The organism is Streptomyces piniterrae (genome assembly GCF_005048155.1).
Classification (GTDB): domain Bacteria; phylum Actinomycetota; class Actinomycetes; order Streptomycetales; family Streptomycetaceae; genus Streptomyces; species Streptomyces piniterrae.
Map to the genome: position 1 here is coordinate 1 of NZ_SUMB01000001.1, position 56,167 is coordinate 56,167.

Annotated in this window: 53 protein-coding genes, 2 rRNA genes and 1 riboswitch (1 of these 56 cut by a window edge); of the genes, 35 read left to right on the plus strand and 20 right to left on the minus strand. The window is 71.3% G+C overall.

Annotated elements, in window-relative coordinates:
- The 12 genes from FCH28_RS00005 to FCH28_RS00060 all read left to right on the plus strand — a co-directional run.
- Positions 1–106: ribosomal RNA gene (locus FCH28_RS00005) — 23S ribosomal RNA — on the plus strand; the annotation flags it as partial.
- Between the two features lie 75 nt (positions 107–181).
- Positions 182–298, plus strand: a 5S ribosomal RNA gene (gene rrf, locus FCH28_RS00010).
- 159 nt (positions 299–457) lie between these two features.
- Positions 458–1,066 carry a cardiolipin synthase ClsA gene (gene clsA / locus FCH28_RS00015; RefSeq protein WP_136737577.1) on the plus strand — a complete coding sequence of 203 codons (609 nt, stop codon included), beginning with the start codon at positions 458–460 and terminating at the stop codon, positions 1,064–1,066.
- Positions 1,067–1,181: 115 nt separating this feature from the next.
- The gene (locus FCH28_RS00020; protein ID WP_136737578.1) at positions 1,182–3,677 is read left to right on the plus strand and encodes a mannose-1-phosphate guanyltransferase; all 2,496 of its coding nucleotides are present in this window, start codon (positions 1,182–1,184) and stop codon (positions 3,675–3,677) included.
- A gap of 84 nt (positions 3,678–3,761) precedes the next feature.
- Positions 3,762–4,685, plus strand: coding sequence for a DUF881 domain-containing protein (locus tag FCH28_RS00025; RefSeq protein WP_136737579.1), 924 nt, complete (start codon positions 3,762–3,764; stop codon positions 4,683–4,685).
- A complete protein-coding gene (locus FCH28_RS00030; RefSeq protein ID WP_003984969.1) occupies positions 4,682–5,014 on the plus strand; it encodes a small basic family protein in 333 nt (110 codons plus the stop codon). Before FCH28_RS00025 ends, FCH28_RS00030 begins: the two co-directional genes overlap by 4 nt.
- Before the next feature lie 5 nt (positions 5,015–5,019).
- The gene (locus FCH28_RS00035; RefSeq protein ID WP_187363732.1) at positions 5,020–5,961 is read left to right on the plus strand and encodes a DUF881 domain-containing protein; all 942 of its coding nucleotides are present in this window, start codon (positions 5,020–5,022) and stop codon (positions 5,959–5,961) included.
- Between the two features lie 118 nt (positions 5,962–6,079).
- On the plus strand, positions 6,080–6,928 hold the full coding sequence (locus FCH28_RS00040) for a double zinc ribbon and FHA domain-containing protein (RefSeq protein WP_246102350.1): 849 nt from the start codon (positions 6,080–6,082) through the stop codon (positions 6,926–6,928).
- A gap of 17 nt (positions 6,929–6,945) precedes the next feature.
- On the plus strand, positions 6,946–7,698 hold the full coding sequence (gene ftsR / locus FCH28_RS00045; protein WP_136737581.1) for a transcriptional regulator FtsR: 753 nt from the start codon (positions 6,946–6,948) through the stop codon (positions 7,696–7,698).
- A gap of 53 nt (positions 7,699–7,751) precedes the next feature.
- Positions 7,752–8,225 (plus strand): bifunctional nuclease family protein, encoded by a 474-nt coding sequence (locus FCH28_RS00050; RefSeq protein WP_006606439.1) that lies wholly within the window; start codon positions 7,752–7,754, stop codon positions 8,223–8,225.
- 183 nt (positions 8,226–8,408) lie between these two features.
- Entirely contained in the window at positions 8,409–9,014 is a 606-nt protein-coding gene (locus tag FCH28_RS00055) for a MerR family transcriptional regulator (protein WP_136737582.1), read from the plus strand.
- 465 nt (positions 9,015–9,479) lie between these two features.
- Complete coding sequence (locus FCH28_RS00060; protein ID WP_169314006.1) at positions 9,480–10,931, plus strand: DNA polymerase IV; 1,452 nt, start codon at positions 9,480–9,482, stop codon at positions 10,929–10,931.
- On the opposite strand, the gene FCH28_RS00065 is transcribed toward FCH28_RS00060, so the two are convergent.
- Complete coding sequence (locus FCH28_RS00065; protein ID WP_136737584.1) at positions 10,838–11,224, minus strand: PRC-barrel domain-containing protein; 387 nt, start codon at positions 11,222–11,224, stop codon at positions 10,838–10,840. The genes FCH28_RS00060 and FCH28_RS00065 overlap by 94 nt on opposite strands.
- 115 nt (positions 11,225–11,339) lie before the next feature.
- Positions 11,340–11,437: riboswitch (glycine riboswitch) on the plus strand.
- Between the two features lie 189 nt (positions 11,438–11,626).
- On the opposite strand from FCH28_RS00065, the gene gcvP reads away from it, so the two are divergent.
- A complete protein-coding gene (gene gcvP, locus FCH28_RS00070; protein ID WP_136737585.1) occupies positions 11,627–14,512 on the plus strand; it encodes an aminomethyl-transferring glycine dehydrogenase in 2,886 nt (961 codons plus the stop codon).
- 85 nt (positions 14,513–14,597) lie between these two features.
- On the opposite strand, the gene FCH28_RS00075 is transcribed toward gcvP, so the two are convergent.
- Positions 14,598–14,804 carry a DUF5999 family protein gene (locus tag FCH28_RS00075; protein ID WP_169314039.1) on the minus strand — a complete coding sequence of 69 codons (207 nt, stop codon included), beginning with the start codon at positions 14,802–14,804 and terminating at the stop codon, positions 14,598–14,600.
- A gap of 343 nt (positions 14,805–15,147) precedes the next feature.
- On the minus strand, positions 15,148–15,741 hold the full coding sequence (locus tag FCH28_RS00080) for a hypothetical protein (protein WP_136737587.1): 594 nt from the start codon (positions 15,739–15,741) through the stop codon (positions 15,148–15,150).
- A gap of 567 nt (positions 15,742–16,308) precedes the next feature.
- Between FCH28_RS00080 and FCH28_RS00085 the strand changes: the two genes are divergently transcribed.
- Positions 16,309–17,856: a glutamate-cysteine ligase family protein gene (locus FCH28_RS00085; RefSeq protein WP_136737588.1), complete on the plus strand. Its 1,548-nt coding sequence runs from the start codon at positions 16,309–16,311 to the stop codon at positions 17,854–17,856.
- Positions 17,857–18,231: 375 nt separating this feature from the next.
- Positions 18,232–19,074, plus strand: coding sequence for a CPBP family intramembrane glutamic endopeptidase (locus tag FCH28_RS00090; protein ID WP_136737589.1), 843 nt, complete (start codon positions 18,232–18,234; stop codon positions 19,072–19,074).
- Between the two features lie 46 nt (positions 19,075–19,120).
- Here the strand turns inward: FCH28_RS00090 and FCH28_RS00095 are convergent, their stop codons facing one another.
- Positions 19,121–19,942: a PhzF family phenazine biosynthesis protein gene (locus FCH28_RS00095; protein WP_136737590.1), complete on the minus strand. Its 822-nt coding sequence runs from the start codon at positions 19,940–19,942 to the stop codon at positions 19,121–19,123.
- A gap of 300 nt (positions 19,943–20,242) precedes the next feature.
- Here FCH28_RS00095 and FCH28_RS00100 point away from each other — a divergent pair, with 300 nt between their 5' ends.
- Positions 20,243–20,881, plus strand: a complete 639-nt coding sequence (locus FCH28_RS00100; protein WP_136738274.1) for a PadR family transcriptional regulator — start codon at positions 20,243–20,245, stop codon at positions 20,879–20,881.
- A gap of 82 nt (positions 20,882–20,963) precedes the next feature.
- Here the strand turns inward: FCH28_RS00100 and FCH28_RS00105 are convergent, their stop codons facing one another.
- A complete protein-coding gene (locus FCH28_RS00105; protein WP_136737591.1) occupies positions 20,964–21,392 on the minus strand; it encodes a type II toxin-antitoxin system Rv0910 family toxin in 429 nt (142 codons plus the stop codon).
- A gap of 312 nt (positions 21,393–21,704) precedes the next feature.
- On the opposite strand from FCH28_RS00105, the gene FCH28_RS00110 reads away from it, so the two are divergent.
- The 3 genes from FCH28_RS00110 to FCH28_RS00120 all read left to right on the plus strand — a co-directional run bounded on the left by FCH28_RS00110 (position 21,705) and on the right by FCH28_RS00120 (position 24,667).
- A complete protein-coding gene (locus tag FCH28_RS00110; protein WP_246102189.1) occupies positions 21,705–22,235 on the plus strand; it encodes a Clp protease N-terminal domain-containing protein in 531 nt (176 codons plus the stop codon).
- A gap of 283 nt (positions 22,236–22,518) precedes the next feature.
- Positions 22,519–23,508 carry an EamA family transporter gene (locus FCH28_RS00115; protein ID WP_246102352.1) on the plus strand — a complete coding sequence of 330 codons (990 nt, stop codon included), beginning with the start codon at positions 22,519–22,521 and terminating at the stop codon, positions 23,506–23,508.
- Between the two features lie 178 nt (positions 23,509–23,686).
- Positions 23,687–24,667, plus strand: a complete 981-nt coding sequence (locus FCH28_RS00120) for a DMT family transporter (protein ID WP_136737593.1) — start codon at positions 23,687–23,689, stop codon at positions 24,665–24,667.
- Positions 24,668–24,751: 84 nt separating this feature from the next.
- Here FCH28_RS00120 and FCH28_RS00125 read toward each other — a convergent pair whose 3' ends face one another.
- Together FCH28_RS00125 and FCH28_RS00130 are read right to left on the minus strand one after the other, a co-directional pair.
- A complete protein-coding gene (locus tag FCH28_RS00125) occupies positions 24,752–25,432 on the minus strand; it encodes an FMN-binding negative transcriptional regulator (RefSeq protein ID WP_136737594.1) in 681 nt (226 codons plus the stop codon).
- Between the two features lie 8 nt (positions 25,433–25,440).
- Positions 25,441–26,085 (minus strand): pyridoxamine 5'-phosphate oxidase family protein, encoded by a 645-nt coding sequence (locus FCH28_RS00130; RefSeq protein ID WP_136738276.1) that lies wholly within the window; start codon positions 26,083–26,085, stop codon positions 25,441–25,443.
- 192 nt (positions 26,086–26,277) lie between these two features.
- On the opposite strand from FCH28_RS00130, the gene FCH28_RS00135 reads away from it, so the two are divergent.
- Positions 26,278–27,609: an aminotransferase class I/II-fold pyridoxal phosphate-dependent enzyme gene (locus FCH28_RS00135; RefSeq protein WP_136737595.1), complete on the plus strand. Its 1,332-nt coding sequence runs from the start codon at positions 26,278–26,280 to the stop codon at positions 27,607–27,609.
- Between the two features lie 106 nt (positions 27,610–27,715).
- On the opposite strand, the gene FCH28_RS00140 is transcribed toward FCH28_RS00135, so the two are convergent.
- Complete coding sequence (locus FCH28_RS00140; RefSeq protein WP_136737596.1) at positions 27,716–28,210, minus strand: hypothetical protein; 495 nt, start codon at positions 28,208–28,210, stop codon at positions 27,716–27,718.
- A 119-nt stretch (positions 28,211–28,329) separates the two neighbouring features.
- Here FCH28_RS00140 and FCH28_RS00145 point away from each other — a divergent pair, with 119 nt between their 5' ends.
- Entirely contained in the window at positions 28,330–28,695 is a 366-nt protein-coding gene (locus FCH28_RS00145; RefSeq protein WP_136737597.1) for a MerR family transcriptional regulator, read from the plus strand.
- A gap of 110 nt (positions 28,696–28,805) precedes the next feature.
- Here FCH28_RS00145 and FCH28_RS00150 read toward each other — a convergent pair whose 3' ends face one another.
- Entirely contained in the window at positions 28,806–29,879 is a 1,074-nt protein-coding gene (locus tag FCH28_RS00150; protein WP_136737598.1) for a DMT family transporter, read from the minus strand.
- Positions 29,880–29,953: 74 nt separating this feature from the next.
- Between FCH28_RS00150 and FCH28_RS00155 the strand changes: the two genes are divergently transcribed.
- Positions 29,954–30,862, plus strand: a complete 909-nt coding sequence (locus FCH28_RS00155; protein ID WP_136737599.1) for a LysR family transcriptional regulator — start codon at positions 29,954–29,956, stop codon at positions 30,860–30,862.
- Between the two features lie 22 nt (positions 30,863–30,884).
- Here the strand turns inward: FCH28_RS00155 and FCH28_RS00160 are convergent, their stop codons facing one another.
- From FCH28_RS00160 to FCH28_RS00170, 3 genes are all read right to left on the minus strand, one after another.
- Positions 30,885–32,327: a carboxyl transferase domain-containing protein gene (locus tag FCH28_RS00160; protein WP_136738277.1), complete on the minus strand. Its 1,443-nt coding sequence runs from the start codon at positions 32,325–32,327 to the stop codon at positions 30,885–30,887.
- A 79-nt stretch (positions 32,328–32,406) separates the two neighbouring features.
- The gene (locus tag FCH28_RS00165) at positions 32,407–33,867 is read right to left on the minus strand and encodes an acyl-CoA synthetase (RefSeq protein WP_136737600.1); all 1,461 of its coding nucleotides are present in this window, start codon (positions 33,865–33,867) and stop codon (positions 32,407–32,409) included.
- Between the two features lie 248 nt (positions 33,868–34,115).
- On the minus strand, positions 34,116–34,619 hold the full coding sequence (locus FCH28_RS00170; RefSeq protein WP_136737601.1) for a pyridoxamine 5'-phosphate oxidase family protein: 504 nt from the start codon (positions 34,617–34,619) through the stop codon (positions 34,116–34,118).
- 239 nt (positions 34,620–34,858) lie between these two features.
- Here FCH28_RS00170 and FCH28_RS00175 point away from each other — a divergent pair, with 239 nt between their 5' ends.
- Positions 34,859–35,542, plus strand: coding sequence for a cysteine hydrolase family protein (locus FCH28_RS00175; RefSeq protein WP_136737602.1), 684 nt, complete (start codon positions 34,859–34,861; stop codon positions 35,540–35,542).
- On the opposite strand, the gene FCH28_RS00180 is transcribed toward FCH28_RS00175, so the two are convergent.
- Positions 35,529–35,969: a Rieske (2Fe-2S) protein gene (locus tag FCH28_RS00180; RefSeq protein WP_136737603.1), complete on the minus strand. Its 441-nt coding sequence runs from the start codon at positions 35,967–35,969 to the stop codon at positions 35,529–35,531. The two genes, FCH28_RS00175 and FCH28_RS00180, sit on opposite strands and share 14 nt — an antisense overlap.
- Before the next feature lie 209 nt (positions 35,970–36,178).
- Positions 36,179–38,353 (minus strand): S9 family peptidase, encoded by a 2,175-nt coding sequence (locus FCH28_RS00185; protein ID WP_136737604.1) that lies wholly within the window; start codon positions 38,351–38,353, stop codon positions 36,179–36,181.
- A gap of 154 nt (positions 38,354–38,507) precedes the next feature.
- Here FCH28_RS00185 and FCH28_RS00190 point away from each other — a divergent pair, with 154 nt between their 5' ends.
- From FCH28_RS00190 to FCH28_RS00225, 8 genes are all read left to right on the plus strand, one after another.
- Positions 38,508–39,332: a HipA family kinase gene (locus FCH28_RS00190; protein WP_136737605.1), complete on the plus strand. Its 825-nt coding sequence runs from the start codon at positions 38,508–38,510 to the stop codon at positions 39,330–39,332.
- Complete coding sequence (locus tag FCH28_RS00195) at positions 39,329–39,724, plus strand: DUF3037 domain-containing protein (protein ID WP_136737606.1); 396 nt, start codon at positions 39,329–39,331, stop codon at positions 39,722–39,724. Before FCH28_RS00190 ends, FCH28_RS00195 begins: the two co-directional genes overlap by 4 nt.
- 222 nt (positions 39,725–39,946) lie before the next feature.
- Positions 39,947–40,708: a 3-oxoacyl-ACP reductase FabG gene (gene fabG, locus FCH28_RS00200; RefSeq protein WP_136737607.1), complete on the plus strand. Its 762-nt coding sequence runs from the start codon at positions 39,947–39,949 to the stop codon at positions 40,706–40,708.
- Positions 40,709–40,737: 29 nt separating this feature from the next.
- The gene (locus FCH28_RS00205) at positions 40,738–41,508 is read left to right on the plus strand and encodes an SDR family oxidoreductase (protein WP_136737608.1); all 771 of its coding nucleotides are present in this window, start codon (positions 40,738–40,740) and stop codon (positions 41,506–41,508) included.
- A gap of 313 nt (positions 41,509–41,821) precedes the next feature.
- Positions 41,822–42,787 (plus strand): aldo/keto reductase, encoded by a 966-nt coding sequence (locus FCH28_RS00210; protein WP_136737609.1) that lies wholly within the window; start codon positions 41,822–41,824, stop codon positions 42,785–42,787.
- 123 nt (positions 42,788–42,910) lie between these two features.
- Positions 42,911–43,579, plus strand: coding sequence for a uracil-DNA glycosylase (locus FCH28_RS00215; protein WP_136738278.1), 669 nt, complete (start codon positions 42,911–42,913; stop codon positions 43,577–43,579).
- A 252-nt stretch (positions 43,580–43,831) separates the two neighbouring features.
- A complete protein-coding gene (locus tag FCH28_RS00220; RefSeq protein ID WP_425471865.1) occupies positions 43,832–44,305 on the plus strand; it encodes a hypothetical protein in 474 nt (157 codons plus the stop codon).
- A gap of 1,089 nt (positions 44,306–45,394) precedes the next feature.
- The gene (locus FCH28_RS00225) at positions 45,395–46,300 is read left to right on the plus strand and encodes a Gfo/Idh/MocA family protein (RefSeq protein WP_136737610.1); all 906 of its coding nucleotides are present in this window, start codon (positions 45,395–45,397) and stop codon (positions 46,298–46,300) included.
- Here the strand turns inward: FCH28_RS00225 and lnt are convergent.
- The 3 genes from lnt to FCH28_RS00240 form a co-directional block, all read right to left on the minus strand.
- Entirely contained in the window at positions 46,272–47,819 is a 1,548-nt protein-coding gene (lnt, locus tag FCH28_RS00230) for an apolipoprotein N-acyltransferase (RefSeq protein WP_136737611.1), read from the minus strand. The two genes, FCH28_RS00225 and lnt, sit on opposite strands and share 29 nt — an antisense overlap.
- A gap of 326 nt (positions 47,820–48,145) precedes the next feature.
- Complete coding sequence (locus FCH28_RS00235) at positions 48,146–48,628, minus strand: nuclear transport factor 2 family protein (RefSeq protein WP_136737612.1); 483 nt, start codon at positions 48,626–48,628, stop codon at positions 48,146–48,148.
- Positions 48,629–48,688: 60 nt separating this feature from the next.
- Positions 48,689–50,659 (minus strand): ABC transporter ATP-binding protein, encoded by a 1,971-nt coding sequence (locus FCH28_RS00240; protein WP_136738280.1) that lies wholly within the window; start codon positions 50,657–50,659, stop codon positions 48,689–48,691.
- 203 nt (positions 50,660–50,862) lie between these two features.
- On the opposite strand from FCH28_RS00240, the gene FCH28_RS00245 reads away from it, so the two are divergent.
- Positions 50,863–51,669: an ATP-grasp domain-containing protein gene (locus FCH28_RS00245; RefSeq protein ID WP_136738281.1), complete on the plus strand. Its 807-nt coding sequence runs from the start codon at positions 50,863–50,865 to the stop codon at positions 51,667–51,669.
- Here FCH28_RS00245 and FCH28_RS00250 read toward each other — a convergent pair.
- On the minus strand, positions 51,635–52,150 hold the full coding sequence (locus tag FCH28_RS00250) for a winged helix-turn-helix transcriptional regulator (RefSeq protein ID WP_136737613.1): 516 nt from the start codon (positions 52,148–52,150) through the stop codon (positions 51,635–51,637). The genes FCH28_RS00245 and FCH28_RS00250 overlap by 35 nt on opposite strands.
- Positions 52,151–52,269: 119 nt before the next feature.
- Between FCH28_RS00250 and FCH28_RS00255 the strand changes: the two genes are divergently transcribed.
- Positions 52,270–53,037 (plus strand): class I SAM-dependent methyltransferase, encoded by a 768-nt coding sequence (locus FCH28_RS00255; RefSeq protein WP_136737614.1) that lies wholly within the window; start codon positions 52,270–52,272, stop codon positions 53,035–53,037.
- 217 nt (positions 53,038–53,254) lie between these two features.
- Entirely contained in the window at positions 53,255–53,833 is a 579-nt protein-coding gene (locus tag FCH28_RS00260) for an STAS domain-containing protein (RefSeq protein ID WP_342781549.1), read from the plus strand.
- A 118-nt stretch (positions 53,834–53,951) separates the two neighbouring features.
- On the opposite strand, the gene FCH28_RS00265 is transcribed toward FCH28_RS00260, so the two are convergent.
- Entirely contained in the window at positions 53,952–54,440 is a 489-nt protein-coding gene (locus tag FCH28_RS00265; RefSeq protein WP_136738283.1) for a glutathione peroxidase, read from the minus strand.
- Positions 54,441–54,936: 496 nt separating this feature from the next.
- The gene (locus tag FCH28_RS00270) at positions 54,937–55,770 is read right to left on the minus strand and encodes a TetR/AcrR family transcriptional regulator (protein ID WP_136737615.1); all 834 of its coding nucleotides are present in this window, start codon (positions 55,768–55,770) and stop codon (positions 54,937–54,939) included.
- A gap of 139 nt (positions 55,771–55,909) precedes the next feature.
- Between FCH28_RS00270 and FCH28_RS00275 the strand changes: the two genes are divergently transcribed.
- Positions 55,910–56,167, plus strand: partial view of a siderophore-interacting protein gene (locus FCH28_RS00275; protein ID WP_136737616.1) — the 5' end (the start) only. 627 nt of this gene lie beyond the right edge of the window; the window shows 258 of its 885 coding nt (coding positions 1–258); it begins with the start codon at positions 55,910–55,912; the stop codon falls past the right edge of the window.

Sequence of the window (56,167 nt, forward strand, 5' to 3'; positions counted from 1 at the left end):
TTTGAGGGGTTAAGGCTCCCAGTAGACGACTGGGTTGATAGGCCAGATATGGAAGCGCCGTAAGGTGTGGAGTTGACTGGTACTAATAGGCCGAGGGCTTGTCCTCAGTTGCTCGCGTCCACTGTGTAGGTTCTGAAGTAACGACCGTTGAGTCTGCTCCGGTTGGTTAACTTCATAGTGTTTCGGTGGTCATTGCGTTAGGGAAACGCCCGGTTACATTTCGAACCCGGAAGCTAAGCCTTTCAGCGCCGATGGTACTGCAGGGGGGACCCTGTGGGAGAGTAGGACGCCGCCGAACAATTTTTGGGGAAAGCCCCGCCAGGAACCAGGTTCCAGGCGGGGCTTTTTCGCGTTCCGGGGGTGGAATCGGCTGATCACGGACCCGGAGCACGGCGCGGCCGACGGGGCAGGTAAGGTCAGGGGCATCATTGGCACATTTCCCACAGGAGGCCCCCGCGTGGAGGTCCAGGAGACGCGGGTCCAGACGGATCGAGTCCTCACCATCCCGAACATTCTGAGCATGGCTCGCCTGGTCGGCGTGCCGGTGTTCCTGTGGTTGGTCCTGTGGCCGGAATTCGGCGGGCCCAACGCTGACGGGTGGGCACTGCTCGTGCTCGCACTGAGTGGTGTCAGCGACTACCTGGACGGCAAGCTCGCCCGGCGCTGGAACCAGGTCAGCAGCCTGGGCCGGATCCTCGATCCCGCCGCCGATCGTCTGTACATTCTCTCCACCCTGGTGGGTCTGACATGGCGTGAGATTCTGCCGCTCTGGCTCACCGCGGCCCTGTTGGCTCGTGAACTGATGCTGCTGATCGCGGTCGGATTCCTCGCACGCCACGGTTACGGCCCTCCCCAGGTGAACTTCCTGGGGAAAGCGGCTACGTTCAACTTGATGTATGCCTTCCCGTTGCTCCTGCTGAGCGACGGAGGGGACTGGCTTCACAGGCTCGCAGCTGTTTTCGGATGGGCGTTCGCCGGATGGGGTACCGCGCTCTACTGGTGGGCAGGGATCCTCTACGTGGTCCAGGTCCGCCGACTCATCAGGGCGGACGCCACGGCCGACTGAGCTCGCCGAACCGGCAGATTGTGCCAAGTCCCGGCGCCCGTATGCGCGAACAGTGGGCGATCTGGACAGGTGAAGTCGGCAAGACCGTCGTCTCTTAGAGGAGGACGCTTCCGACATGAAGGCCGTTGTGATGGCCGGCGGCGAAGGAACACGCCTTCGCCCCATGACGTCCAGTATGCCCAAGCCTCTGCTGCCAGTGGCCAATAGGCCGATCATGGAGCATGTACTCAGGCTGCTGAAACGGCACGGTCTCAGTGAGACCGTCGTGACCGTGCAATTCCTTGCCTCGCTCGTCCGGAACTATTTCGGCGACGGGGAAGAGCTCGGAATGGAGCTCACCTACGCCAATGAGGAAAAGCCGCTGGGCACTGCCGGCAGTGTGAAGAACGCCGAGGAAGCACTCAAGGACGATGCCTTTCTCGTCATCTCCGGTGACGCACTCACCGACTTCGATCTCACCGACCTGATTCGGTTCCACAAGGAAAAGGGCGCCCTCGTCACCGTCTGCCTCACGAGGGTGCCCAATCCGCTCGAGTTCGGCATCACCATCGTCGACGAAGCCGGCCGGGTCGAACGGTTCCTGGAAAAGCCCACCTGGGGCCAGGTGTTCTCGGACACCGTCAATACCGGTATCTACGTCATGGAGCCGGAGGTCTTCGACTATTTCGAGCCCGACGTTCCGGTGGACTGGTCGGGTGATGTCTTCCCGCAGCTCATGAAGGAGGGCAAGCCGATCTACGGCTATGTCGCCGAGGGCTACTGGGAGGACGTCGGCACTCACGAGAGCTATGTGAAGGCCCAGGCCGATGTCCTCGAGGGCAAGGTCGACGTCGAAATCGACGGATTCGAGATCTCGCCCGGGGTCTGGGTCGCCGAGGGCGCCGACGTACACCCGGATGCCGTACTGCGCGGTCCGCTCTACATCGGCGACTACGCCAAGATCGAGGCGGATGCGGAAATCCGCGAGCACACCATCGTCGGCTCCAACGTCGTGGTCAAGAGCGGTGCGTTTCTCCACAGGGCGGTGGTGCACGACAACGTCTATATCGGGCAGCACAGCAATCTGCGTGGCTGTGTGATCGGCAAGAACACCGACATCATGCGGGCCGCGCGGATCGAGGACGGCGCCGTCATCGGCGACGAATGCCTCGTAGGTGAGGAATCGATCGTCCAGGGCAATGTGCGGGTCTATCCGTTCAAGACCATCGAGGCCGGTGCTTTCGTCAACACCTCGGTGATCTGGGAATCCCGTGGTCAGGCGCATCTGTTCGGCGCGCGCGGGGTGTCCGGGATCCTCAATGTCGAGATCACCCCGGAGCTCGCCGTCCGGCTCGCCGGTGCGTACGCCACCACGCTGAAAAAGGGCTCCACGGTCACCACCGCCCGCGATCACTCCCGAGGCGCGCGGGCGCTCAAGCGGGCGGTGATCTCCGCACTGCAGGCCAGCGCCATCGACGTACGCGACCTGGAGAACGTCCCGCTGCCGGTGGCCCGACAGCAGACCGCCCGCGGCAGCGCCGGCGGGATCATGGTGCGGACGACGCCCGGCGTGCCGGACTCCGTCGACATCATGTTCTTCGACGAGCGGGGAGCCGACCTGTCGCAGGCCGGGCAGCGCAAGCTCGACCGGGTGTACGCGCGCCAGGAATACCGTCGCGCCTTCCCCGGCGAGATCGGCGATCTGCGGTTCCCGGCCAGCGTGTTCGACTCCTACACGGGGTCGCTGCTGCGGGCGGTGGATACGAAGGGCATCAGCGATTCCGGGCTGAAGGTCGTCGTGGATGCCTCCAACGGCAGCGCCGGCCTGGTCCTGCCCAGCCTCCTCGGCCGGCTCGGGGTCGACGCGCTGACCATCAACCCCGGCCTCGACGAATCCCGGCCGACGGAGTCCGCCGATGCCCGGCGCTCCGGCCTGGTCCGGCTCGGCGAGATCGTCGCGTCCGCCCGGGCCGCCTTCGGTGTGCGCTTCGACCCCGTCGGCGAGCGGCTGTCCCTGGTGGACGAGCGCGGACGGATCATCGAGGACGACCGCGCTCTGCTGGTCATGCTGGACCTGGTGGCGGCCGAACGCCGCACCGGTCGGGTTGCGCTGCCGGTGACCACGACCCGCATCGCCGAGCAGGTCGCGGCGTACCACGGGACGCAGGTGGAGTGGACGACGACGTCGCCCGACGATCTGACCCGGGTGGGGCGTGACGATGCCACGGTCTTCGGTGGGGACGGTCTGGGCGGGTTCATCATCCCGGAGTTCAGCAGCGTTTTCGACGGTGCCGCCGCGTTTGTCCGGTTGATCGGTCTGGTGGCCCGTACGCAGCTCACGCTCAGCCAGATCGACGCGCGGATCCCGCGGGCGCATGTGCTGCGCCGTGATCTGGCGACGCCCTGGGCGGTGAAGGGGCTGGTCATGCGGCATGTGGTCGAGGCGGCCGGGGACCGTGACGTGGACACCACCGACGGTGTGCGGGTCGTGGAGGCCGACGGCCGCTGGGTGCTGGTGCTGCCGGACCCGGGCGAAGCGGTCACCCATCTGTGGGCGGAAGGGCCGGACGACGCCTCCGCTCAGCAGCTGCTGGACGAGTGGTCGGCGGTGGTGGACAGCGCCGGACGGTGAGCCCGACCCCACCGGCGTGCCGTGATTCGGCACGCCGGTGGGGCCATTGGGAGAGTGCGCGGGCGACGTGGGACGATGTGCGGCATGTCGCAGCAGCGCCCCGATCGGAGCACTCCCCAGAAGCCGGCCGCGCGCCCCGATGCGTCCATGTCGCTGCTGACCAACGTGATGGATCACAGCCTCGACGACGGATACGCCGAGGCCGCGGCGCGTAAGTCCGCTGTGGGCGTGAGTGGTCTGCCGCGTACCCTCCGGGCGAAGTTGGGTCTCGCGGCCGGTCTGGTGCTGGCGGCGGTTGTGGTGACGGTCGGCGCCGCCCAGGCGCGGATAGCCGCGCCGACGCTGGCCAAGGAGCGCGAGGAGCTCATCAACCGTATCCAGAAGGGCACCGACGCGGCGGACGAGCTCCAGGAGCGGGTCGACGAGACGCGGGCCGCCGTCAGCAGGATGCAGCGTGAGGCGCTGAAGAAGCACGGCGGCGACAAGGCCGAACTGCTGGCGCTGCTGGCCGGTTCGACGCAGGTCACCGGGCCCGGTGTGCGGCTCGTCGTGGACGATGCCAAGGGCACGGAGTCCAGTGGCGGAGGGCCGCGCGAAAGCAGTGGTTTTTCGGACACCGGCCGGGTACGTGACAGGGATATGCAACGCGTCGTCAACGGTCTGTGGGAGTCCGGTGCGGAGGCCATCTCCGTCAATGGGCAGCGGCTTACGTCACTCTCGGCGATCAGAGCCGCGGGAGACGCCATACTGGTCGACAACAAGCCACTGGTACCGCCTTATACGGTGCTGGCGGTGGGGGACGGGCAGCGGCTCAGCACCGCGTTCCAGGACAGCGCCGACGGTCAGTATCTGCATGTGCTGCAGGAGAACTACGGCGTACGCACCAGGATTTCCGCTGAGAACGAGGTCACGCTGCCGCCCGCGCCCAGCTTGATCGTTCGTACCGCACAGCCGAAGGCCGGTGCCGCGAAGGCGGACGGCGCCGACATAGGGAAGGGCACATCGTGATCGCCGTACTGGGCCTCATCGTGGGAGTCGTGGTCGGACTTGTCGTCCGACCCGTGGTGCCGACGGTGGTCGAGCCCTACTTGCCGATCGCTGTCGTCGCGGCGCTGGACGCCGTGTTCGGCGGTCTGCGCGCGATGCTGGACGGCATCTTCGACGACAAGGTCTTCGTCGTGTCCTTCCTGTCCAACGTCGTCGTCGCCGCGCTGATCGTCTTCCTCGGTGACAAGCTGGGCGTCGGTGCCCAACTCTCCACCGGCGTCGTCGTGGTGCTGGGCATCCGGATCTTCTCCAACGCTGCCGCGATCCGCCGGCACGTCTTCAGGGCGTGAGGCGGATGGCTACCGACGAGACGCCGGAGCCGGAGAAGAAGCCGGAGCCGGAACCAGGACGTCCGGCCGAACGGCGGCCGATGCCACCCGAGAACTCGGGTGCGCCGGAGCCGGCGGCAGATGGTGCACAAGGTCAGGAATCGGACGACGGTGCACAGAACGACGAGGACACGGCGGCCGGCGCAGCCTCGGACGAGACACCGGAAGAGGGGACTCCGGGACGGCCGAAGACCGGTCGGCAACGCCTCGTCGCGAGCCTGTGGCCGCCTCGGCTGACCCGCGCTCAACTGATCGTCGCTGTCCTCCTGTTCATTCTCGGCCTCGGCCTGGCGATTCAGGTACGTTCCACGAGTGAGAGCAGTGCGCTGCGGGGTGCGCGTCAGGAGGACCTGGTGCGCATTCTGGACGAGCTGGACAATCGCTCCCAGCGGTTGACGGACGAACAGCGGCGCCTGGAAGGGCAGAAGACCGAGCTGGAGAACAGCTCGAACCAGGCCGAGGAGGCCCGCAAGCAGACCGTGGAGAAGGAGCAGCAGCTGGGTGTGCTGGCCGGGACCGTCGCGGCGCAAGGGCCCGGCATAAGCCTGGCCATCGACGATCCCACGCACTCCGTCGAGGCGGACAAGCTGCTGGACACCATCCAGGAGCTGCGGGCGGCCGGCGCCGAGGCCATTCAGGTCAATGACGTACGGGTCGTCGCGGACACCTATCTCTCGGATGTCCGGGGCGGCGTGGAGATCGACGGCAAGCGGGTCACGCAGCCGTACCGTTTCAAGGTCATCGGCAAGCCGGAGGACCTGGAACCGGCGCTGAACATCCCTGGCGGGGTCGTCCAGACGCTGGAAAAGGAGCAGGCCAAGGTGGCTGTGACGCGTCAGGAGAAGATCATTGTGAACGCCTTGCGAGTGGCGAAGCGGCCTGACTACGCTCGGTCGTCCTCGCAGTGAGGCGTCCACGTATGGCGATGGCCCGGGGAGGGCATGAGGTAGCGGGGGGTCGGCGCACCGTGCGTGTGGTGTGTGGTGGAAACTGTCTGAAGGCCACGGACGTTCACAGGATGTCCGGATCGGCCGGTGTGTGCATCGAGGGTTCGTCCTGCCCCACGGGCGGGTCTGTTTCGTTCAAGGGGAATCGCCCGTGAAGTTGTTTGGAAAGCTGTTCGGCAAGAGCGCACGCCAGGAGGGCGGCAGCGGCTCCGCGCGGCATCGCGCGCCGCGCCAGCCCGATGAGAGCGGCGCAGGTGAGGACCGTCCGCTCTTCCGTGATGAGGTCGGCGGTCCGTCCGGGGGGCACGGGGCGGGTTCTGTTGACCCCTCCGGGCCCGCCCGCATAGGTTCCCAGGAACCATCGGCCGCACGCACGGGTGGAGGGCTCGCCTTGCCGGTTTGTACGAGGTGTGGGCACCGGAACGCCGAGGCGAGCCGGTTCTGCTCCAACTGTGGTGCGCCGCTGCGCGCGGGCGCACAGGCCGAGCGCGCGTCGGAGACGACGTCGACCATCTCCATTTCGGGGCTCGAGGCCTATGACGCGGAGGCGACGGGGCAGACCCTGACGCCGTCGCTGTCCCCCGAGGCCCAGGCGGCGGTCGACGCCCTTCCCCTGGGCTCGGCGCTGCTGATCGTCCGCCGGGGCCCGAATTCGGGCAGCCGCTTCCTGCTGGACGGCGAGCTGACGACGGCCGGCCGTCACCCGCAGAGCGACATCTTCCTCGACGATGTGACGGTCTCCCGCCGCCATGTGGACTTCCGTCGCGGCGAGGACGGTGCCTTCACGGTCTCCGACGTCGGCAGCCTGAACGGCACGTACGTCAACCGTGAGCGGATCGATTCTGTCGCGCTCTCCAATGGCGACGAGGTCCAGATCGGCAAGTACCGCCTGGTCTTCTACGCGAGCCAGCGAGGCGCCGGTATCTGACCGGCCGGGGAAGGTATATGCGCGATACACCGACAGGCGGTGCCGGTTCTGCCGGCACCGCCTCCTCGGACGGCAGGCCGGTGAGCATCGGCACGGTGCTCAATTCGCTGCGCGAGGAGTTTCCCGAGGTCACCATCTCCAAGATTCGCTTCCTGGAGGCCGAGGGGCTGGTCGAGCCGAAGCGCACGCCTTCCGGGTACCGCAAATTCACCGCGGAGGACGTCGAGCGACTGGCGAGCGTCCTGCGGATGCAGCGGGACCACTACCTTCCGTTGAAGGTCATCCGGGAGCATCTGGACGCCCTGGAGCGCGGTGAGCGGGTCCAGCTGCCGGCTCAGGCGGCGGCGCCCTCACGGGACCTGCTGGAGGGCATGCACGACCCCGATGAGGAGCGGCCGGCGGCGGCCCGGATCGGCCGGGCCGAGCTGTTGGCGGCCGCCGGGGTGGATGAGGCGGCGCTCGCCGACTGGGAGTCGTACGGGCTGATCGTTCCGGATGCGGGCGGGGGGTATGACGCCGAGGCCGTCACCGTCGCCAAACTTGTCGCGGATCTCGGCCGTTTCGGTCTGGAACCGCGACATCTGCGGGCGGTGAAGGCGGCCGCCGAACGCGAGGCGGGCCTGGTCGAGCAGGTCGTTGCACCCCTTCGGCGGCACCGCAATCCGCAGACCAGGGCGCATGCCGAGGCCACCGCCCAGGAGCTGGCGACGCTGTCCGTACGGCTGCACGCGGCACTGGTCCAGACCGCTCTGCGGGGCCGGCTGCAGTGAGCAAAAGAGTGCCCGACTACCCAAACCGGCCGGGCACGTCCTAGGGTTACTGTGTGAACGAGCTCGACGTCGTGGGTGTCCGGGTGGAAATGCCTTCCAGCCAACCGATCGTGCTCCTGCGGGAGGTGGGAGGCGATCGCTACTTGCCCATTTGGATCGGGCCAGGGGAGGCCACCGCCATTGCCTTCGCCCAGCAGGGCATGGTCCCTGCCAGGCCGCTGACGCACGACCTTTTCAAGGATGTGCTGGAAGCGGTGGGCCAGGAGCTGACGCAGGTCCGCATCACGGATCTGCGCGAGGGAGTGTTCTACGCCGAATTGGTCTTCGCCAGCGGCGTCGAGGTCAGCGCGCGTCCGTCCGACGCCATAGCGCTGGCACTGCGCACCGGAACGCCGATCTTCGGCACCGACGGTGTGCTGGACGACGCGGGCATCGCGATCCCGGACGAGCAGGAGGACGAGGTGGAGAAATTCCGCGAGTTCCTCGACCAGATCTCGCCCGAGGACTTCGGCACCAACAGTCAGTGACCAGCCGCCGGACATCTGATTCCGGCCAATCTGCTACGCCTTCCCCGCGCGAGGTCACGAGAAACCACTCGTAGGGTGATTATCACTCGGCGTGGCGAGCGCGGCGATCGTTGACGCACCCCGGGTGACTGCATACCGTCGATGTGGCAGGTCCCGTCCGGGACGTGGAGGACGGAGGGCGGCGTGGCAATCACCGGCGACGGTACGGCGGCGGAAGGGGCGTTGCCGCTCCACTCGGGCGCGGCGGCGAACCGTGCCCCGGTACAGGCCGCCGCGGTGTCGGCGGACCGTGAGACGCAGAACATCGGCTACCGCGGCCCGACCGCGTGTGCGGCGGCGGGCATCACCTACCGGCAGCTCGACTACTGGGCACGTACGGGCCTGGTGGAGCCGAGCGTGCGGCCGGCGTACGGATCCGGCACCCAGCGGCTCTACAGCTTCCGGGACGTCGTCGTCCTGAAGATCGTCAAGCGGCTGCTGGACACCGGGGTGTCGCTGCAGAACATCCGCACCGCCGTCCAGCACCTGCGCTCGCGAGGGCTGGCGGATCTGACGCGGATGACGCTGATGAGCGATGGTGCGACGGTCTACGAGTGCACCTCGCCCGACGAGGTCGTCGATCTGCTGCAGGGCGGCCAGGGCGTCTTCGGGATCGCGGTCGGTGTGGTGTGGCGGGATGTGGAAAGCGCGCTGTCACAGCTGCACGGAGAGCGCGTGGACACCGGCGAGACGCTCATCGGCAAGAACCCGCACGACGAACTGGCCAGGCGACGCAACCGGGCGGGCTGAGGCCGGGGCGGGAATGGGGGATCGCTCGGGGGGCGCCGGGGGAATTCCCTAGGGGGTGTTCGAACGGTTCCCCTAGGGGACGCGAGGACCCCCTGCGAGGCCACAACGCCCGGGTGCTGAGCGGTATTCCGGCGTGCTGAGCGGTATTCGCGTGGTTCACGGCGTGGCCGACGACGTGGTGGTTCCGGCCGGGGGCGGCGAGGGAGTGCCGGGGCCCGGACTGGGCCGGCGGGGTGTGGTGCGGGCCCGGGGCGGCGAGGGGATGTCTTGGACCGGTGTGAGCCGGCGAGGTGTGGGTGCGCGCCCGGGGCGGCGAGGGGACGTCTTGGTCCGGTGTGAGCCGGCGAGATGAGGTGCGGGTCCGTGTGGTCGGCGAGGGGCTGTTGGCGCCCGGCGTGGTCGGTGTGGGGGTGTCGGGGCCCGGCGTCGGGGCGATTGTCAGTGGTGTGCGGCAGCATCGGAGATGTGAGAAGTGCGCCGACGATCCTGCATCTGGACATGGATGCGTTCTACGCGGCCTGTGAGCAGGCGGCGAAGCCGAGTCTGCGGGGGAAGCCCGTGGTGGTCGGCGGGATCGGGCCGCGCGGCGTCGTAGCGACCGCCTCGTACGAGGCCCGGGTCTTCGGGATCCGCTCGGCGATGCCCACGGCCCAGGCGCGCCGGCTGTGCCCCAATGCCGCGTATCTCCACCCTCGTTTCCTGCTCTATCGCCAGGTGAGCGACGCCGTGATGGAGCTGTTGCGGGCGCTGTCGCCGCTGGTGGAGCCATTGAGCCTGGACGAGGCGTTCGTGGATCTGGAGGCGGGCGGGGTCGCGGCGGAGACGTCCGCCGTACGGGCCGTGGGGGAGAAGCTGCGGCGGGACATCCGGGAGGCCACGGGTCTGACGGGTTCGGTGGGGCTCGCGGGGGCCAAGATGCTGGCGAAGATCGCGTCCGAGGCGGCGAAGCCCGATGGCCTGGTGGTGATCGAGCCGGGCACCGAGCGGGAGCTGCTGGGGCCGATGACGGTGCGGACGCTGCCCGGGGTGGGTCCGGCGACGGCAGAGGCGTTGCGGCGGGCCGGCATCACGACTGTCGCGGAGACCGCCGAGGCCGGTGAGGCGGAGCTGGTGCGGCTGCTCGGCAAGGCTCACGGCGCGGGGCTGTACGCGATGGCGCTGGGCCAGGACGACCGGCCTGTGGTCGCCGACCGGGACGCGAAGTCCGTCTCGGTCGAGGACACCTTCGAGGTCGATCTGACCGACCGGACGCGGGTGCGGACGGAGCTGGTGCGGCTGGCCGACCGCTGTGTGCACCGGCTGCGGGAGGCCGGGCGCTCGGGGCGCACAGTGGTGATCAAGGTGCGGAACTACGACTTCTCGACTTTGACCCGTTCGGAGACGCTGCGCGGGCCCACCGACGATCCGGGGGTTGTCCGCGAGGCGGCCGTGCGGCTCCTGGAGACCGTGGACACGACCGGTGGGGTACGGCTGCTGGGCGTGGGGGTGAGCGGGCTGGCCGACTTCACGCAGGAGGACCTGTTCGCGCAGCTGGCGACGGAGCGGGAGGCCGCGGAGACGGCGCAGGCCGCCCCGGAGCCGGCGGCGGACGACGCGAGCGAGCCGGAGCCCGAGGAGGCGCGGCCGCGGCGCTGGCATCCGGGGCTGGATGTGGTGCACGACGAATATGGCGCCGGCTGGGTGCAGGGGAGCGGGGTGGGGCGGGTGACCGTACGTTTCGAGACGCCGTGGTCCGCACCGGGGAGGGTGCGGACCTTCGCAGTGGAGGATCCGGCGCTGCGGCCGGGGGAGCCGTTGCCGCTGGTGGGAGGGCCGGAGGCGGTTCAGTCCTCCGATCCGGCGATCTTGCCGAAGTCCTTGTCGGCGGGCGGTGGCGATGACACCGAGTCCGTGGGGGAGGAGATATCCAGCCGGTAGTGGTGGTAGAGCTGGAGCTCCTGCTCGGGGGAGAGATGCCGGCCGACGCCGAAGTCCGGGGCGTCCTTGATCAGCTTGCGGTCGTAGGGGATGCGCAGACCTTCCTCGCGCATTTCGCTCGGCTCCAGGGGGACGAAGGCGTCCCGGCTGAAGAGTCCGGTGCGGACGGCCGCCCATTCGGGTTCCCCCGTGGCGTCGTCGAGATAGACCTCGTCGACGGTGCCGATTTTGTTGCCGTGCCGGTCGAATGCCTTGCGGCCGATCAGGCTCCGGGGATCGATATCGGTTTGCACGGCCCCTCCAACTGCTCGCATTTGCCCTGTAGACAACTACCAAACGGCACATTTCATGCCCCGGCCACTCGAACGATCCTTCAGAGGGTGCGCTGGTAGGCTGGCGATTGGCCGCTGACCCCATGCGGGAGAGTCCTTTGTCGTTCGCGACGGGGGCGCCGAAGGAGCAAATCCTCCCCGGAATCTCTCAGGCACACGTACCGCATGGACGAGGTCACTCTGGAAAGCAGGGCGGGCCACGGTGAGGCACAACGCCGGAGCCCACCCTCACCGACGGTGAAAGCCGGGCCGCAGCGCGCGGGCCGGTGAAGCTCTCAGGTTGAGATGACAGAGGGGGAGGCCGTCCGGGCACCAGCGCCTTGGTGCCCCTCGTAGGTCGTATTGACCAGGAGGCCCCCGCAGATGACCACCAATCGCATCTCCTTGACCGAGCTGGAGCGCGGTACCCCCTTCGAGCGTCGGCACATCGGTCCCGACCACGAGGCGCAGGCGAAGATGCTCGCGCAGATCGGGTTCGGGTCGCTCGACGAGCTCACCGCGACGGCCGTACCCGACGTGATCAAGAGCGCGGAGGCGCTGGGCCTGCCGCAGGCCCGTACCGAGGCCGAGGTCCTCGACGAGCTGCGCGGCCTCGCCGACCGGAACCAGGTCCTGTCCTCCATGATCGGCCTCGGCTACTACGGCACGTTCACCCCGCCGGTGATCCTGCGCAACGTCATGGAGAACCCCGCCTGGTACACGGCGTACACGCCCTACCAGCCGGAGATCTCGCAGGGCCGCCTGGAGGCGCTGCTGAACTTCCAGACGATGGTCGCCGACCTGACCGGACTGCCCACCTCCGGCGCGTCCCTCCTGGACGAGGGTACCGCCGCCGCCGAGGCGATGGCCCTCTCCCGCCGCGTGGGCAAGGTCAAGCAGGGCGTCTTCCTGGTCGACGCCGACTGTCTGCCGCAGACCATCGCCGTGATCCAGACCCGCGCCGAACCGACCGACGTCGAGGTCGTCGTCGCGGACCTCACCGACGGCATCCCCGCGGAGATCGCCGAGCGCGGCGTCTTCGGCGTGCTGCTGCAGTACCCGGGCGCGTCCGGCGCGGTGCGTGACCCGCGCGCCGTCATAGCGCAGGCCCAGGAGCTCGGCGCGGTCGTCACCGTCGCCGCCGACCTCCTCGCGCTGACGCTGCTGACCTCGCCCGGCGAGCTCGGCGCGGACATCGCCGTCGGCACCACCCAGCGCTTCGGCGTCCCGATGGGCTTCGGCGGCCCGCACGCCGGCTTCATGGCCGTACGGGAGAAGTTCGCCCGCAGCCTGCCCGGCCGCCTGGTCGGCGTCTCCGTCGACGCCGACGGCAACAAGGCCTACCGCCTCGCGCTGCAGACCCGCGAGCAGCACATCCGCCGCGAGAAGGCCACCAGCAACATCTGTACCGCGCAGGTGCTGCTCGCCGTCATGGCCGGCATGTACGCCGTCTACCACGGCCCCGACGGCCTCCGGGCCATCGCGCGGCGCACCCACCGCTACGCCGGCGTCCTCGCCGAGGGCCTGCGGAACGGCGGCGTGGAGATCGTCCACGACGCGTACTTCGACACGCTGACCGCGCGGGTGCCGGGCCGGGCCGCCGAGGTCGTCGCCGCCGCCCGTGAGGCCGGCGTCAACCTTCGTCAGGTCGACGCCGACCTGGTCGGTATCGCCTGCGACGAGACGACCGGGCGTGCGCAGCTGGCCGGTGTCTGGGGCGCCTTCGGCATCCAGGCCGACATCGAGCAGCTGGACGCGGCCGCCGACGACGCGCTGCCGCAGGGGCTGCTGCGCACCGACGAGTACCTCGCCCACCCGGTCTTCCACCAGTACCGCTCCGAGACGGCGATGCTGCGCTACCTGCGCACCCTCGCCGACAAGGACTACGCGCTGGACCGCGGCATGATCCCGCTCGGCTCCTGCACGATGAAGCTGAACGCCACCACGGAGATGGAGCCGGTCACCTGGCCCGAGTTCGGCCAGCTGCACCCGTTCGCGCCGGCCGCCCAGGCCCAGGGCTATCTCACGCTCATCCAGGAGCTGGAGGAGCGGCTGGCCACGGTCACCGGCTACGACAAGGTCTCCATCCAGCCCAACGCCGGTTCCCAGGGCGAGCTGGCCGGTCTGCTGGCCGTCCGCGCCTACCACCGTGCCAACGGCGACGAGCAGCGCACCATCTGCCTGATCCCGTCCTCCGCGCACGGCACCAACGCCGCCAGCGCCGTGATGGCCGGAATGAAGGTCGTCGTCGTCAAGACCGGCGAGGACGGCGAGGTCGACACCGACGATCTGCACGCCAAGATCGAGCAGCACCGCGACGAGCTGGCCGTCCTGATGGTCACCTACCCGTCCACGCACGGCGTGTTCGAGGAGCACATCACCCAGATCTGCGCCGCGGTGCACGACGCCGGCGGCCAGGTCTACGTCGACGGCGCCAACCTCAACGCGCTGGTCGGCCTCGCCGAGCCCGGCAAGTTCGGTGGCGATGTCTCGCACCTCAACCTGCACAAGACCTTCTGCATCCCGCACGGCGGCGGCGGTCCCGGCGTCGGCCCGGTCGGCGTGCGCGCCCACCTGGCGCCGTACCTCCCCAACCACCCGCTGCAGCCCACCGCGGGCCCCGAGACGGGCGTCGGCCCGATCTCCGCGGCTCCCTGGGGCTCGGCCGGCATCCTGCCCATCTCCTGGGCGTATGTCCGGCTCATGGGCGGCGAGGGCCTCAAGCGCGCCACCCAGGTCGCGGTGCTCAGCGCCAACTACATCGCCAAGCGCCTGGAGCCGCACTACCCGGTGCTCTACACCGGGCCCGGCGGTCTGGTCGCCCACGAGTGCATCATCGACGTCCGGCCGCTGACCAAGGCGACCGGTGTGAGCATCGACGATGTCGCCAAGCGTCTGATCGACTACGGCTTCCACGCGCCGACGATGTCCTTCCCGGTGGCCGGCACGCTGATGATCGAGCCGACCGAGAGCGAGGACCTCGTCGAGCTGGATCGTTTCTGTGACGCCATGATCGCGATCCGTCAGGAGATCGAGAAGGTCGGCTCGGGGGAGTGGGACAAGGACGACAACCCGCTGCGCAACGCCCCGCACACCGCGGACGCGCTGGCCGGCGACTGGAAGCACTCCTACAGCCGCGAGGAGGCGGTCTTCCCGGGCGGCGTCGTGGCCTCGGAGAAGTACTGGCCGCCGGTGCGCCGGATCGACGGCGCCTTCGGCGACCGTAACCTCGTCTGCTCCTGCCCCCCGCTGGACGAGTACGACGGCTGATCCGTCCGCCCGGCATCGTCCGGACAGCATCAAGGGCCCTCGGCAGTTCGCCGGGGGCCCTGTTGTACGTCCGGGCGTGCGCGGGTCAGGCTGCGGTGACGACCCGTGCGCCGCCGAGCGGCCGGTGCGGGGCGATGACCTGCCCGTCCGGCAGCAGCTCACCGGTGTCCTCGAAGAGCAGGACGCCGTTGCACAGCAGGCTCCAGCCCTGCTCCGGGTGGTGTGCCACGGGGTGCGCGGCTTCCCGGTCGGTGGAGTCGGCTGACGGGCAGGGCGGTTGGTGCTGACACATGGAAGTTGTCTTTCGCTGCGGAGTGGTGAACGTCGTCTCGCGGCTCGATGTGGTCGTCATGCCGCTCCCCCGTTTCCTCGATCGGTCCCAGTGTTGCCCTACGGAGAGGATTCCGCAGGGATTTCGCAGCAGCGGTACTCACTCGATACGGACGCGTCACCCGTGCGGGCGGTTGCTCCCAAATCCACACCTCCTACAGGCGGTTGGTAGTGGTAGCGGCGGGCTAGCCCGCGCGGGTGAGAACGGCGGAGCGCCCCGCGGCCGGAAAGGGCCGCGGGGCGCGCTCTGCGGGACGGCGTACGCCGGGTGCACCGTCCCGCGGTGTCCGGGGCGGCGCCCGGGGTCAGGCGGCCGGGGAGCCCAGCAGCGGGGCGGAAGCGAGGCGCAGCGACAGCCGGGGGAGCAGGTCCGCGACGCGCTGCGGGCGGTGCGGGGCGATACCCGGCGGGGCGGGCGCCAGCGGTACGAGGAGGTCACCCGGGTCCGGCAGGCCGTCGGAGCCGTCCGAGCCGATGTCGTGGTGCAGCCACAGCGTGAGCATGTACAGGTCCGGTACGGACAGCAGCCGCGGCTGGTACGGCGCGGCCAGCGCCTCGGCCTGCTGCAGGGCCCGTTCGGTCGCGGCGACATAGGGGCCGCCGCAGAAGTGCGAGAACGTCCAGCCGTCGGCGGTCAGCCGCGCCTCGGCGGTGGCCACGGCACGGTCCCCGCCGCGGACCTGGAAGCGCCAGCCGGCCAGGCGGGTGCGCGGCGGGCCGCCCGCGTGGCGGCGGACGTCGTCCCAGACGTGCACGGGCAGCGGACGGTCGGGGCTCAGCGGGCCCTGATGGGCGCGCAGGGCGGAGGCGGGGGCCTCACTGACCGCGGTGGGCGAGCCGAGGGCGGCGAGGACGCTGCGCAGGGCGGGCGCCGGAGCTGGGGGAACATGCAGCGGCATGATGGGTCGCCTCTCACTTCGGAGACACGGTGGAGCTGGGCAGGTGCGGACAGCGCTGTCAGCGGTGCGGGGTCAGAGCAGGGCCGGCCGGAGCTGCGGCCCGGCGGGGTCAGCCGCTGTGCCCCGGCACCGGTGAGAACACCGCAAACTGGGCGCCAAGTCTCTGCCTCGTGAGAGGAAGTTTATACGACGTATGTTCTCAATGTGTTTCGGCTAGCTTCCGTGCGAATTTCCGGCAAGGCGGAATCCAGACTCTGCGCCGGGGTGTTTTCCGCCTCTTTGTGCGGGGCTTTTGAGGCGCCACCTCGTATTCGTCCGCCGATGCGGTAGGCCGGATCTCGTCGTTGAATTCCACCAGGAAAATGCGGGCGGCTATTGCCGCTGAGATATGCCCGCGGGCTCGCTGGGAAACTCCGCTGATTCGAGCCTATCGGTACCCGCCTGCCGGTGAGGCGTTATCGATCAGATCACCGGGGCATCATCGACCGTAGCGTGTGCCCCGGAAGTGCCGGGGTAACCCCAAGCGGCCCGTGTCCGCGGGCCGTTCACTCGAGGAGGGACCCTTCGATGGGGGAGAAGGTCGCCGCGGACGGGATCGATCCGGCGGACCGGGAGCGTTGTCGAAGAAAGCTTCACGAGTGTCTTGAGGCATTGCGGAGGATGCTGGCGGAGAAGCGGTTCGACCGGCCCAGAAACCTCATGGGCCTGGAGATCGAGCTCAATCTGGCGGGCGCCGACGGGCTGCCCCGCATGCTGAACTCCCAGGTGCTCGACCGTATCGCGAGCCGTGATTTCCAGACCGAACTCGCCCAGTGCAATCTGGAGGTCAACATCATGCCGCACCGTTTGTGCGGCCGGGTCCTGGACCAGCTCGCCGAGGAACTCCGTACGGGGCTCGCCTATGCCGACCGGCAGGCCCGCGAGGTCGCCGCGCAGATCGTGATGATCGGCATCCTGCCGACCCTGACCGCCGCCGACCTCACCGTCGCCAGCCTCTCCGAGAGCGACCGCTATGTGCTGCTCAACGACCAGATGCGGGCCGCCCGGGGCGAGGACTTCGCGATCGACATACAGGGCGTCGAGCATCTGCTGGCCAGCTCGCCCTCGATAGCGCCGGAGGCCGCCTGTACCTCGGTCCAGCTGCACCTCCAGGTGACACCGGGCCGCTTTGCCGCCGTCTGGAACGCCGCGCAGGCCATCGCCGCGGTGCAGGTCGCGGTCGGTGCCAACGCGCCCTTCGTCTTCGGGCGCGAGCTGTGGCGCGAGTCCCGGCCGCCGGTGTTCCTCCAGGCCACCGACACCCGGCCGCCCGAGCTCACGGCCCAGGGAGTACGCCCCCGCACCTGGTTCGGCGAGCGCTGGATCGATTCCGCGTACGACCTCTTCGAGGAGAATCTGCGCTTCTTCCCGCCGCTGCTGCCGTTCTGCGGACCGCAGGAGCCGCTGCGGATCCTCGACGAGGGCGGGGCGCCGGACCTGGGCGAACTGGTCCTGCACAACGGCACGATCTACCGCTGGAACCGCCCCGTTTACGCGGTCGCCGACGGTGTCGCGCACCTGCGGGTGGAGAACCGCGTACTGCCCGCCGGCCCCACCATCGCCGACGTCATCGCCAACACGGCCTTCTACTACGGGCTGGTGCGGGCGCTGGCCGAGGAACCGCGCCCCGTCTGGACCCGGCTGCCGTTCGCCGCCGCCGCCGAGAACTTCGACACCGCCTGCAAGAACGGCATCGACGCGGCCCTCCTCTGGCCGCGCTCCGGGCGCGGCGGCGGCCTCGCCGAGATCCCGGCCGTACGGCTGGTACGCCAGGAGCTGCTGCCGCTGGCCGCCAAGGGCCTGGACGCCTGGGGGGTCGAACCGGCCGACCGGGACCACTACCTGGGCATCATCGAAGCGCGCTGCGCCCGCCGGGTGAACGGGGCGTCCTGGCAGGCCGCCGCCTACCACCACGCGCTGCACCAGGGCCTCGGACGGGACGGCGCGCTCGCCGCGATGACCCGGCGCTACAGCGAGCTGATGCGCACCGGGGAGCCGGTGCACACCTGGCCGGTGGCCTGGGCGGTCGGGCGGCCCGCGGTACCGGAGGAGCGGCGGGTGGCCGAGGGGGCGTAAGGGCCTGATCGCCGGCGTCCGGGTCGGTGGCGATGGCGATCACCGGCACCGGCACCGGCCGCGCCGCGCCGCGTCGGACAGGTTCTTGAGGCTGCGGACCAGAGCATCCAGGTACGGGGGCGGGACCCCGTGTGCTGTGGTCCGGGGGCGTCGGGCAAGCTGTGTCGTCCCCTCGCGGTAGCGCCTCTCCTGATTCTCGGAGCCCGATGTCCGGTGTCCGATGTCCCGGGGGCCGATCGGGATTCGCGGGGGAGAGGGAACGCGCCACGCGGATGGCGCGTTCTTCGGCCTGTCGCGCGCGATCTTCGTACCTGCTTTCGAGACCCTGGCGGGGCGGTGGTGGCGAAGAGCGGTATTGCGGAAGTGGAGGAAGCCGTGCAGTCGGATACAAGTCCCGTGGCCGATGCGGACGTTCCAGGTCAGGGGCGTGGATCGGGGGGCGGCGCGGGGGTGGCCGAGGAGCCGTGCAGGCGTGTTCTGCGCAGTGAGACGCTGATCGTCCTGGCGCTCTCGCTGGGGGCCAGCGCGGTGTCGGCGGTCATCAGCTTCGTCGGTTCGGTGACGAAGCCCGGTGGTCTCAAGGACCAGGCGGCGACGCTCAACGGGTCCCATGCGCCCGGTCGGCCATGGCTGGATCTCGCCTGGCAGCTGTTCGGTATCGCGACCGCGCTGGTGCCCGTCGTCCTGGTGGCGCATCTGTTGCTGCGGGAACGGGCCGGCGGGCTGTCCGCGATCGGCTTCGACCGGCGGCGCCCGTTCTTCGATCTGAGCCGGGGCACCGCGCTGGCGGCCGTCATCGGCGGCAGCGGTCTGCTGCTCTATCTGGGCGCGCGGGCGGCCGGATTCAATCTGACGGTGGTGCCCGAAGCGCTGCCCGACGTGTGGTGGAAGATCCCGGTGCTGATCGCCTCCGCGGTGCAGAACGCCGTGCTGGAGGAGGTCATCGTCGTCGGGTATCTGCTGCGCAGGCTGGGGCAGTTGGGGTGGGCGCCGATGGCGGCGCTGGCGGCCAGCGCGGTGCTGCGCGGCTCGTACCACCTCTACCAGGGCATCGGCGGCTTCTTCGGCAACATGGTGATGGGCGTGATCTTCGTGCTGCTGTACCGGCGGTGGGGGCGGGTCGGGCCGCTGGTCGCCGCGCACGCCCTGATCGACATCGTGGCGTTCCTCGGCTACGCGCTGCTGGCCGGCCGGGTGGGGTGGTTGCCGACGCCGTGAGGTGAGACGGGGGGCAGGACGGGCCCGCCCCCCGGAACGGACGCGCTCAGCCGCCGGCCAGCAGTTCCCCGTCGATGACGGTGACCGCCGAGCCGGTCAGCAGCGTACGGTCGCCGCGCAGTTCGACCCGTACGAAGCCGGTGCGGGCGCCACCCTGCAGGCCGACCAGCGCATCACGGCCGATGCGCGGCGCCCAGAACGGGGCGAGCGCGGTGTGCGCGCTGCCCGTCACCGGATCCTCGTCGATGCCCACATACGGGAAGAAGCCGCGCGAGGCGAAGTCGTAGCCGCCGTCGGGGTCTTCGGCGCGCGCGGTGGCGATCACGCCCCGGCCCCCGTGCCCGGCCAGCGCCCTGAAGTCCGGGGACAGGGCCCGTACGGACTTCTCGTCGGCCAGCTCGACCAGGAGGTCGCCGACGTCGGGACCCGTGTCGTATGCGCAGCGGATCTCGGAGCCGAGCGCGTCGGCGACGACCGGCGGCACCTCGACCGGCGTCAGCGGCGCGGTCGGGAAGTCCATCGAGATGGTCCCGTCGTCGCCGGCCGTAGTGGTCAGCACCCCGCTGCGGGTGCGGAAGCGCACCGTCCCGGTGGCCGTCCCCGTGCTGTGCAGGACATGCGCGGTGGCCAGGGTGGCGTGCCCGCACATGTTCACTTCGGCGGCCGGGGTCAGCCAGCGCAGTGCCCAGTCGGCGTCGCCGCCTCCGGGCAGCGGGTGCGCGAAGGCGGTCTCGGAGAGATTGACCTCGGTGGCGACCTGCTGGAGCCAGGCGTCATCGGGGAAGGCGTCGGAGTCGAGGAGTACGACCCCCGCGGGGTTGCCGGCGAACGGACGCTCGGTGAAGGCGTCGACGATACGAATCCTCATGGCCGTGAGCGTAGGGGCGGCGCAAAGCCGCAGGCCAAGGCCAATCCCGGGAAATTGGCCCCGGAGGGGGCCGCGAGAGGGCGGCTGCCGGAAGGCCGACGACCGCGCCGACGACAGGACGGCGACAGTGCCGACAACAGGGACGGCGACAGGGACGGCGACACAGCAGGGCCGGCGAAAGGGATTGCTCGCCGAACAGTTCCGATATATCGTTGAAGCATCGCGATCGATCAACGATGGCGACCTTGGTCCATGGCCAAGGACTCGGACAAGGAAGACGAGGAAAGGGAGGACGCCACCATGCGTTCCCAAGGACACGAACACGGACGTGAGCACGGTCATGAGCATCGGCACGAGCACTGCGGACCCGGGCGCCACGGCGGCTGGGGCGACTTCGTCGGCGGCTTCGAGCGGCGGCGCGCCGCCTTCGGGCCGTTCGGGCCGCCCTTCGGGGGGCCGCCGTTCGGTGGCGGCCGGGGTCGCGGCGGACCGCGCGGCCGGGCGCGGCGCGGCGATGTGCGCGCCTCGATCCTGGCGCTGCTCAAGGACCGGTCGATGCACGGCTACGAAATGATCCAGGAAATCGCCGAGCGCAGCGGCGGGGCGTGGAAGCCCAGCCCCGGCTCGGTCTACCCCACCCTCCAGCTCCTGGAGGACGAGGGGCTGATCGCCAGCGCCAGCGAGGGCGGCAAGAAGCTCTTCTCGCTGACCGACAGCGGGCGCGCCGAGGCCGAAGGCGGCTCGGACGCCCCCTGGGAGGACGCCGGCCGCGGCATCGACTGGGAGGCGATGAACGAGATCCGAAAGGCGGGCGGTGGCCTGGTGGAGGCGTTCCGCCAGGTGTGGGCCACCGGCACTCCCGAGCAGCGGGAGAAGGCCATGGCGGTGGTCAACAAGGCGCGCAAGGAGCTGTATCTGATCCTCGCGGAAGAGGACTGAACCGCTGCCGGGGGGTGAGTGAGGGGGGCCGTGGCCGGTGTCGTACGGGCCACGGCCTCCGCGTACGAAAACCCGAGGCGCCCTATGACACCAGTCCCGCGAGTTTGCCGAGCGACTCGTTGAGGGCGGCGCCCGCCGAGTCCTTCAGCCTCCCCGCCATCAGGGACACCGCCGCGCCGGTGAACTCCCCGTCGATCCGGAGCGTCGTCGCTCCGCCGTCCGACGTCAGCTCGTAGCGCATCCCCAGGCTGACGCCCATCGGGCCCTTGCCCTTGATGTCGAGCAGGCGGCCCGGCTCCAGCTCCCGTACGGTCCAGTTGACCTCGGCCGGGAAGCCCATCAGCTTCATGTTCTCCTCATAGGTCGCGCCCACTTCGAGCTTTTCCGGGCCGCCCTTGGGGAAGGCGGTGTGGGTGGCGTTCCACTGTCCGTACGAGTCGAAGTCGGTGAGCCGGTCCCAGACCTTGCCGGCCGGAGCCTCGATGCGGGCCTGAGCGGTGACTTCGGCCATGCGACCACCCCTTCGGTGACTGTCCCTGGCTGGTGCCGCGGAACGTAGCCGGACGGGGATGAAGGTTCAATAGCGGCGGGCACCAAATCTGATGGGGCGTCAAATTTGGGTGGGGGTAGGGGGTTCGGGGGAGCTCAGAGGGCGCATACGGGGATGATCCCGGGCGGATCGGCGCCCGCCCCCTCCTGACCGCGGGGCATCCGTCTCCTCCCTGAGGATGAGAGCCGGTGCGAGCGTCCCCAACCACGGTGGGATGCGCAAATGCTTCGCTCCGGGGATGCTGCCCCTCCCGGGGGCTGGTGGGGTGGGACTGTGCAAAACCGTACTGCGTACACCGGCGGCGAAGGCGCCGCCCAGGACGACCTCGACAGCCGGCTCACCGTGGAGCTCGCGTCGGTCGTGGCCGCGGCCCGTAGGCGGGCCCACCGCGATGGTGACCGGCAGGTCGACACCGCCCACCTGCTGCACGGTCTCCTGGAGACAGACCCCGCGGTCCGCGACACCTTCGACGGCGGACCACAGGTCGCCCGGCTGCTCGGCTACCTCGTCCAACGCAGCATCGGCTACGGACTCCGGTGGCACGGGACCGTCGAGGACTCCGGCGCCGTCCCCCTGGTCACCGAGGGCGGCGTCCCCGGCTGGTCGCCCGCCGCGGCCGCGGCCCTGGACGGCGCCCTCGACCGCGCCCATGCCGGCTACGCCACCCGGGCGGGCTGCCTCGACCTGCTCGCCGCCCTCGTGGACGACCCCGAGTCCCGCGCCGTCGAAGTCCTGCGCCGCGCCTCCGTCGACACCGCCCTGATCGCCGCCCGCCTGGACGGGGACCGCCCCGGCCAGGACTGACAGGGGTATCCGGGGTGGCGCTGCTGACGACGGCTGTCATGATGACCCGATGCACGCGTCATCGGGGAGCCCGGCCGGTCCAGCGACCACCACGGGCCAGGGAACTCCAGGATCCGGCCAGATATCCCCGGGGTCCGGGCAGGGAAATCCAGGGTCCCCTCAGGGCAATCCAGGGTCCGGCCGGGGAACTCGGGCATCCGGGGCGACCCGGAAGTCACCACCCGCCCCCGGGGCATCCAGCGGCGGCGCGGCTCGGGGCAGGGGCGCCGCCCTCGCCCTCGCGCTGCTCTCCGCCCTCGCCTTCGGCGGCTCGGGCGTGGCCGCCAAGCCGCTGATCGCGGCCGGACTCGAACCGCTGCACGTCACCTGGCTGCGGGTGGCCGGCGCCGCCCTGGTCATGCTGCCCGTCGCCTGGCGCCACCGTGACCTGCCGCGCCGTCGGCCCGCCCTGCTCATGGGCTTCGGCCTGCTCGCCGTCGCCGGCGTGCAGGCCTGCTACTTCGCCGCCCTCTCCCGAATCCCCGTCGGCGTCGCGCTGCTCATCGAATACCTGGCGCCCGCCCTGGTACTGGGCTGGGTGCGGTTCGTCCAGAAACGGCCGGTCACCCGAGCCGCCGCGGTCGGCGTCGTACTGGCCGTCGGCGGCCTGGCCTGCGTCGTCGAGGTGTGGTCCGGGCTGAGCTTCGACGTCATAGGCCTCGCTCTCGCTCTTGGCGCGGCCTGCTGCCAGGTCGGCTACTTCGTCCTCTCCGACCACGGCAGCGACGGCGACGACCCGGTGGACCCGCTCGGCGTGAGCGCGTACGGGCTGCTGATCGGCGCCGCGGTGCTCACGCTGATCGCCCGCCCCTGGGGCATGGACTGGTCGCTGCTCGGCGGCAGCGCGGACATGAACGGCACCGCGGTGCCCGCCGCGCTGCTCCTCGCCTGGATCGTGCTGATCGCCACGGTGCTCGCCTACCTCACCGGAGTGGTGTCGATTCGCCTCCTCTCCCCCCAGGTGGCCGGTGTGGTCGCCTGCCTGGAGGCGGTGATCGCGACGGTCCTGGCGTGGGTGCTGCTCGGCGAGCACCTCTCCGCACCGCAGATCGCGGGCGGGACGGTGGTGCTGCTCGGCGCCTTCATCGCGCAGTCGGCCAAGCCGAAGGCGACGGAGACGGTGACCGTGGCGGGGTCCGGCCCGGTGCACGGCGGGGAGGCCACCGCCCCCGGGAGCGCCGGATCGGCCGCGCACTCCGGGGACGACTTGTCGGCCGGCTCACCCGCCACATAGGGTCACGAACATGCGTTTGACTGTGCTGCCCCCTCCCGCCGCGTAGCGCGGGCGGCGGCCTCCGAGGAAAACCCGGCTCGGGCAGGTTCCCGAGCCGATCGTCGCTGCCCGTACACGGGACCACGCGACCATTCCACGGCGCACCGCGCCGTCCTGGATTTCCCGGAGCACCTCTCCCATGCATGCCGTTCCCACCTCCGCCCTGCCCGTGGGCCGGGGGCTGTTGTACGTGACCTTCGCCGCGACCGCCTGGGGCACCGCCGGCGCGGCCGCCGCCCTCCTCTACCGGGGCAGCGGGCTCGGCCCGATCTCCCTCACTTTCTGGCGCACCTTCGGGGGCCTGGTCCTGCTGCTCGCCGTAGTGGCCGGACGCGCGTTGCTGCGCCGCCGTACGGGGGCGCTCACCGTCCCCCGCCCGTACGAACCGCTCCGCCGGCGCCTCACCCGGATCGTCGTCACAGGCCTCGCCCTCGCCGTCTTCCAGGCCGCCTACTTCGCCTCCGTGGAGGCCACCGGACTGGCCGTCGGCACCGTCGTCACCATGGGGGCCGGACCTGTTCTCATCGCCATCGGCGCGCGACTGACCATGGGCGAACGGCTCGGCGCGGGCGGCGTCCTGGCCGTCGTCGGGGCCCTGGCCGGGCTCACCGTCCTCGTCCTCGGCGGGGGCGGCGCCGGTACGGTCCGTCCTGCCGGCATCGGTTACGCCCTGCTGTCCGCAGCCGGCTGCGCCGCGATGACCCTCACCACCCGGAGGATGGGTAGGGGCGGCGCCAGCGACCCGTATGCCTCGACGATCAGCGCGTTCGCGGTCTGCGCGCTGATCCTGCTGCCGTTCGCCGCGGTGGAGGGTCTGTGGCCCCAGGCGCACGATCTGGGTCGCAGCCTGATTCTGACGGGCTATATCGCGGCCGTGCCGACGGCGTTGGCGTACGGGCTGTACTTCGCGGGTCTGGCGGCCGTACGCGCCGCGACCGCATCGGTGATCTCGCTGATCGAGCCGGTGTCGGCGGCGGCCCTCGCGGTGCTGTTCCTCGGCGAGCGGCTCACGATGGCGACCGCGGCCGGCACCGCCGTACTGCTGACGGCCGTTGCCGCGCTGGCGGTCACGGAGGCGCGGGGCGCGGTGGCGGCGCGGGCGGCGGCGGTCGCGGGCTGAGGTGCGATGCCCGGCCGGCGGGCGCCACTCCGGCCGGGCATCCGGGCATCGGGGCATCCGGGCGGGCAGGCGGGGGCCCGCCCCTCAGGACCCTGACGCGGGGCGGGGCGCGGACCTGGGCATCGGCATGGTGGCGGCCGCCAGGCGGCGCTGCTGGTTGATGCGGGCCGCCGCGTCGCCGGGCGCGTCCCGCTCGGCGAGGCGCTCCGAGATGCGCCGCTGGACGGCCTCGCTCCGCTTGCCCGCGTACTTGAACTTGGCGCGCACCTCGCGTACTTCGAGCCGCAGCCCGCGAATACCGGAGAGCAGCCGTCCGAACGGTGCCTCGCCCGCGGCGACCGGAGCCGTGCCCCCCTCCGGCTGGAAGTGGTCCGTCTGCCGTTGCAGCAGGGCCGCCTTGGCCTCCGGATCGTCCACGACATGAGCGGTGCAGGTCAGCTGGACCGCGGCATAGAAGCTGGTCGGGGCGCCGTGCTCGGGCGGCTGGTCCTCTGTCGCCTGCCACGGGCCCGGTATGAACGCGTAATCGTCCACCACGCTCAACAGGACCGTCGGCCGGCCCTCCAGCGCGCGCCAGATGGGGTTGGGGCGGGCCAGATGCGTGACGGCTTCGTTGCACGCGGGGTCGTACGCGAAGTGCAGTGGTTGCAGCAGCGGCGCCTCGCCCGGCGATCCGTTGACGGCCAGCTGCCCGAAGTCGTGCGCGGCGAGCCAGTCCTGCCACTCGGCGTCGTCGGTGGGGGCGTCCCAGGGATGGATCAGCATGCGACGCCTCAGCTTTCGGCGACGGGGGAGAGGGCCGAGAGGTACGCGGGCAGTGCGGTGCCCGGTGCGAGATCGTCTGACGGTATGGGGGCGCCGTATACGGGGGCCACCGGGAGGACGCCGCTCCAGTGGGGCAGCGCGAGGTCCTCCGGCTCGTCGTGGGGCCCGCCGGTGCGGATCTTGGCGGAGACCTCGCGCAGATCGAGACGGATCACGGCGGTGGCGGCCAGCTCCTTGGTGTTGCCCGGCCGGGAGTCGGCGGCGCGGCCCGGCACGACCTGGTCGACGAGCGCGTCGAGTGCGGCTGTCTTCTCGGCGTGGTCGGTGACCTGATGGGCGGTGCCGTGGACCACGACGCTGCGGTAGTTGATCGAGTGGTGGAACGCGGACCTGGCCAGGACCAGCCCGTCGACGTGGGTGACGGTGACACAGACCGGGAGGCCCGGGTCCGGCGCCCCGCCGGCCATTCGGAGCGGCCGAGCGCCCGTCGATCCGTGCAGGTAGAGGCGGTCGCCGACGCGGCCGTAGAGCGTGGGCAGGACGACCGGGGCGCCGTCGCGCACAAAGCCCAGGTGGCAGACGTATCCCGCGTCGAGGATCGCGTGCACCGTCTCGTGGTCGTAGGCGGCGCGCTCGCGGGCGCGGGTGGGGATGGTGCGGTCGGTCGTCGGGTAGGCCGCGCTTTCGGTGGCCTTCGCGTCTGCTGGTGCCGTCGCCGCGTTCCCGTGCCCGATCCGTTCCGTCCGACCGCGCTCTTCGCTCGGCTCGACCTGCTGCTCTGCCTGCTGAACCTGCTCGACCTGGTCCACTTGCCAACTCCATTGCACTAGTGCATAATCAAATTTGTGCTAGGAGAGTATCGGATCGAAGGGCGGCGCGCATCGGAGATTGCCGCCAGCGTCGAGCGAGCCGTCGGTGCGGGCGAGCTCCAACCGGGCGAAGTGCTGCCTCCGCTAAGGGAGTTGGCCGTCTATCTGGAGGTCAATCCGAATACCGTCGCGGCCGCTTACCGCACGCTGCGCGACCGCGGTGTGATCGAAACCGCCGGCCGGCGCGGCAGCCGGGTGCGGCCACGGCCCGCCAGCACCGCGCGCGAGGCGCTGCGCGTGGAGGTCCCGCCGGGCGTCCGGGACGCCTCGGACGGCAACCCCGACCCGGTGCTGCTCCCTCCGCTGGAGCGGGCGCTGGCCGAGGCGGCGGCGCGCAGTGCCCGGCGCCCCGTGCTCTACGGTGCCCCCGCGGTGGACGACGACCTGGCGGCACTGGCCCGCTCGGCCTTCGCCGCCGATGGCGTGCCGGACGGTCCGATCGCCGTCACCAGCGGCTCGCTGGACGCCATAGAGCGCGTACTGGCCGCGCACCTCCGGCCCGGCGACACCGTCGCGGTGGAGGATCCCGGATGGGGCAGCCTGCTGGACCTCATCCCGGCGCTCGGGCTGCGGGCCGCACCGGTCGGACTGGATGACGAAGGGCCGCTGCCCGAGCAGTTGGCGCGCGCGATCGAGGACGGCGCACGGGCGGTGATAGTCACCGACCGGGCCCAGAACCCCACCGGAGCGGCCATCACTCAGCCCCGGGCCACCGAACTCCGCACCCTGCTGTCCCAGCACCCCGGCGTCCTCCTCATCGAGGACGACCATGGCCACGGCATCGTCGACCTCCCGCTGCATCCGCTCGCCGGCGTCACCGACCACTGGGTGCTGGTGCGCTCCACGGCCAAGGCGTATGGCCCGGACCTGCGCCTCGCGGTGCTCACGGGCGACGCCACCACCGTGGACCGGGTGTGCGGAAGGCAGCGTCTGGGCCCCGGCTGGGTCAGTCATCTCCTCCAGGACACGGTCGCCCATCTGTGGCGGACGTCCGCGATCGAGCCGGCGGTGGTCGCCGGAGAGTACGACCGGCGGCGGGACGCACTGATACGGGCGTTGGCGGGGCGCGGAGTGCGCGCGAGGGGGCGCAGCGGGATGAACGTCTGGGTGCCGGTGCCGGACGAGACGGGCGCGGTGGCCCGACTCCTGCACGCCGGCTGGGCCGTCGCTCCCGGCGCACGCTTCCGCCTGCATTCGCCGCCAGGCGTACGGATCACCGTGTCCACGCTGTCCGACGACGACATGGATCCGGTGGCGGAGGCGGTCGCCTCGGCGACGGGGGTGGGTGAGGCCCGACGCTATGAGTGAGGCGAGGCAGCGTGAGTAAGAGAGAGGTAGGTGTGCGGTGCGGCAAGGCGGGGGAGCGGCCTGCTCTGAGGCACCCGCCCGTAGCGGCAAGTGGCCGGCTCCGTCGTTACCGAGTCGCTGCGCCGAGCGGGAGCCCATCGGCCGGGCGCCCATCGGCCGGGCCGGCCAGGCCGTCCGCACGGTTGGTGCGACGGTTCCGCGCCCACGGCACGAGCTCGACGAGGCCGAACACCACCTCGACGGCGAAGAACAGCCACAGCAGCCGCATGGCGCCGTGGGCCAGCGCGTACGCCTGCCACATGGCGAACAGCGTGCGCGCGACGCCGTCGAACAGTCCGTGCACCGGCAGCGGTTTGACGATGCGCAGGAGGGCCCAGACGACCACGACCGAACCCATCAGATTCGCGTACAGGGTCTCCATCGGGGCGAGGGCGGGCAGCACTCCCAGCCCGAGCGACCCACTGAGCGACGACAGTCCACCGTGCAGCAGTGCGTACGTCCACGGCGTCGCGAATCCCGCCGTGACGACGAGGTCGTACCAGGCACTCGCGCGGACGATCCGAAGATAGGCGGCGTGGGAAGGGGCGAAAGGGCGGATCACGATGAGGCTCCTGCTGGTCTCTCGGCAGCGACGCCTCACGGTAAACAGTGGAGTAAGCTCCAAGGTCAAGCCCGGTGTCAAGGTCGAGCCCGGTGTCCGGCAGCAATTGACGGGGAGTCATGCGTATCGGAGAGCTGGCCGCGCAGGCCGGGATGACCAAGGACACCATTCGCTTCTACGAGAAGGTCGGCCTGGTCACGGGGCGACGGCTGGCCAACGGCTATCGCGACTTCCCGCCCGAGACGGTGACCTGGCTGCAGTACGTCCGCACCGCGCAGACGCTCGGATTCTCGCTGGCGGAGATCGCACGGCACGGAGAGGAACTGCGCGCCGCGCCGGACACCGCGGAAGCGCTGTCCGCGCTGTTCGCGGAGAAGATCAAGGTTGTCGACGCGCGCATGGCCGAACTCGCCGCTCTGCGGGCCGACCTGGAAGCGCGCATCGGCACCGGATGCCCGTTGCGGGCGGCCGGCCAAGCCGGCTGAGCGCGAGGTGGAGACCGGTCGAGTCGGGGAGCTCAGGCCGGGCGCGGCGGGCCGGTTGGCCGCGCCCGGGTGGTCCCAGGGCCTTCCGGCCCTGAGCCGTCGGACAGCCCCTAGGAGTCGGTGCCGGACCCGGCCGTGACGGAGGGGGTGACGGCCGCGGGCTTGGTGGGGGCGGACGGCCGTGTGGGGCGGGGCTTGCTCTGCGTGAGGGCGGCGCCGGCCAGGACGATGAGGGCGCCGACCGGTGTGTTCCAGCTCAGTGGTTCGTTCAGGAGCGCCACGCCGGCAGTGGTGGCGATCACCGGGATGAAGTAGGTGACCATCTGGGCGGTGGTGGGGCCGACTTCGGCGACCAGGCCGTACTGCAGGAGGAAGGCGAGGCCGGTGCCCAGTGCGCCGAGCGCGAAGACGGCGAGCAGCGGGACGAGCGGGTAACTGGCCGGCAGGGACGTGAACAGCGGTGTCACGACGGCCAGTTGGAGGGTGGCCAGCATCAGCTGGGCGCTGGACATGGACAGGTGCGAGTGCTTGGCGCCCGCCACGGTCCGGCGGACGTAGATCCAGCCGATGGGGTAGCAGAGCGCGGCGCCGAGGGCCATCGCGGTGCCCGCCGGATCCGTGCCGGTGAAGCCCTGCCAGACCCCGAGCACGGTCAGCACGCCCAGGAAGCCGATGCCCAGCCCCGCGACCCGGCGCCGGGTGGGGCGGTCCTCGGAGAGCGCGACGAGCGACAGTGCCATGCCCCAGAGAGGGGAGGTGGCGTTGCAGATGCCGGCCAGCGTGGAGGGGATGGTCAGCTCGGAGTAGGCGAAGAGGGAGAACGGGAGGGCGTTGAGCAGGAACGCGGCGACCGCCAGATGGCCCCACGTACGAGCGGAGCGCGGCAGCCGCTCACGCTTGATCGCGAGCATCGCCACCAGGACCATCGCGCCGAATGCCAACCGGCCCAGCGTGACCTGCAACGGGGCGAAGGCGCCGGTGCCCAGCTTGATGAACAGGAAGCTGAAGCCCCAGACGAGGCAGAGGGCGGCGAAGCGCACCGGCCAGGCGAGGGCCCGCCGGCGGGCCGGGCCGCTCCCGGAGTCCGGGGAGCCGGTGGTGCTCGTCGAGGCGGTCGTGGTGCGCGCCGTGGGGGAGTTGGTGGTGTGCGCGGGCGAGGGGGCTGGGCCGGTGGCGGTGCTCATGACGTCTACGATGCGGGGCGCGACTTCGTAGCACAAGCGAGTTTTCGTGGCCGGTATCGCTTAGCATTGCTTATATGTTGAACCTTGATCGCCTACGGACGCTGAGCGCGGTCGCCCGCCATGGTTCGGTGAGCGCGGCCGCCGACGGGCTGCATGTCACGACCTCGGCCGTTTCCCAGCAGATCGCCAAGCTGGAGCGGGAGACCGGACAGCAATTGCTGGCGAAGAACGGGCGCGGGGTGCGGCTGACCGACGCGGGACGGCTGCTCGCCGACCACGCCGTGCGCATCCTCTCCCAGGTCGAGCTGGCGCAGGCCGAGCTGGAGGCGCATCGCGGCCAGGCGGTCGGCGAGCTGCGGCTGGGTGCCTTCCCCACCGCGGCACGCGGGCTCTTCCCGGCCGCCCTCGCCGCCCTCCGCACCGAACACCCGCAGCTCCGCGCCCGGCTGGCGGAGCTGGAACCGGAGGACTCCGTACGGGGCGTGATGCGTGGCGACATCGACCTCGCGGTCGTCCTCGACTGGTACAACCGGCCGCTCTCGCTGCCCGACGGGCTGGCGAAGGCCCCGCTCCTCGACGACTCGGCCGATGTGGCGATGCCGTCGGATCACCGGCTGGCGCACCGGCGGTCCGTGGAGCTGGAGGAATTCGCGGACGACGAGTGGATCTCCTGGCCGCAGGGCGAGTTCTGCCACGACTGGCTGATGTTCACCCTGCGCAGCAAGGGCGTCGAGCCGCGCATCGCGCATATGGCGGAGGAGCACAACACCCAACTCGCGCTGATCGCCGCCGGGCTGGGCATCGCGGTCGCCCCACGTCTTGGCCGGGGGCCGGTGCCGGAGGGGGTGAGCGTGGTGCCGGTACGCCATCCCATGCGCCGCCATGTCTATGCCATCTGGCGCGCCGACGCCGACCGCCGGCCCTCGATCCGGGCCGCCGTCGCCGCGCTCCGGACGGCGGGGAAGAGCGTGGCGGGCAGCTGATCACCCACCCCCCCGGCGCCCGTCAGGCCGGTGGCACGATGCCCCGGATCACCCCCAGCTCCAGCAAGTCCTGCGGGCGGATGCGGAGTTGGTCGGCGGTGGCCCGCACCTGCCGCGCGTCGCGTTTGAGGATGGCGGCGGCCAGTTCGGGGGCGATCACCGAGAAGTAGCTGTCGGGTGTCGCCCAGAGCCGGTCGGGCGCGGCGAGGGCCAGCGCGCCGCCGGATCCGCCCTCGCCTATGAGCAGGGAGGTGACGGGTACGCGGGCCGAGGCCAGCGCGGCGAAGGAGTCGGCGATGGCCGCACCGGCGCCGGCGCGTTCGGCTGCCGCGTCATTGGCCGCGCCCGGGGTGTCGACGAGGGTGAGGACAGGTATGCCGAGCCGGTCCGCGAGACGGACGAGACGGGCGGCGGTACGGAAGCCGGCCGGGCGGGTGGCCGTACCGCACTGGGCCGCGAAGGCGATCGTCCGGCCGTCGCGACGGCCGAATCCGCAGCGCATCCCGTTGTCGACGCCGCCGCTGCGGTCGCCGCTGATCTCCTCCCAGTCGTCGAAATACGCGCGCAGATATGCCTCGGCGCGCGGCCGCCGGGCGTCGCGGGCGCGGATCACCGCACCCCAGCCGCTTTCCGGCAGGCCGGGCACGTCACCGAGCGCGTACGGCGCCGGCGCCGCCCCGGGAGGCGCTCCGGGAGCCTCCGCCGTCCCCGACTCCCTTGCGCCGCCCAGCAGTTGAAGCCATCGCCGCAGAGCGGCGCGCAGACCGTCCGGCGGGACGACGGCGTCGATGTGGCCCGCCGCGAACTGGCCCTCGGCCGAGTAGGCGTACGGATCGGCATCGTCGGGGCGTACCCGTGAGCCCGCGAAGCCGACCTGCGCACCGGGCAGGGCGAGGATCACATCGGCCCCCGCGCCGAGCGTCGCCCAGCCGCCGCCGGTCGTAGGATCGCGCAGCACGGCGATCTGCGGCAGTCCGGCGGCACGGTTCAGCGCCGACTGCCCGGCCACCCGCTGGAGCTGGGTCAGTGCCCGCATGCCCTCCTGCATCCGGCTGCCGCCCGTGGCGATCAAGGACACCACCGGCAGGCGCCGCTCGCGGGCGCTGGCGTAGGCGGCCTCCAGACGGTCGCCGGTGCGCTCGCCGAGCGAGCCGCCCAGATAGCCGAACTCGAAGGAGATGACGACGGCTTCGGCGTCGCCGACCGTGGCGAGCGCGGTGATCACGGACTCGTCCTCGCCGGTACGGGCGCGGGCGCGCGCCCGGGACGCGTCGTAGCCGTGCCAGCCGAGCGGGCCGTCGGGCTTGTCACCGCCCGGCCGGTCCGCGGCGCCGGCGGCTCCGGAACCGTCGGGCACGGCCGGCTCGGTATACGCGTCCGCCACCGCCGCTATGGCCTGCCGGGCGGTCAGCCGCTGACTGGGCAGCGGGCCGCGTACGGCGTCGGGTGCCGAGCCTCCGGCCATACGCGCGGAGCTGCCGCCCTCATGGGCCGGGCTTCCGCCGCCCCGCTCAAGGCTGCCGTTGCGCGCCGCGCCCTCGCTCTCAGACATGGAGCTCTCGCTTGAGGATCTTGCCCATGTCGTTGCGCGGCAGCGCGTCCAGGAAGTGGACGGTGCGTGGGCGTTTGTGCGGGGCGAGCTGGGCGGCGACATGGTCGGCCAGCTCCTGGGCCGAGGGCGGCGCACCGGCGTCCGGACCGGTCTCGGGCACGATCCAGGCGACGATCCGCTCCCCGAGGTCCTCGTCCGGCTCGCCGGTGACGGCCGCCTCCGCCACCCCGGGGTGCGCCAGCAGGGCGTTCTCGATCTCGCCCGCGCCGATTTTGTAGCCGCCGCTCTTGATCAGGTCGGTGGCCTTGCGGCCGACGATCCGGTAGTTCCCGCCTGCGTCGCGCAGGGCCATGTCACCGGTGCGGAACCAGCCGCCGTCGAAGGCCGCCGCGGTGGCGTCGGGGCGGTTGAGGTACTCCACGAAGAGATTCGGGCCGCGGACCTGGATCTCGCCCACCGTCTCGCCGTCGCTGGTCTCGATCGGCTGTCCCGCGTCGTCGACGAGCCGGACGTAGACGCCCGGCAGCGGCACCCCGACCGTCCCCGTGGCCTCCGGGCCGTCCGCCCGCACGCTGGTGTTCATCAGCGTTTCCGTCATGCCGTAGCGCTCGATCACCCGCCGGCCGGAGGCCGCCGCGATGCGCTCGTGATCGGTCAGCGGCAGCGCTGCCGACCCGGATACCAGCAGCCGGGCACGGGAGAGCGCCTTGGCGAGCACCGGGTCGCGGCCCGCCTCGACGGCCAGTCGGTGGTACATCGTCGGCACGCCGAACAGCATCGTGGCGTCCGCGGACAGCTCACGGGCGACGCCGTCGGCGCTGAAGCGCCCCAGGTGGTGGACGCTGCCGCCGCGGCGCAGCGGGCCGAGGATGCCCAGGATCAGACCGTGGACGTGGAACAGCGGCAGGGCGTGGACGAGGACGTCGTCGGCGGTCCACTGCCAGGCGTCCGCCAGCGCGTCGAGGGTGTGGGCGATGGCGCGCCGGGGGATGACGACGCCCTTGGGCGGCCCGGTGGTGCCGGAGGTGTAGACGATCAGGGCCGGCGCCTCGTCGCCCGGTTCGTACGGCAGCGCGACCGGCTCGGACCCCTCCGGAGGCTCGGCCGCTTCGACGTCCACGCGGGGCAGCGCGGCGAGCGCTTCCGGAAGGTCGGCTCCGGGCTCGGCGAGGACGAGCGACGGCGCGCTGTCCGCCACGATGTGCGCCAGCTCGCTCTCGCCGCTCTTCGGATTCACCGGCACCGCAGGCACCCCCGCGAGCAGCGCGGCGACGACGCCGACCGAGGTTTCCAGCGTCGCGGTCGCCCAGATCGCGACCCGGGTCGCGCCGCCGATCCGATCGGCGAGCGGGCCCGCCACCGCGGCCAGTTGACCGTAACTGAGCGCACGGTCACCGAAGCGCAACGCTGGGGTGGGCGAGCCGTCGCACAGCGCGGGGAAGAGCACGTTCACCGGATCTCCTTCGTCCTCGTCGGCGCCCGGCCCGGCAGGGCCGGTGCCAACCCGCTCCGGCGGCCGTGTCGGCGCGGAACGAGCTGACGCCTACCACTCTCGCAGAGACCACTGACATCGCGATCTCTCCGGCGATCCGAGCTCTTCGAGCGTCCGCGCCCGCCGCCGCGACGAGGCAGGTCACCGCCGGCGCCACCCGGTGGCCCGGCGCCGGCGTGGCGTGCCCCTGCCAGGCGCGCCGGATCCCCTCACCCGGGGATCTTGCGGAAATCCCACGAGGCGACGGAGTCCGGGGTCAGCCGCAGCCAGGCGTGCCGGCCGTCATGCGGCATCGCGTCCATCCCGAAGTACTTCGCCGCGAACAGCCGCTCCGGGGCGTCCAGTTCGGGGCATGCCTCCCCGGTGCGCGGCGCCTCGCCGACGAACACCGCACGCCCCGCCAGCTCGGCCCCGCGCAGCTCCCCGTACTCGTGCCCGTCGTCGACGACCACCGCGATCCGCGGGTCCCTGCGCAGCTGCGCCCACCGCTTGCTGCGAGTGATCGAATACAGCCACAGCGCCGTCCCGTCCCAGACGAACCACAGGGCACCGATGTGCGGCGCGCCGTCGGCGCCGACCGTGGCGACCCGGCAGGTCCGCTGCTCCGCCAGGAACCCGTCCAGCTCGCCCGGTGTCATCATGATCCGGCGCCCGCGCCGCTGTGCGCCGGTCGGGTCCGTCCGCTGTGTGCCGGTCCGCTGCGTGTCGGTCATCCGATATCGCCCTCCGTCGCACGGGTACGGGTACGGGACCGTGCTCGGGCCGAGGCGAGCCGCGTGCCCCGGCCCCGGAATCCGGCCGTCATCCCACCGTAACCTGACGAGTAGTCAGGAATCTTGGGGGAATCATGAGCGCTCTTCCTCACGGGCGCAATGCCGGATAGCCTCACGCGCCTCGAACAGGCCGCCGGAACGCGGGAGCCCGCCGCGCGACACAGCCCGGAAGGAACGCGATGCCCTCGGACGCACACCTCATCGAGCAGCTGGACCCGGCCTCGACGGTACTGCTCACCGTCGAGTGCCAGCGCGGCGTGGTCGGCCCCGACAGCGCGCTGCCCGAACTCGCCGAAGCGGCCCGCAAGTCGGGGGCGCTGGCCCATACGGCCCGGCTGGTGGCGGCCGCCCACGACGCCGGCGTCCAGGTGCTGCACGCGGTCGCCGAACGCCGTCCCGACGGCCGCGGCGCCAACCGCAACGCCCGCCTCTTCAGGGCGGCCGAGCGGCTGCCCGTCCAGCAGATGATCGGCTCCACCGCGGTACGCGTCGCCGACCCGATCCCGGTCACGGAGGACGACCTGGTGGTGCGCAGGCTGCACGGGCTCTCCCCGATCGCCGGCACCGAGGTGGACGCGCTGCTGCGCAATTTCGGGTGCCGGACCCTCGTCGTCACCGGGGTGTCGGCGAACGTGGCGATACCCAACGCCGTGTTCGACGCGGTCAACCTCGGGTACACGGCCGTGGTGCCCGCGGACGCCATCGCCGGGGTGCCCGCCGACTACACCCCGATGATGGTCCGCAACACCCTCGCCCTGGTGGCCACCATCACCACCACCGATGACGTCCTGACCTGCTGGAAACGGCCGCGCCGGGCCCGCCGACCCGAGGCGGGCCCGGCGGCCGGTCTCAGTCGAGCGTGACCGAGCCGCCCTCGACGCTCACCTTGGCCGTCGCCAGCCCCTTGGTGGCGGGACCGTCCTTCACGCTGCCATCGGTGATGTCGAACTTGCTGCCATGGCACATGCAGTTGATGGTCCCGCCGGAGACCTCGCCGACGACGCAGCCGACGTGCGGGCAGACCGCGGAGAACGCCTTGAACTCGCCGTCCTGCGGCTGCGTGACCACGACCTTCTCGTCCTTGAAGATCTTGCCGCCGCCCTTGGGGATCTCCGAGGTCTTCGCGAGACTGACGCCCCCGGCCTGCGCGCTGCCGCCGCACGCCGAGAGCGCCGCGGTCAGCCCGGCCGCGCCGACCGCGGCGACAACGGTGCGCCGCGCCGGCCCGTCGACCGCTCCGGCCGCCGCGTCACTCTCGCCGGTCCGCTCCGCTGGTGTCTGTCGAGCCATGGTGTGCCTCCGGTTCCTGGTGCCTTCGGTGCGAGGCGCGGAAGAGGGCCCGCATACAAGGTCCACATGGCGACGTATCGACGTACCGGTACGGCGATTCGACGTACCGATACGGCAATGCGGCGATGTGTCCGCTCTTCCGCACACCCCTCCGCGCCGTTTTTCCTGCGCCTTGCACAACGTCCATACGGGCGCGCGGCGGTGCGCGTTCAATCGCCGATGCCACCCAACGCATCGCGCAGGAAATCGCGCTGGATCCGGAGCAGGTTCTCGTTGACCCCGTCGTCGGCCGGCGAATGCGTGGCACCGGGCAGCGGCAGCACGCTGTGCGGTCGGCCCGCCGCGAGCAGCTCCGCCGAGAAGCGCAGCGTGTGCGCGACCGCCACGTTGTCGTCAGCGAGACCGTGGACCAGCAGCAGCGGGCGGCGCAGCAGATGGCCGCGGCCGACCAGGGAGGAGCGCGCGTAGTTCTCCGGCCGCTCGTCCGGGTGGCCCAGGAAGCGCTCCTTCCAGTGCGTGTCGTACAGCCGCTGGTCGGTGGGCGGGGCCCCGGCGACCGCCGCGTGGAAGACGTCGGGACGGTGCAGCACGGCGGCGGCCGCCAGGAACCCGCCGAACGACCAGCCGCGGATCGCCACCCGCCCCAGGTCCAGGTCGGGAAAGCGCTCCCCGGCCGCCCGCAGCGCGTCCACCTGGTCCTCCACCACGGGCGTGAGGTGGTCGCCGTGAACGGCCTTCTCCCAGGCGGGGCCCCGCCCCGGCGTCCCGCGCCCGTCGACGACGAGCACCGCGAACCCCTGCTCGGCGAACCACTGCGACACACACGTGAACCACGTGCGCGCCCGTATGACGAGCTGCATGGCCGGTCCGCCATACGGGTCGAGCAGCACCGGCAGCTTGCCCGCGCCCTCCTTGTGCCACGACGGGAGGAAGAGCGCCCCGCGCAACTCCCGTTCGCCGAGCGTCAGATGAACGGGCCGCGGGGTCACCGCCGGCTCCTCGGCGACCGAGGCGATGACGCGATGGGGCGCGCCGTCACCCCACGGCTCGCCGTCCCCGTCGGGCGCACCCCCGTCCGCATCCGGAGCGGCCCGCACCACGCGCACCTCGTTGCCGCGCTCCGTCATGCCCTCCAGGACAACCGTCCCGCCCCGCGCCACGCCCGTGTACCGGCCGGGCGTGCCACTGAGCCGGCGCAGGCCGTGGCCGGGCTCATGGCGCCACACATGGGTCTCCGTGGGGTCCTCGCTCGCCGTGAACAGCACCCGCTCGCCCGCCACCCCGAGGACCGCACGCAGTTGCAGCCCCTCCGGTGTGACCCGCCGTCCGCCGACGGTCAGATGGCGGGTGTCGCCCTCGTCCTCGGGCAGCACCAGGGCGCCGGACGCCGTACGGGCCGGGGTCCCCGGCACGATCTGCACCCAGGCGGGATCGGTCCGCTCGTGCAGCACCTCCGTGGCGCCGGTCGCCGGGTCGACCGCGAGTGTGCGCAGAGTGCGCTGGTCGCGGCTCTGTACGGCGATGAGGGGGCCGTGCGCGTCCCAGCCCGCGGCGACGAGGTACTCGTACGTCCTCCGGTCCCACACCACGTCGACGCGCTCCCCCTCAAGGGAGAGCAGATGCAGGGTGACCTCCGCGTTGACGGTGCCCGCCGCCGGATAGCGCATCGCCCGCGGCGGTTTCGTCGGGTCGGCGGGGTCGCCGATGTAACGCTGTTCCACACGGGTGGCGTCTGCCCTGGCCACCAGGACCTGGCGGCCGTCCGGCGCCCACCAGTAGCCGCGCTGCCGGCCCATCGACTCGGCGGCCGCGTACTCGGCGAGCCCGTAGGTGATATCCGGTCCCTCCGCGCGGGCCAGCCGGCGGTCGTCGCCGGCCGGATCGACGACGTGGAACGAGCCGCCGGTCACGTAGGCGATCCGCCGGCCGTCGGGGGACGGCCGGGGATCGACCACCGGGCCGGCCGTCGGAACGGAGAACGGCGCGCCGCCATCCGTACGCACCGCCCACAGGACGCCCGACAGCGCGAAGGCCACCAGATCGACGGCGTCGTCCGCCGCATAACCCACCACACCCTCGGACCGCTCGCGGGCCCGCTCCCGCCGCAGCCGCTCCTCCTCGGGCACCGCTCCGGCACCGGCGCTCACCAGGACCGTAGGGTCGGCCAGCAGCCGTTCCCCGCCGGCGCCGTCCTCGCCCTCCGCGCACCCCTCCTCGTACTGCCACAGCCGTCCTACGGGATCGGTGCCCGACCCCGTACGGACGAAGACGATCCGGCGGCCGTCCGGGGAGACGGTGAAATGCCTCGGCACCCCGAGGGAGAAGCGCCGGCTGCGGGCGAACTGGCGGGGAAAGTCGGCGGGGTTGGGGGTCTTCCGGTTCAAGGTGCGTCCTCCAGGTGCTGTCTACGGGTCCGTTGCTCCGCCGCGACACGGTGCGTCGGGTGCTGCCCGCCCGAATGAAGGCAGCAAAAAAGCCCGGTACAGGACCGGGCGAAATGGTGGGAAGGAGAGCGTTGCAGGCACGTAACCTGTGGGAATGTTGACCGAAGTCATTGCGACGCGCTACGTCACGCCTTTGCGTGAGGGCGGATCGCTCCCGGGAATCGTCGAGGCCGACGATCTCGGTACTTATATCATGAAGTTCACCGGTGCCGGACAGGGCCGCAAGACGCTGGTCGCCGAGGTCATCTGCGGCCTGCTGGGCCGCCGGCTCGGCCTGCGGGTGCCGGAACTGGTCCAGATGCAGCTCGACCCCGTGATCGGCCTCAGCGAGCCCGACCAGGAGGTACAGGAACTCCTGAAGGCCAGCGGCGGACTGAACCTGGGCATGGACTACCTCCCGGGGTCGCTCGGCTTCGACCCGCTCGCCTTCGAGGTGAGCTCCCGCGAGGCGGGCCGCGTGGTGTGGTTCGACGCGCTGATCAACAACGTCGACCGGTCCTGGCGCAACCCCAACGCCCTGGTCTGGCACGGCGAACTGTGGCTGATCGACCACGGCGCCACGATGATCTGGCACCACAACTGGCCGACCGCCGAGAAGTCCTCGGCCAAGCCCTACGACGCCTCCGACCATGTCCTCGCCACCTTCGCGCCCGATGTCCCGGCGGCCGCCGCCGAGTTCGCGCCGCAGATCACCGAGGACATGCTGACCGGGATCGCGGCCGAAGTGCCCGACGAGTGGCTGGTCGACGAGCCCGGCTTCGACTCCCCGGACGCGCTGCGCCGGGCGTATGTGACCACGCTGCTGGCCCGTGCCGGGATGATCAGCGACCACATCACCCTCGGGGAGCCCAGCAAGGACAAGCCTTCCCAGGCGCCGGGCTGGCTGGCGGGCAAGCCGCCGCGGAGGGCAGTGAAGTGACTGGTCTGCACAACGGGCGCGACGTTTTCGAGTACGCCCTGCTGAAGGTCGTCCCGCGTGTCGAGCGCGGCGAGATGATCAATGCCGGGGTGGTCGTGTACTGCCGCGCCCAGCGCTTCGTCGAGGCCCGGACGCATCTGGACGAGGCCCGGCTGCTGGCCCTGGACCCGTCGGCCGATGTGGACGGTGTACGGGCCGCGCTCGGCGCCGTCGAGGGCGTCTGCCATGGCGGTGAAGCGGCCGGACAGGCGGCGGGGGACGATGCGGGGCGCCGCTTCCGCTGGCTGATCGCGCCGCGCAGCACGATCGTCCAGCCGGGTCCGGTGCACACCGGCCTGACCGCCGATCCCTCCGGCGAGGCGGAGCGGCTGCTGGAGCTGCTGGTGCGCTGAGCCGGACGTGGGCGACGCCGCGGGGCCGGGACGGGGGGGCCGGATCGCGCCATGTCACGGGCGCCGCCGCCGGTGAGGTCGGCGACGGCGCGGTGGTGGGCGTTGACAGCAGGTGGCCGGGCTTCTAGCGTCAGCCCTGCTGAAGCTACTAAGCGGTTGCTCACCTCGGGATCGGTGGGCGAAGGACCGCTTGTCGAGGTTTCGAGGGTGAGGAGAACCCGCATGTCCACCACCGAGCAGCGCGTCGCCATCGTGACGGGCGCGGCCCGCGGCATCGGCGCGGCCACCGCCGTACGCCTGGCCGCCGAGGGCCGCGCCGTCGCCGTACTCGACCTCGACGAGGCGGCCTGCAAGGACACCGTCGAGAAGATCACCGCGGCCGGCGGCAAGGCCATCGCGGTCGGCTGCGACGTCTCCGACGCGGAGCAGGTGGAGGCGGCGGTGGCGCGGGTCGCGGCCGAGCTCGGCGCGCCGACCGTGCTGGTCAACAACGCGGGCGTGCTCCGTGACAACCTGCTCTTCAAGATGAGCGAAACCGACTGGGACACCGTCATGAACGTGCATCTGCGTGGCGCGTTCCTGATGTCGCGGGCCTGTCAGAAGCACATGGTGGACGCCCAGTTCGGGCGGATCGTCAACCTCTCCTCCAGCTCGGCGCTCGGCAACCGGGGCCAGGTCAACTACTCGGCCGCCAAGGCCGGTCTGCAGGGCTTCACCAAGACGCTCGCCATCGAGCTCGGCAAGTTCGGCGTCACCGCCAACGCCGTCGCCCCCGGGTTCATCGTCACCGACATGACCGCGTCCACCGCCGAGCGTGTCGGCATGGGCTTCGAGGACTTCCAGGCCGCGGCCGCCACCCAGATCCCGGTGCAGCGGGTCGGCCGCCCCGAGGACATCGCCAACGCCATCGCCTTCTTCACCGGCGAGGCGGCCGGCTTCGTCTCCGGCCAGGTCATGTACGTCGCCGGCGGCCCGCTCAACTGACCGCCCGACCGACTTCAGGAGTACAGGACATGACCGAGCAGGACAGCGCTCTTCCCGAGCTCTCCGGCAAGGTGGCGCTGGTCACCGGCGCCAGTCGCGGCATCGGCCACGGCATCGCCCAGGCCCTGGTCGCCCGCGGCGACCGGGTCGTCATCACCGGACGCAACGAGGACGCCCTCAAGGAGGCCGTCGACAAGCTCGGCGCCGACCGGGTGATCGGGGTGGCCGGCAAGGCGCATGACGAGGCACATCAGGCCGTCGCCGTCGAGCGCGCGATGGAGACCTTCGGCCGGGTCGACTACCTCGTCAACAACGCCGGTACGAACCCGGTGTTCGGTCCCATCGCCGACCTCGACCTCAATGTGGCACGCAAGGTGTTCGAGACCAACGTGATCTCGGCGCTGGGCTTCGCGCAGCGCACCTGGCACGCGTGGCAGAAGGAGAACGGCGGGGCGATCGTCAATATCGCGTCCATCGCCGGTATCAGCGCCTCGCCGTTCATCGGGGCGTACGGCATGAGCAAGGCCGCGATGGTGAACCTGACGCTGCAGCTCGCCCACGAGTACGCGCCTCTGGTGCGGGTCAACTCGATCGCGCCGGCCGTGGTGAAGACCAAGTTCGCCGCCGCGCTGTACGAGAACCGCGAGGAGGAGGCGGCGGCCGGCTACCCCATGGCGCGGCTCGGCGTCCCGGAGGACATCGGCGGGGCCGCGGCCTTCCTGCTGTCCGACGCCGCGGGCTGGATCACGGGCCAGAACCTGGTCGTGGACGGCGGGCTGTTCCTCAACGCCGGGGTGTGAGGACGGGCCACCTGGGGCGGGCGGCTACGGGGGTCGTCTGAGGGGCGCCACAGGTGGCCGTCCACGGGTGCGCGTCTGGCGACGCGCACCTGCCCGCACTACACCCGCCCACCCCCCGAAGGGGGGTGGGCGGCGGGGAAAAACAAAAAGGGTGCGCGGTGGGCGGCGGGGAAAGCCGAAGAAGGTCCGGGGTGGGCGGCGGGCCTTTAGGAGCCTTGCCTTGGCGTGCACTCCAAGAGGCAGAGTCCGTGGTGCCGGTCCCTATGGGGCCGGCACCACACTCATCAGCGGACCTCTCTGGGGGAGACACGCCATGCACTACCGCACCCTCGGCGGCGATCAGGGGCCCCTGGTCAGCGCCGTCTGCCTGGGGGCGCTGCCGTTCGGCACCACCGTCGACGAGCCGACCGCCTTCGCCATCCTGGACCGGTTCGCCGAGGCGGGTGGCACGTTCGTCGACACCGCGAACAACTACGCCTTCTGGGTGCCCGGCGCCACCGGGGACGAGAGCGAGCTGCTGCTCGGCCGCTGGCTGCGCAGCCGGCGTGCGGCCGGCCGTACGGTCGTGGCGACCAAGGTCGGCGCCCGGCCCGACCGGGCCCGCGGTCCCCGGTGGCCCGGCAACGCGGAGGGGCTGGGCGGCCCTGCCATCCACGCCGGCATCGACGGCAGCCTGCGCCGTCTGGGCACCGACCGGGTGGATGTCTATTACGCGCACGTCGAGGACCGCGGCGTGCCTCTGGAGGAGACCGTCCAGACGCTGGCCGGACTCGTCCGCGGCGGCCGGGTCGGCGCCCTCGGGGTCAGTAACCATCCGACCTGGCGCCTCGCGGAGGCCCGGCACCTCGCCGCCGGCCGCGGACTGCCCGGCTTCCGGGCCGTACAGCAGCGCCACACCTACCTGCGGCCGCGCCACGGCCCGCCGTGCGGCCTTCAGCGCGAGACCGACGACGAGCTTCTCGACTACGCGGCGGCGCATCCGGATCTCACGCTGCTCGGCTATTCGACGCTGATGGACGGTGCCTATACCCGCGAGGACAAGCCGCTGCCGGAGCGGTACGACCACCCGGGGTCGGTGGCGCGGCTGCGGGTGCTGGCGGAGGTCGCCGCGGAGTGCGGGGCCACCCGGAATCAGGTGGTCCTGTCGTGGCTGATGGGTGGCCCGGTGCCAGTGATTCCGGTGATCGGTGTGAGTTCGGTGGGGCAGCTGGATGAGTGCCTGGCGGCGCTGGACGTCGACCTGGATCCGTATCAGCGCGCCCGGCTCGACACCGCCTGAGACATGTCGGACCTCGGTGCCGGCCGGCGGATCCGGCCCGTGGACGGCGTTGTCAGTGGTCGCCGGTAAGTTCTGTGAGTGAGAACGCAACGCACACCGGAGGTTGTTGACGTGGTGACCGACATGCTGCCCGATTCCTGGCGCGGGGTCCTCGGCGAGGAGTTGGAGAAGCCCTATTTCAAGGAGCTCACCGACTTCGTCGAGCAGGAGCGGGCCCAGGGGCCGGTCTACCCGCCCCGTGCGGAGGTCTTCGCGGCTCTGGAGGCGACGCCGTACGACCAGGTGAAGGTGCTGGTCCTCGGCCAGGACCCGTATCACGGCGCTGGGCAGGGGCACGGCCTGTGCTTCTCCGTGCAGCCCGGCGTCAAGACGCCGCCTTCGCTGCGGAACATCTACAAGGAGATGAAGGAGGAGCTGGGCCACCCGATTCCGGACAACGGCTATCTGATGCCCTGGGCCCGGCAAGGCGTGCTGCTGCTGAACGCCGTTCTCACGGTCCGCGAGGGCGAGGCCAACTCGCACAAGGGCAAGGGGTGGGAGAAGGTCACCGACGCGGTGATCCGCGCCGTGGCCGCCCGGCCCGACCCGGCCGTCTTCGTGCTCTGGGGGAATTACGCCAAGAAGAAGCTGCCGCTGATCGACGAGGCGCGGCATGCCGTGGTGCAGGGTGCGCACCCCTCGCCGCTGTCCGCGAAGAAGTTCTTCGGTTCCCGCCCGTTCACCCAGATCAACGCCGCGATCGCGGCGCAGGGCCACGCCCCGATCGACTGGCGCATCCCCGACCTGGGCTGAGCCCGCACCCCGGGCGCGTCGCGCACACCGCGCGGAGCCTTCCCCTGGCGGTTAGCGTCGGGGGAAGGGCCGGGTCGTGCGGATGCCGCCGGGCCGGAACGGGCGGCGGCGAGCGAACGCGGGGAGTGCACGGTGGCGGAGAAGCGGCCAGAGGAGCGGCGGGAGAAGCCGCAGAGCGACCTGCAGCCGGACCGGCACCAGCAGGGAGCGGCGGTCGAGGACAGCGTGCTGACCCGCATCGGCCAGGCGATCATGCTGCATCGCGCCGGCGACCGGGAGGAGGCGCGCAACCGTCTGACGGAGCTGTGGGACGAGATCGGGCCGCACGGCGACGCCTTCCACCGCTGCACCCTCGCCCACTACATGGCCGACACCCAGGACGACCCCAAGGACGAGCTCGACTGGGATCTCAAGGCGCTGGCCGCGGCCGAGGGCTATGTCACCGAGCGTGCCGCGGACACCGGCGCCGCCCTGGGAGCGACGAGCGTCGCCGATGGCCCAGGGCCGCGACACCCCCTCATCGCGTTGCGGGCGTTCTTCCCTTCGCTCCATCTCAGCCTCGCGACCGACTACGCCGGGCTCGACCGGCTCGCCGACGCACGTGCCCAGCTGCTGCGGGCCCGCGCGTCGGCCAACGCCCTCGCCGACGGCGAATACCGCCAAGGGCTCAGAGAGGCGATCGAGCGCCTGGAGTCGCGGATCGACGGGGAGGCGGGGCGTTCGTAGTAGGTCGTGGGTGTGCCTCGCCGGCGCGCTGTCGGCTCTGTCGTCACATGCCCACAGCACCGCGCTACGGGCACGCACCCGTGGCGTGCATCTGCACCCACGGCACCCACGGCACCGGCGCCACGCGGATCCGGGCCGCGTGCCCCGCACCCACAGCGCCCGCACCCCGCACCCCGTGGCGCGTCACTCCTCGTGCGGTCGGTCGCACTCCTGACGCGCCGTGCCGTCGTGCTTCCCGTGCCAGTGCGCCCGGCCCGGTGCGCAGCCCGGTTGGCCGCCGGGCGCTGGGGCGGGCTGCGCGCCGGGCCGGCGCACAGGGCGCTCGCGGGGCTCGTCGGGCTCTCGGGGCGGTACCCCACGGTGCGCGGGCGCCTTGCCATTGTCCCGGTCCGGGGCCGGCGGGGCGCCGTCGTCAGGAGCAGGGAACGGCCGGTTGCGGCTGTGCTGCCGGGCGCTCCCGTCACCCGCGCCGTCGCCCCCGGAGATCCGCCCCCGATCCTGGTGCCGATACCGATCCCGGTCCGGATCCTGGGCCCGGACCTCGTCCGTACGGCTGCGGCTCCCCTCCGACACCGACGGCGGCCCCGCCGGCGCGGATGCCCCCGGCTGGGCTTCCGGCCCCGAGGACGGCCGCAACGACGGTGGCGACGACGGTGCGGGCACCACCAACGCCATCCGGTCGTCGCCGGGGGCTTGGACGCGGGGACCCAGTGGTTCCACGGAGGGCGAGGGCGGCCCGGGGGAGGGTTCAAGGACGGGGCGAGGGGCGTCGGTCGAACAGCTGGCGACGGTCGCCGCGACCGCCCCCGCCAGAACCGGCCCCGCCAGGATCGCCACAGCGAGTAGTCGGCGCACGCGCGCAACTCTTCTTGCCGCATGGGCGTTTGGGAATTCCCCGCAAGGGTGAACGGCGCGTCGCCGACAGGACCAGGGCCTGTCGAAGGCGGTTCCGCGCGGGAAGAGAGCGGCGCGTCACGGGTCGGCGGGGCGGCGCAGCCGGGACGGCACCGCGGGCCGGTGGCCGCTGGTCGCCACGTATGCTTCCGGGGCGCGGGGCACCCGGACCGCGGAACTACCCGAGGAGAACGAGTGAAGGTCGGCTGCATCGGACTCGGCGATATCGCCCAGAAGGCGTATCTCCCCGTAGTGGGCATGCAACCCGGTGTCGAACTGCATCTGCAGACCCGTACCCCGGCCACGCTCCAACGAGTCGGCGCCGCCTACCGCCTGACGCCCGATCAGCTCCACGGCGACCTGGACTCACTGCTCGCCGCCGGCCTCGACGCGGCCTTCGTGCACGCGCCGACCTCCGTGCACCCCGAGATCGTGACCCGGCTGATCGAGGCCGGCGTGCCGACCTATGTGGACAAGCCGATCGCCTACGAGCTCGCCGAGACCGCGCGTATCGTGCGGCTCGCCGAGGACCGGGGGGTGGGGCTGACCGTCGGGTTCAACCGTCGCTTCGCACCCGGCTACGCCCAGTGCCTGGACCACCCTCGTGATCTGATCCTGATGCAGAAGCACCGCATCGGCCTCCCCGAGGACCCGCGCACCCTGGTGCTGGACGACTTCATCCACGTCGTCGACACGCTGCGTTTCCTGGCTCCCGGTGAGATCGAGCAGGTGGATGTGCGCGCCAGGATCCGCGACGGGCTGATGCACCACGTCGTCCTCCAGCTCGCCGGCGACGGTTTCACCGCCATCGGCGCCATGAACCGCCTCAGCGGCTCCTCGGAGGAGATCCTCGACGTCTCCGGGCATGACACCAAGCGCCAGGTGGTCAACCTCGCCGAGGTCATCGACCACAAGGGGCAGCCGACCGTGCGCCGCCGCGGCGACTGGGTGTCGGTCGCCCGCCAGCGGGGCATCGAGCAGATCGTGCTGGCGTTCCTGGACGACGTGCGGGCCGGCCGGCAGCCGTCCGCCAGGGACGCGCTGCGCACCCACGAGCTGTGCGAACAGGTGATCACCGAGGCGCTCGCGCGGACCGCGTGAGCGAGCTCGCCCCCCGCAGAGCGCCGATCAGGCCGTAGCCGCCGTAGAGGACGAGGGCGCCCATCGCGCCGTAGAGGGCCCAGTCACCGAACCGTGTGTACGGGCTGGTGCCGGTGGCCAGCGGCAGGTCGTAGACGGCGACCCCACTGCGGTCGGTGTCCAGCCGCCCGCCGACCGGCTCGCCGCGCGGCCCGTACACCGCGCTCACCCCGGACAGCGTGGCGTGCACCATCGGCCGCCAGGTCTCCGCTGCGCGCAGTGCTCCCAGGGAGGCGTGCTGCGCGGGTGCCCAGCTGTCCTGGAACGTGGCGGTAGAGGACTGGGCGATGATCACCTGCGCACCGTCGCGCGCCAGATTGCGGCTCATGTCGGGGAAGGCCGTCTCGAAGCACACCAGCGGTCCGATGCGCAGTCCGCCCGCCGCGGGGACCGGCATCACCACCTGGCGGGCGCCCCGCAGCCGGTCGGTGGTGGCGGCCTTGCCGACCCGGGTCGCCCAGCCCAGGACGGACCGGGCCGGTATGTATTCGCCGAACGGCACCAGCCGCATCTTCGCGTAGCGCTCGCCGGCAGGCCCGTCCGGACCGATCAGGACCGCGCTCTTGTAGATGCCGGGCCGGTCCGCATGGGGCGCGTCGGTGTTGACCAGCAGGTCCGCGCCGGTACGCCGGGACAGCGCGGCGAGGCGGGCGGCGAGGGCCGGGCGTGCCGCCGGGTCCCGGTAGAGACTGCTCTCGCCCCAGACGACCAGGCGTACGCCGCGGCCCGCCAGGGAACGGGTCAGCGCCTCGCTGCGGGCCAGCCGTCCTTCGGGGCCGCCGCTGAGGCCCGGCTGGACGATCGCGATCCGCACCGTGCCGGCGGGCCGGGGGAGCGGCGCCCAGAGCCAGGCGGCGGTGCCGGCGAGCGCGCACACCAGGAGTGCGGCGACGGCCGGCATCCGGGCCGCGGGCCGGGCGATCAGCTCGGCCAGCGCGGTGTTCACCGCCACGATCAGCAGGCTCACCAGCCACACCCCGCCGACCGACGCCAGCCGCAAAGCGGGCGGCACCTGCCACTGACTGGCGCCCAGCAGGCCCCACGGACCGCCCAAGTACTCCCAGGAACGCACCAGTTCGACCATCAGCCAGCCGGAAGGCACCAGTACCAGCGCGGCGGCACACCGGCCCGCGCCGGGCGCACCGGAGAGCAGAGCCCGTACGAGCAGCCCCCATGGTGCCCACAGCGCGCCCAGCAGCAGCGCCAGTACGAGGATGAAGACATGCAGGCTCGGCAGCAGCCAGTGATGGACGGCCATCATGAAGCCGGCGCCGCCCAGCCAGCCGTCCAGCGCCGCCCTCCGGGGCGTCGGCGCCGACATCACCAGCAGCAGCCAGGGGGCCAGGGCGACGTACGCCAGCCACCACCAGGCCGGCGCGGGGAACAGCAGCACCGGCAGCGCGCCGGCCAGCGCCGCGGCCAGCCCGCGTGACCAGGAGGAGGCGAGCCACCGCGCCCGGTTGCCGAGCGGTGTGGACATACCGTCTCCCCTCTCGCCGGATGTCACCGGGTGTCGCCGGACGCGGCCCGTGTCCCGCTGGCGCCCGTCGGCGCCCGCCGGTATCCGCCGGTCGGGTGGCCGGTGGGCGCAAACGGCCAGTGTGCGCGGGCGGACCGATCAAGAAAAGAGTGCGTCCGGGATTCGTCTTTCGCGCCCGTCCGCATCCGTACGGGTCAATGCGACGGCCTGGGGTAGCGCACCGGTTAGGCGTCGATGCACCGCCACGGGTCCAGGCACCGCTACGAGGCGATCATCGGCGCGGGTCGATCACCGGCGTGGGGCAGGGCGGCGGCGTCCCCGGAAGGTCAGACGTTCGCGGCGCCTACCTGCCGCCACTTCTCCTGGACGACGACCTCCGTCAGCCGCCAGCCGTCGGGGGTGCGCCGGGCGGCGAAGCGGTAGCGGCCGGCGGAGGTGTGATCGGGGGCGGTGGGGCCGCCGGGGGTGCCCGCCGCCGGGCCGGCGAGCCGCATCGGGTTGAGATAGTCGGCCTGGACGGTGGCCGTGTCACCTGGGGCGCCGTCGTGCCTGGCGAGGGTGATACGGCGGTTGACGATCAGATGCTGGCGGATGGAGAAGTGCCGCAGCATCTCGTCGAGCCAGGCCGCGATCTCCTTGGTGCCGCCCTCGATGCCGCCCGCCGAGCGGTAGTCCGCGCGGCCGTCGCGGGTGAACAGAGCCCGGTAACCGGGCCAGTCGCCGTCGTCCACGGCGATGGCGTATTCGGTGATCAGATCGTCGATGGCGAGGCGGTCCATGACAGTCGAGTGTTCCGAACGCTGCGTCATCGCCTCAGTTTTCGTTATGCGGAGGTCCCCGCCAAGGGGCGGGGACCGTCCGGCGCGCCGTTACGGGACCAGCGCCGTCGCACTGACGAATTCCGGGCCGGCGTCGGGGTCGGTGCCGGCATCCGGGCCGCCGGCGAGGACCTCGTCCAGCTCGGCATCTTGGCCGGAATCCGACGTGGCGAACTGCGTCCGGTACAGCTCCGCGTACCGCCCGTCCGCCGCCAGCAGCGTCTCGTGCGTGCCGCGCTCGACGATCCGTCCACCCTCGACGACGAGGATCAGGTCGGCGGCCCGCACGGTCGACAGCCGGTGGGCGATCACCACCGCCGTCCGGCCCACCAGCGCCTCGGTGAGCGCTTCCTGGACCGCGGCCTCGGAAGTGTTGTCCAGGTGGGCGGTGGCCTCGTCCAGGATCACCACCCGCGGGTGCGCGAGCAGCAGCCGGGCGATGGTCAGCCGCTGCCGTTCGCCGCCGGAGAGCCGGTAGCCGCGTTCGCCGACGACGGTGTCCAGGCCGTCGGGGAGCGAGCCGACCAGCTCCTTCAGCCGGGCGCGGCGCAGCGCGTCCCACAGCTCCTCCTCGGTCGCCTCCGGCTTGGCCAGCAGCAGGTTCTCGCGGATCGAGTCGTGGAAGAGATGCCCGTCCTGGGTGACCATGCCGAGCACGTCACGGAGCGAGGCGGCGGTCAGATCGCGTACGTCGTGCCCGGCCAGCCGGACCGCGCCCGCGTCGGTGTCGTAGAGCCGGGGCAGCAGCTGCGCGATGGTCGACTTGCCGGCGCCCGAGGAGCCGACCAGGGCGACCATCTGGCCCGGCTCGGCGCGGAAGGAGATGCCGTGCAGAACCTCTTCGCCGCCCCGGGTGTCGAGGGTGGCGACCTCTTCCAGGGAGGCGAGGGAGACCTTGTCGGCGGACGGGTAGCCGAAGCGCACGGAGTCGAACTCCACCGACACCGGGCCCTCGGGCACCGCGCGGGCGTCCGGCTTCTCGGCGATCAGCGGCTTGAGGTCCAGCACCTCGAAGACCCGTTCAAAGCTGACGAGCGCGCTCATCACCTCGATGTGCGCGCCGGACAGCGCGGTCAGCGGGGCGTAGAGCCTGGTCAGCAGCAGGGCGAGCGAGACGATCGCGCCGGCCTCCAGCTGCCCGTGCAGTGCGAGGAATCCGCCGAGCCCGTAGACGACGGCCAGCGCCAGGGCGGAGACCAGGGTGAGCGCGGTGACGAAGTACGTCTGCACCATCGCCGAGCGGACGCCGATGTCGCGCACCCGGCGGGCCCGGGTGGCGAATTCGGCGGACTCACGGGAGGGGCGGCCCATCAGCTTGACCAGGGTGGCGCCGGGCGCGGAGAACCGTTCGGTCATCTGCGTGCCCATCGCGGCATTGTGGTCGGCGCCCTCGCGCCGCAGGGCGGCCAGCCGTCGGCCGACCCGGCGGGCGGGCAGCACGAACACCGGCAGCAGCACCAGCGCGATCAGCGTGATCTGCCAGGACAGGCTCAGCATGACGACGAGGGTGAGCAGCAGCGTGACGATGTTGCTGACCACCCCGGAGAGGGTGTCGCTGAACGCCCGCTGTGCGCCGATGACATCGTTGTTGAGCCGGCTCACCAGCGCTCCGGTGCGGGTACGGGTGAAGAAGGCGACGGGCATCCGCTGTACGTGGTCGTACACGGTGGTGCGCAGATCCAGGATCAGGCCCTCGCCGATGCTCGCCGACAGCCAACGGGTCAGCAGACCGAGGCCGGCTTCCGCGATCGCGATGCCGGCGATCAGCCCGGACAGGCCGACGACCAGGGCGGATGAGTCGCCGCCGACGATCGCGTCGACCACCCTGCCGGCGAGCAGCGGGGTGGCCACCGCGAGCATCGCCGTCACCGTGCTCAGCACCAGGAACCACACCAGACGGCGGCGGTGCGGGCGCGCGAAGGCCAGAATGCGGCGCAGGGTCGTGCGGGAGAACGGGCGCCTGCCCTGCTGCGCGGTCATCGTGCTGTGCAGCGAGTGCCAGGCGGTGACTTCCATGTCCATCGCGGCCTCCAGAGTGTCGCGGGTCGTCACGGGATCGATCGCCGTGGGTGACCGGCGACATGAAAGGAACCTAGGACCTAAACCAAACTTGAGGTCAAGACATTCCCCTCGGGTCACCCTCCGGGGTACTTCGGCGGCCCGCGGTTCCCGCCGAGCCCGTCGCTACGATGATCCACATGCGACGCGGGGGCGGGGGCACAGCGATGGGACACGGGGACGGTGCGGGGGCGGGGGCCCGGGCGGCGACTCTGCTCCTCCCGCCGCGCCTCACCGCCTCGGCGGCCGGGCTGCGCGACACCGCCCGTCGCCGCGGACTGCGCACCGTTCAACTGCCCACCTTCGACCTCCCCGAAGGGCTGCGCGCCACCCATCTGCACGCCGGCCCGTCCTTCGCCGACGCCGTCGCCGCCCCCTTGGGCATCGCCCCGCTCGAAGCGCCGGAACACTGGCTCGCCGGCCTTCCCCGCGACCTCGTACGGCGCGAGATCCGCGCTCTCCCGATCCGCGACGCCCACGCGCTGCGCCGTCCCGTCTTCGCCAAGTCCCCCAACGACAAGGGCATCCGGGCCATGGTCTACGCCGACGGCACCCGGCTGCCCGGTACGGACGCGGTCGACCCCGGCACCGTCGTACTGATCTCCGACGTGGTGTCCTTCGGCGACGAGCACCGGCTGTACGTCCTCGACGGCGAGGTGCGCACCGGCAGCCGCTACGCCGAGAACGGGCGGTTCAGCCCCGGACCGCTGGCCCCGGACGCGGCCGCCTTCGGCGCCGATCTGCTGGAGCGCTGCGGCACCACTCTGCCGTCCGCGATCGTCGTGGACGTCGGCCGCATCGACGGCCACTGGGCGGTCGTCGAAGCCAACGCGGCCTGGGCGAGCGGCCGTTACGCCAGTGACCCGGAGCTGGCCCTGGACGCCGTGCTGCGCGCCGCCGGCCCGATGTCGCGGCTGACCGCCCGCGATCTGCCGTTCGTCAGGCCGGGTGCTCGCCGGCCCGGGAGGCGATGAGCGGGCCGATCACCTGGGTGCCGGGCCCGATCTGCCCGCCGGGGCCGGGGAGTTGGGTGGTGTTGTCCACGGTGAGCGGCTCGCCGCAGTGGGCGCAGGCGGCGACCATCGTGGTGTCGTGCTCGCAGGTCAGATGGTGGATACGGGCCGGCGGCCCGGCCTCGCCCGCATACCAGCGGTCGCCCCAGTTCATCAGCGCCAGCAGTACGGGGTAGAGCTCCGCCCCCTTGGCCGTCGCCACATAGTGCTCACGCGGCGGCCGCTCCTGGTAGCGCTCGCGGGCCAGCACGCCCTCCTCGACCAGCCGGGACAGCCGGGCTGCCAGGACCTTTCGGGAAACTCCCAGGTCATGGACGAGATCGTCGAAGCGGCCGATGCCGGTCAGCACATCACGCATGATCAGCGCCGTCCAGGCGTCGCCGAACAGGTCGGTGGCGCGGGCGATCGAGCAGGCCACGTCGGAGAGGGGGGTGCGGGTCACATATCGAGGCTAGCCGAGTTCCCTCAAGAAACTAAAGATGTTACGTTCGTAGAGTTTCCTAAGGGAACTTGATTGCCGCGACCTGGTGTCCGTGTCTGCCATGAGCGAGGGAGAAGCCGATGGCCAGCGCTCCACTGATCGAACTGGACTCACCCGCTCCGGAGGCGGTCGACGGGCGCCAGATCCGCGCCGTCGCCTTCCAGGGCGCACGCCTCGCCTACACGGAGGGGGCCTTGGCCCGCGAGGGCCGCGCCGCCTCCGGGCGCGCCCTGGTGGTGGGCAGCGGACGCGGTCTGCTGGCACGCGGCCTGGCCGGGCTCGGCTTCGACGTCACCGCCGTCGATCCGTCCGAGTCCGCGACGGCGATGGCGCGCGCCGCGGCCGACCAGGAGCGCCTCGACATCGACCACCGCACGGCGCCCGCCGAGCACCTCGACCTCCCCGACTCCGAGTTCGACCTCGTCTACCTCGCGGACACGCTGGAGATCACGTCGGCCCCCGGCCGCGTGATCGAACAGGCCGCGCGTGCCCTCAAACCCGACGGCCTCCTCGTCTACGACACGGTCAACCGCACGCCGGTCTCCCGCCTGGTCTACCTCGTCGCCTTCCAGAGCCTGCCCATGACCCGCGTCATGCCGGCCGGCCGCTACGCCGCGCGCCGCCTGCGCACACCCGGCGAAGTCGCCGAGCACATGGCGCGCCATGGCCTGCACCCCGCCGATACCTGCCATTTCAAGCCATCTGCCGTACGGAGTCTGCTGACCGCAGTCCTGGCGCGCCGCCGGGGCCGGATCACCGACGATCAGGTCGCGACCATGGTCAACTTCGAACTCGCCCCAGGTAGCAAGCCCTTGGTCACCTATCTCGGCTATGCGCGCAAGGCGTGAGCCCGGCGCCCGCCGGGCGTGGGGATCGCCCCCGTCGCCGCCTCCCGAGCATAGCTTTGAGACAAACTGTTTTCGTTGCCCCGAGCGGGACTTGACGCCCTGTACGGCGGGTATGCCGTAGACGCGTAAGGGCACAGCCGACGACCCGGACACGTCGGATCCGCCAGGATCTCACCGGGCGCTCCCCTCACCTTCCGTACGCCTCCTCCGCACGCGCGTGGCGATTCCCGCGTCCCGCGCACTGGCACGAAAGTGGGTCGGGCCGATGATGGACGAGGGCCAGGACTTCGTGAAGACGGCGGACGGGTCGGACCCGGGCCGGGACAACGAGGGCCACGACGGCGCGAGCCAGGACTATCAAGGATTCGTCGGGCGCGTACGAGCGGTGGGCACCACCACCATCCTCGAACTCCGCGGCGAGCTGGACATTCTCGCTGTGGCGGTGCTGTCCGACCGGCTGAACGATCTCAGCGGCGCCCGCCCCGATCTGCTCCTCGACCTGCGCGCGGTGACGTTCATCGACTGCGCCGGGCTGTCCCTGCTGGTCCGTGCCCGGCAGCGGGCCCGGGACCGGGGCGGCCGGCTGCGGCTGACCGGCGTCGCCGCCGGGGGGAGCGTCGACCGGCTGCTGCGGATGACCGGTCTGATCGGTGAGTTCGAGATCGTCGCCGACCGCCCCGACGACCAGGGCCTCATCGTCGAGGGCATCGTGGCCGACCGCCTCAGCATGATCGGCCGCGTCGCCATCACCGGTGTCACGGACGTTACGGACGTCGCGGACGGCGCGGTGGTGTAGGGCCCACGGACCGGGGCCAGGGCCTTCCCGACCCTGACCCCATCGGACAGGCCCGGACAGGCCCGGACAGGCCCGGACAGGCCCCCCATCGGGCGGGCCCGCCCCCATCGGACAGGCCCTAGGCGGGCAGCGCCCCCTCGATGGCCGCCACCAGTTCATCGGCGTCCGGCTCCGTACGCGGCCGGAAACGGCCCACGACCTCGCCGTTGTGGTCGACGAGGAACTTCTCGAAGTTCCACTGCACATCACCGGACGCGCCCTCGGCGTCCTCGGTCTCCGTCAGCACCTCGTAGAGCGGGTGCCGGTCGGCCCCGTTGACGTCGGTCTTCTCGAACAGCGGGAAGCTGACCCCATATGTCGTCGAGCAGAACGTGGCGATCTCCTCGGCGGTGCCCGGCTCCTGGCCCGCGAACTGGTTGCTGGGGAAGCCGAGCACGCTGAAGCCGCGGTCCGCGTAGCGCTCCTGGAGCCGCTCCAGGCCCGAATACTGCGGGGTCAGCCCGCACTTGGACGCGACATTGACGACCAGCAGCGCCTTGCCACGGTAGTCGGCGAGCGAAGCGGGCTCACCGGTCAGTGTGCGCAGCGGGATGTCGTACAGGCTCACGGTCATGCTCCTCATTGCGGGTACGCGGACGGGGAATGCCATCATCCGCCCCAACACCGCTGCCGGGCCGCTTCTTCCCCGGATCGTCAACCGGCCATGACACAACCGGCCGTAGCGCGCCGGCCCGCCATTCCTTGAGCAGCTGATCGAAGATCGGAGTCCCCTCCTCAGCCGGACGGGGGGTATAGGGGGCCATGATCGGCGGAGGCTGGTGCGAGCCGGCGATACGGAGAAAAGGGTGACCGGGGGTCGGTTTGACATCCATGTCCGGACTCAACCCGAAATCCGCCTCCGAGTTGCGGGACCGGGCCGGGAGGGCCGTCAGATGCCCCTCCGGTGGTGACGGGCAGAAACTACGTTCCAGCGGGGCGGTCCGGGCGTCTCCGGATGTCGCGGTGACGAAGCCCCGCGGAGAGGCCGACGGCCTGGTTCGCCGAGCGGCGGGGAACGCGGTGGCTTCGTCGAAACTCCGCTCCCAAGCGCACCATGGGAATGATCAACCGGCCTTGTGGATCGTCGCTTCGATGCCGTCCAGGATCACGGCCAGACCGACCTCGAAAGTCGTCTTGGCCTCGCGTTCCAGGTAGGGCACCGAATCGTCGTACGGCGCCGAAGAGTCCGTATCGTTCGCGCCATCCGTGCCGTGGTGGGCGACGCCCTCGGTTTCCAGGCGGATCACGAGCGGGAAGCGGTCCGAGAAGTCGGGTACGACCTCGCCGAGGACGGTGGAGCGGGACTGCCACCACTCCTCGTCGGAGACGCCCGTCGCCGCCGCGGCCAGCCTCGCTTCCGCGACTGTCTGCGCGGAGCCGCGGACGAAGTGGAACAGTGTCCCGACGATCCGGCGCAGCGCGGCGGAGGGCAGCTCCGTCGCGTACAGCAGGCGCACCACCGTCTCCAGGGCCCCGTACTCGTTCGGGCCGAGGACCGGTCGCGCCTGGGACACCTGGAGCACCCACGGGTGGCGGAGATAGAACTCCCATGTGTCCTCGGCCCAGGACGTCACCGCGGCCCGCCAGCCCGGTGCGAGGTCGTAATCGGTGGGCAGCTCGGCGAGCGCGTGGTCGTACATCAGGTCCACCAGCTCGCTCTTGCTGGGGACGTACGTGTAGAGCGCCATCGCGGTACGCCCGAGGCGCTCGCCGACCGCGCGCATGGACAGCGCCGCCATGCCCTCCGCGTCGGCCACCGCGATTCCCGCGTCGACGATCGCGTCCACGCTCAGCGCGGGTTTGGGGCCGGGCGCCGAACGCGGGCCGGCGGAGCCTTCCTTCCGCCACAGCAGCGACATCGAACGGTGGGGGTCGCCCTGGCCGGCGAAGAGAACCACTTGCAACTCCTTACGGCATAAAGTAACCTCGGTCGAGATAACTCTTTACGGCGTAAGGATATCAGGGGGAGGGGCGCGAAGCGATGGAGCCGGAGCTCCGCATCTCCCCTGACCACTTCCCACCTTTATGGAGGATTTGATGGCGGACGTGCCCGTCGCGCTCATCCAGGTCACCGACGTCCGGCGGATCTCCCCGCACATGGCCCGTATCACCTTCGCCGGGGACGGCCTCGACGACTTCCCCACCTGGCCCGACCAGCAGCTCAAACTGTGCTTCCCCAAACCCGGCCAGACCGAGCCCCGGCTGCCCGACGAGGGAGCGGACGGCGATGTCATGCGCTGGTACCAGGCTTTCCTCGCCATCCCCGAGGACCAACGACCGTGGATGCGCAGCTAC

Excerpts from the sequence above, each read along its gene's own strand:
- FCH28_RS00125 (WP_136737594.1), bottom strand. The coding sequence starts at position 25,432 with ATGCTGATCCATCCCTGGGACGCCCCCACCGACGACGCCGAGTGGCAG.
- FCH28_RS00105 (WP_136737591.1), bottom strand. The coding sequence starts at position 21,392 with ATGGCCGAAGTCACCGCTCAGGCCCGCATCGAGGCTCCGGCCGGCAAG.
- FCH28_RS00190 (WP_136737605.1), top strand. The coding sequence starts at position 38,508 with ATGTTGACCGAAGTCATTGCGACGCGCTACGTCACGCCTTTGCGTGAG.
- FCH28_RS00215 (WP_136738278.1), top strand. The coding sequence starts at position 42,911 with ATGCTGCCCGATTCCTGGCGCGGGGTCCTCGGCGAGGAGTTGGAGAAG.
- FCH28_RS00245 (WP_136738281.1), top strand. The coding sequence starts at position 50,863 with ATGGGACACGGGGACGGTGCGGGGGCGGGGGCCCGGGCGGCGACTCTG.
- FCH28_RS00020 (WP_136737578.1), top strand. The coding sequence starts at position 1,182 with ATGAAGGCCGTTGTGATGGCCGGCGGCGAAGGAACACGCCTTCGCCCC.
- ftsR (WP_136737581.1), top strand. The coding sequence starts at position 6,946 with ATGCGCGATACACCGACAGGCGGTGCCGGTTCTGCCGGCACCGCCTCC.
- FCH28_RS00210 (WP_136737609.1), top strand. The coding sequence starts at position 41,822 with ATGCACTACCGCACCCTCGGCGGCGATCAGGGGCCCCTGGTCAGCGCC.
- FCH28_RS00025 (WP_136737579.1), top strand. The coding sequence starts at position 3,762 with ATGTCGCAGCAGCGCCCCGATCGGAGCACTCCCCAGAAGCCGGCCGCG.
- FCH28_RS00145 (WP_136737597.1), top strand. The coding sequence starts at position 28,330 with ATGCGTATCGGAGAGCTGGCCGCGCAGGCCGGGATGACCAAGGACACC.
- FCH28_RS00095 (WP_136737590.1), bottom strand. The coding sequence starts at position 19,942 with ATGAGGATTCGTATCGTCGACGCCTTCACCGAGCGTCCGTTCGCCGGC.
- FCH28_RS00255 (WP_136737614.1), top strand. The coding sequence starts at position 52,270 with ATGGCCAGCGCTCCACTGATCGAACTGGACTCACCCGCTCCGGAGGCG.
- FCH28_RS00180 (WP_136737603.1), bottom strand. The coding sequence starts at position 35,969 with ATGGCTCGACAGACACCAGCGGAGCGGACCGGCGAGAGTGACGCGGCG.
- FCH28_RS00155 (WP_136737599.1), top strand. The coding sequence starts at position 29,954 with ATGTTGAACCTTGATCGCCTACGGACGCTGAGCGCGGTCGCCCGCCAT.
- FCH28_RS00100 (WP_136738274.1), top strand. The coding sequence starts at position 20,243 with ATGCGTTCCCAAGGACACGAACACGGACGTGAGCACGGTCATGAGCAT.
- FCH28_RS00075 (WP_169314039.1), bottom strand. The coding sequence starts at position 14,804 with ATGTGTCAGCACCAACCGCCCTGCCCGTCAGCCGACTCCACCGACCGG.
- FCH28_RS00240 (WP_136738280.1), bottom strand. The coding sequence starts at position 50,659 with ATGGACATGGAAGTCACCGCCTGGCACTCGCTGCACAGCACGATGACC.
- fabG (WP_136737607.1), top strand. The coding sequence starts at position 39,947 with ATGTCCACCACCGAGCAGCGCGTCGCCATCGTGACGGGCGCGGCCCGC.
- FCH28_RS00235 (WP_136737612.1), bottom strand. The coding sequence starts at position 48,628 with ATGACGCAGCGTTCGGAACACTCGACTGTCATGGACCGCCTCGCCATC.
- FCH28_RS00085 (WP_136737588.1), top strand. The coding sequence starts at position 16,309 with ATGGGGGAGAAGGTCGCCGCGGACGGGATCGATCCGGCGGACCGGGAG.
- FCH28_RS00150 (WP_136737598.1), bottom strand. The coding sequence starts at position 29,879 with ATGAGCACCGCCACCGGCCCAGCCCCCTCGCCCGCGCACACCACCAAC.
- FCH28_RS00170 (WP_136737601.1), bottom strand. The coding sequence starts at position 34,619 with ATGACCGACACGCAGCGGACCGGCACACAGCGGACGGACCCGACCGGC.
- FCH28_RS00035 (WP_187363732.1), top strand. The coding sequence starts at position 5,020 with ATGGCTACCGACGAGACGCCGGAGCCGGAGAAGAAGCCGGAGCCGGAA.
- FCH28_RS00120 (WP_136737593.1), top strand. The coding sequence starts at position 23,687 with ATGCATGCCGTTCCCACCTCCGCCCTGCCCGTGGGCCGGGGGCTGTTG.
- FCH28_RS00220 (WP_425471865.1), top strand. The coding sequence starts at position 43,832 with ATGCTGCATCGCGCCGGCGACCGGGAGGAGGCGCGCAACCGTCTGACG.
- gcvP (WP_136737585.1), top strand. The coding sequence starts at position 11,627 with ATGACCACCAATCGCATCTCCTTGACCGAGCTGGAGCGCGGTACCCCC.
- FCH28_RS00160 (WP_136738277.1), bottom strand. The coding sequence starts at position 32,327 with ATGGCCGGAGGCTCGGCACCCGACGCCGTACGCGGCCCGCTGCCCAGT.
- FCH28_RS00080 (WP_136737587.1), bottom strand. The coding sequence starts at position 15,741 with ATGCCGCTGCATGTTCCCCCAGCTCCGGCGCCCGCCCTGCGCAGCGTC.
- FCH28_RS00205 (WP_136737608.1), top strand. The coding sequence starts at position 40,738 with ATGACCGAGCAGGACAGCGCTCTTCCCGAGCTCTCCGGCAAGGTGGCG.
- FCH28_RS00175 (WP_136737602.1), top strand. The coding sequence starts at position 34,859 with ATGCCCTCGGACGCACACCTCATCGAGCAGCTGGACCCGGCCTCGACG.
- lnt (WP_136737611.1), bottom strand. The coding sequence starts at position 47,819 with ATGTCCACACCGCTCGGCAACCGGGCGCGGTGGCTCGCCTCCTCCTGG.